The sequence below is a fragment of the Streptomyces griseoluteus genome (assembly GCF_004784465.1).
Lineage (GTDB): Bacteria > Actinomycetota > Actinomycetes > Streptomycetales > Streptomycetaceae > Streptomyces > Streptomyces griseoluteus.
Map to the genome: position 1 here is coordinate 57,672 of NZ_SRRU01000010.1, position 57,671 is coordinate 115,342.

General features: G+C 70.9%; 52 protein-coding genes, 1 tRNA gene and 1 other RNA gene (2 of these 54 cut by a window edge). 48 read left to right on the top strand and 6 right to left on the bottom strand.

What is annotated here, in order from left to right; translation table 11 throughout:
• From E5082_RS25425 to E5082_RS25435, 3 genes are all read left to right on the top strand, one after another.
• Positions 1 to 538, top strand: partial view of a serine/threonine-protein kinase gene (locus E5082_RS25425; protein ID WP_135793595.1) — the end only. 683 nt of this gene lie to the left of the window's left edge; only the last 538 of its 1,221 coding nucleotides appear in the window; its start codon lies beyond the left edge, outside the window; its stop codon occupies positions 536 to 538.
• 173 nt (positions 539 to 711) lie between these two features.
• Positions 712 to 1,818, top strand: a complete 1,107-nt coding sequence (gene prfB, locus E5082_RS25430; protein WP_135788719.1) for a peptide chain release factor 2 — start codon at positions 712 to 714, stop codon at positions 1,816 to 1,818.
• Positions 1,819 to 2,145: 327 nt separating this feature from the next.
• Positions 2,146 to 3,000, top strand: coding sequence for an LPXTG cell wall anchor domain-containing protein (locus tag E5082_RS25435; RefSeq protein ID WP_135793596.1), 855 nt, complete (start codon positions 2,146 to 2,148; stop codon positions 2,998 to 3,000).
• 93 nt (positions 3,001 to 3,093) lie between these two features.
• Here E5082_RS25435 and E5082_RS25440 read toward each other — a convergent pair whose 3' ends face one another.
• Entirely contained in the window at positions 3,094 to 3,288 is a 195-nt protein-coding gene (locus E5082_RS25440) for a hypothetical protein (RefSeq protein ID WP_030810994.1), read from the bottom strand.
• A 246-nt stretch (positions 3,289 to 3,534) separates the two neighbouring features.
• On the opposite strand from E5082_RS25440, the gene ftsE reads away from it, so the two are divergent.
• From ftsE to ssrA, 5 genes are all read left to right on the top strand, one after another.
• The gene (gene ftsE / locus E5082_RS25445; RefSeq protein WP_030810993.1) at positions 3,535 to 4,224 is read left to right on the top strand and encodes a cell division ATP-binding protein FtsE; all 690 of its coding nucleotides are present in this window, start codon (positions 3,535 to 3,537) and stop codon (positions 4,222 to 4,224) included.
• A gap of 35 nt (positions 4,225 to 4,259) precedes the next feature.
• Entirely contained in the window at positions 4,260 to 5,180 is a 921-nt protein-coding gene (gene ftsX, locus E5082_RS25450) for a permease-like cell division protein FtsX (protein ID WP_030810990.1), read from the top strand.
• 67 nt (positions 5,181 to 5,247) lie between these two features.
• Positions 5,248 to 6,435, top strand: a complete 1,188-nt coding sequence (locus E5082_RS25455) for a S41 family peptidase (protein ID WP_190045386.1) — start codon at positions 5,248 to 5,250, stop codon at positions 6,433 to 6,435.
• 66 nt (positions 6,436 to 6,501) lie between these two features.
• A complete protein-coding gene (gene smpB, locus E5082_RS25460; RefSeq protein ID WP_086694467.1) occupies positions 6,502 to 7,053 on the top strand; it encodes an SsrA-binding protein SmpB in 552 nt (183 codons plus the stop codon).
• A 109-nt stretch (positions 7,054 to 7,162) separates the two neighbouring features.
• Positions 7,163 to 7,531, top strand: a transfer-messenger RNA (tmRNA) gene (ssrA, locus tag E5082_RS25465).
• A gap of 114 nt (positions 7,532 to 7,645) precedes the next feature.
• Here ssrA and E5082_RS25470 read toward each other — a convergent pair.
• The gene (locus tag E5082_RS25470) at positions 7,646 to 8,830 is read right to left on the bottom strand and encodes an MFS transporter (protein ID WP_135793597.1); all 1,185 of its coding nucleotides are present in this window, start codon (positions 8,828 to 8,830) and stop codon (positions 7,646 to 7,648) included.
• 85 nt (positions 8,831 to 8,915) lie between these two features.
• On the opposite strand from E5082_RS25470, the gene E5082_RS25475 reads away from it, so the two are divergent.
• The 10 genes from E5082_RS25475 (at position 8,916) to E5082_RS25520 (ending at position 21,454) form a co-directional block, all read left to right on the top strand.
• On the top strand, positions 8,916 to 9,881 hold the full coding sequence (locus tag E5082_RS25475) for a LysR family transcriptional regulator (RefSeq protein WP_135793598.1): 966 nt from the start codon (positions 8,916 to 8,918) through the stop codon (positions 9,879 to 9,881).
• A 361-nt stretch (positions 9,882 to 10,242) separates the two neighbouring features.
• The gene (locus tag E5082_RS25480; protein ID WP_135793599.1) at positions 10,243 to 11,058 is read left to right on the top strand and encodes a hypothetical protein; all 816 of its coding nucleotides are present in this window, start codon (positions 10,243 to 10,245) and stop codon (positions 11,056 to 11,058) included.
• Positions 11,059 to 11,075: 17 nt separating this feature from the next.
• Positions 11,076 to 13,223: a bifunctional polysaccharide deacetylase/glycosyltransferase family 2 protein gene (locus tag E5082_RS25485; RefSeq protein WP_135793600.1), complete on the top strand. Its 2,148-nt coding sequence runs from the start codon at positions 11,076 to 11,078 to the stop codon at positions 13,221 to 13,223.
• On the top strand, positions 13,220 to 14,419 hold the full coding sequence (locus tag E5082_RS25490; RefSeq protein ID WP_135793601.1) for an acyltransferase family protein: 1,200 nt from the start codon (positions 13,220 to 13,222) through the stop codon (positions 14,417 to 14,419). The genes E5082_RS25485 and E5082_RS25490 overlap by 4 nt, the downstream gene beginning before the upstream one ends.
• 96 nt (positions 14,420 to 14,515) lie before the next feature.
• Positions 14,516 to 15,079, top strand: a complete 564-nt coding sequence (locus tag E5082_RS25495; RefSeq protein WP_135793602.1) for a CGNR zinc finger domain-containing protein — start codon at positions 14,516 to 14,518, stop codon at positions 15,077 to 15,079.
• 270 nt (positions 15,080 to 15,349) lie between these two features.
• Positions 15,350 to 15,943, top strand: a complete 594-nt coding sequence (locus tag E5082_RS25500) for a sigma-70 family RNA polymerase sigma factor (protein ID WP_030810966.1) — start codon at positions 15,350 to 15,352, stop codon at positions 15,941 to 15,943.
• Positions 15,943 to 16,764 carry an anti-sigma factor family protein gene (locus tag E5082_RS25505; RefSeq protein ID WP_086692847.1) on the top strand — a complete coding sequence of 274 codons (822 nt, stop codon included), beginning with the start codon at positions 15,943 to 15,945 and terminating at the stop codon, positions 16,762 to 16,764. The genes E5082_RS25500 and E5082_RS25505 overlap by 1 nt, the downstream gene beginning before the upstream one ends.
• Positions 16,765 to 16,850: 86 nt before the next feature.
• Complete coding sequence (locus E5082_RS25510; RefSeq protein WP_135793603.1) at positions 16,851 to 19,166, top strand: HelD family protein; 2,316 nt, start codon at positions 16,851 to 16,853, stop codon at positions 19,164 to 19,166.
• A gap of 324 nt (positions 19,167 to 19,490) precedes the next feature.
• Complete coding sequence (locus E5082_RS25515) at positions 19,491 to 20,906, top strand: NAD-dependent malic enzyme (RefSeq protein ID WP_135793604.1); 1,416 nt, start codon at positions 19,491 to 19,493, stop codon at positions 20,904 to 20,906.
• Between the two features lie 266 nt (positions 20,907 to 21,172).
• Entirely contained in the window at positions 21,173 to 21,454 is a 282-nt protein-coding gene (locus E5082_RS25520; protein WP_067001509.1) for an HU family DNA-binding protein, read from the top strand.
• Between the two features lie 170 nt (positions 21,455 to 21,624).
• On the opposite strand, the gene murA is transcribed toward E5082_RS25520, so the two are convergent.
• Positions 21,625 to 22,965, bottom strand: coding sequence for a UDP-N-acetylglucosamine 1-carboxyvinyltransferase (gene murA, locus E5082_RS25525; RefSeq protein ID WP_086692840.1), 1,341 nt, complete (start codon positions 22,963 to 22,965; stop codon positions 21,625 to 21,627).
• A gap of 246 nt (positions 22,966 to 23,211) precedes the next feature.
• Here murA and E5082_RS25530 point away from each other — a divergent pair, with 246 nt between their 5' ends.
• The 9 genes from E5082_RS25530 to E5082_RS25570 all read left to right on the top strand — a co-directional run bounded on the left by E5082_RS25530 (position 23,212) and on the right by E5082_RS25570 (position 36,237).
• On the top strand, positions 23,212 to 23,787 hold the full coding sequence (locus E5082_RS25530; protein ID WP_167514138.1) for a YqgE/AlgH family protein: 576 nt from the start codon (positions 23,212 to 23,214) through the stop codon (positions 23,785 to 23,787).
• 29 nt (positions 23,788 to 23,816) lie between these two features.
• Entirely contained in the window at positions 23,817 to 24,101 is a 285-nt protein-coding gene (locus E5082_RS25535; protein WP_030810948.1) for a DUF3039 domain-containing protein, read from the top strand.
• A 155-nt stretch (positions 24,102 to 24,256) separates the two neighbouring features.
• Positions 24,257 to 25,930 (top strand): beta-N-acetylhexosaminidase, encoded by a 1,674-nt coding sequence (locus E5082_RS25540; protein ID WP_190045396.1) that lies wholly within the window; start codon positions 24,257 to 24,259, stop codon positions 25,928 to 25,930.
• 225 nt (positions 25,931 to 26,155) lie between these two features.
• On the top strand, positions 26,156 to 27,049 hold the full coding sequence (locus E5082_RS25545; RefSeq protein WP_030810943.1) for an FAD binding domain-containing protein: 894 nt from the start codon (positions 26,156 to 26,158) through the stop codon (positions 27,047 to 27,049).
• Positions 27,046 to 28,536 (top strand): 2Fe-2S iron-sulfur cluster-binding protein, encoded by a 1,491-nt coding sequence (locus tag E5082_RS25550; RefSeq protein WP_135793607.1) that lies wholly within the window; start codon positions 27,046 to 27,048, stop codon positions 28,534 to 28,536. The genes E5082_RS25545 and E5082_RS25550 overlap by 4 nt, the downstream gene beginning before the upstream one ends.
• On the top strand, positions 28,533 to 30,839 hold the full coding sequence (locus E5082_RS25555) for a xanthine dehydrogenase family protein molybdopterin-binding subunit (protein WP_135793608.1): 2,307 nt from the start codon (positions 28,533 to 28,535) through the stop codon (positions 30,837 to 30,839). Before E5082_RS25550 ends, E5082_RS25555 begins: the two co-directional genes overlap by 4 nt.
• Before the next feature lie 208 nt (positions 30,840 to 31,047).
• The gene (locus E5082_RS25560) at positions 31,048 to 32,154 is read left to right on the top strand and encodes an SUKH-4 family immunity protein (protein ID WP_135793609.1); all 1,107 of its coding nucleotides are present in this window, start codon (positions 31,048 to 31,050) and stop codon (positions 32,152 to 32,154) included.
• 1,213 nt (positions 32,155 to 33,367) lie between these two features.
• Positions 33,368 to 34,009, top strand: a complete 642-nt coding sequence (locus E5082_RS25565; RefSeq protein WP_135793610.1) for a hypothetical protein — start codon at positions 33,368 to 33,370, stop codon at positions 34,007 to 34,009.
• 329 nt (positions 34,010 to 34,338) lie between these two features.
• On the top strand, positions 34,339 to 36,237 hold the full coding sequence (locus E5082_RS25570; RefSeq protein WP_135793611.1) for a hypothetical protein: 1,899 nt from the start codon (positions 34,339 to 34,341) through the stop codon (positions 36,235 to 36,237).
• 102 nt (positions 36,238 to 36,339) lie between these two features.
• Here E5082_RS25570 and E5082_RS25575 read toward each other — a convergent pair whose 3' ends face one another.
• Positions 36,340 to 37,173, bottom strand: coding sequence for a class I SAM-dependent methyltransferase (locus E5082_RS25575; protein ID WP_135793612.1), 834 nt, complete (start codon positions 37,171 to 37,173; stop codon positions 36,340 to 36,342).
• A 56-nt stretch (positions 37,174 to 37,229) separates the two neighbouring features.
• Between E5082_RS25575 and E5082_RS25580 the strand changes: the two genes are divergently transcribed.
• The 14 genes from E5082_RS25580 to E5082_RS25645 all read left to right on the top strand — a co-directional run bounded on the left by E5082_RS25580 (position 37,230) and on the right by E5082_RS25645 (position 49,739).
• Positions 37,230 to 37,946, top strand: coding sequence for a GntR family transcriptional regulator (locus tag E5082_RS25580; RefSeq protein WP_135793613.1), 717 nt, complete (start codon positions 37,230 to 37,232; stop codon positions 37,944 to 37,946).
• Between the two features lie 462 nt (positions 37,947 to 38,408).
• Positions 38,409 to 38,678, top strand: a complete 270-nt coding sequence (locus E5082_RS25585; RefSeq protein WP_135793614.1) for a DUF6284 family protein — start codon at positions 38,409 to 38,411, stop codon at positions 38,676 to 38,678.
• The gene (locus E5082_RS25590; RefSeq protein WP_135793615.1) at positions 38,675 to 39,529 is read left to right on the top strand and encodes a protein spdB; all 855 of its coding nucleotides are present in this window, start codon (positions 38,675 to 38,677) and stop codon (positions 39,527 to 39,529) included. The genes E5082_RS25585 and E5082_RS25590 overlap by 4 nt, the downstream gene beginning before the upstream one ends.
• The gene (locus tag E5082_RS25595) at positions 39,529 to 39,867 is read left to right on the top strand and encodes an RRQRL motif-containing zinc-binding protein (protein ID WP_135793778.1); all 339 of its coding nucleotides are present in this window, start codon (positions 39,529 to 39,531) and stop codon (positions 39,865 to 39,867) included. Before E5082_RS25590 ends, E5082_RS25595 begins: the two co-directional genes overlap by 1 nt.
• The gene (locus tag E5082_RS25600) at positions 39,867 to 40,184 is read left to right on the top strand and encodes a hypothetical protein (RefSeq protein WP_135793616.1); all 318 of its coding nucleotides are present in this window, start codon (positions 39,867 to 39,869) and stop codon (positions 40,182 to 40,184) included. The genes E5082_RS25595 and E5082_RS25600 overlap by 1 nt, the downstream gene beginning before the upstream one ends.
• Positions 40,185 to 40,235: 51 nt before the next feature.
• On the top strand, positions 40,236 to 42,341 hold the full coding sequence (locus E5082_RS25605; protein WP_135793617.1) for an FtsK/SpoIIIE domain-containing protein: 2,106 nt from the start codon (positions 40,236 to 40,238) through the stop codon (positions 42,339 to 42,341).
• A gap of 205 nt (positions 42,342 to 42,546) precedes the next feature.
• Positions 42,547 to 43,014 carry a hypothetical protein gene (locus E5082_RS25610; RefSeq protein ID WP_135793618.1) on the top strand — a complete coding sequence of 156 codons (468 nt, stop codon included), beginning with the start codon at positions 42,547 to 42,549 and terminating at the stop codon, positions 43,012 to 43,014.
• Between the two features lie 88 nt (positions 43,015 to 43,102).
• Positions 43,103 to 44,362: a DNA cytosine methyltransferase gene (locus E5082_RS25615; protein ID WP_135793619.1), complete on the top strand. Its 1,260-nt coding sequence runs from the start codon at positions 43,103 to 43,105 to the stop codon at positions 44,360 to 44,362.
• Complete coding sequence (locus E5082_RS25620) at positions 44,359 to 45,282, top strand: bifunctional DNA primase/polymerase (RefSeq protein ID WP_135793620.1); 924 nt, start codon at positions 44,359 to 44,361, stop codon at positions 45,280 to 45,282. The genes E5082_RS25615 and E5082_RS25620 overlap by 4 nt, the downstream gene beginning before the upstream one ends.
• Complete coding sequence (locus E5082_RS25625) at positions 45,279 to 45,707, top strand: hypothetical protein (RefSeq protein ID WP_229918969.1); 429 nt, start codon at positions 45,279 to 45,281, stop codon at positions 45,705 to 45,707. The genes E5082_RS25620 and E5082_RS25625 overlap by 4 nt, the downstream gene beginning before the upstream one ends.
• The gene (locus tag E5082_RS25630) at positions 45,704 to 46,849 is read left to right on the top strand and encodes a DUF3631 domain-containing protein (RefSeq protein ID WP_135793621.1); all 1,146 of its coding nucleotides are present in this window, start codon (positions 45,704 to 45,706) and stop codon (positions 46,847 to 46,849) included. Before E5082_RS25625 ends, E5082_RS25630 begins: the two co-directional genes overlap by 4 nt.
• A gap of 173 nt (positions 46,850 to 47,022) precedes the next feature.
• Positions 47,023 to 47,256, top strand: a complete 234-nt coding sequence (locus E5082_RS25635; RefSeq protein WP_135793622.1) for a helix-turn-helix domain-containing protein — start codon at positions 47,023 to 47,025, stop codon at positions 47,254 to 47,256.
• Between the two features lie 82 nt (positions 47,257 to 47,338).
• Positions 47,339 to 48,586 (top strand): tyrosine-type recombinase/integrase, encoded by a 1,248-nt coding sequence (locus E5082_RS25640; protein ID WP_135793623.1) that lies wholly within the window; start codon positions 47,339 to 47,341, stop codon positions 48,584 to 48,586.
• Between the two features lie 106 nt (positions 48,587 to 48,692).
• The gene (locus E5082_RS25645) at positions 48,693 to 49,739 is read left to right on the top strand and encodes a hypothetical protein (protein WP_135793624.1); all 1,047 of its coding nucleotides are present in this window, start codon (positions 48,693 to 48,695) and stop codon (positions 49,737 to 49,739) included.
• 109 nt (positions 49,740 to 49,848) lie between these two features.
• On the opposite strand, the gene E5082_RS25650 is transcribed toward E5082_RS25645, so the two are convergent.
• Positions 49,849 to 49,920: transfer RNA gene (locus E5082_RS25650), tRNA-Cys, on the bottom strand.
• 176 nt (positions 49,921 to 50,096) lie between these two features.
• Between E5082_RS25650 and E5082_RS25655 the strand changes: the two genes are divergently transcribed.
• From E5082_RS25655 to E5082_RS25680, 6 genes are all read left to right on the top strand, one after another.
• Positions 50,097 to 51,509 carry an MFS transporter gene (locus E5082_RS25655; protein ID WP_244321627.1) on the top strand — a complete coding sequence of 471 codons (1,413 nt, stop codon included), beginning with the start codon at positions 50,097 to 50,099 and terminating at the stop codon, positions 51,507 to 51,509.
• Positions 51,510 to 51,549: 40 nt separating this feature from the next.
• Positions 51,550 to 51,750, top strand: coding sequence for a ribbon-helix-helix protein, CopG family (locus E5082_RS25660; RefSeq protein ID WP_135793626.1), 201 nt, complete (start codon positions 51,550 to 51,552; stop codon positions 51,748 to 51,750).
• On the top strand, positions 51,747 to 52,136 hold the full coding sequence (locus tag E5082_RS25665) for a type II toxin-antitoxin system death-on-curing family toxin (protein WP_135793627.1): 390 nt from the start codon (positions 51,747 to 51,749) through the stop codon (positions 52,134 to 52,136). Before E5082_RS25660 ends, E5082_RS25665 begins: the two co-directional genes overlap by 4 nt.
• Positions 52,137 to 52,256: 120 nt before the next feature.
• A complete protein-coding gene (locus tag E5082_RS25670) occupies positions 52,257 to 54,050 on the top strand; it encodes a DEAD/DEAH box helicase (RefSeq protein ID WP_135793628.1) in 1,794 nt (597 codons plus the stop codon).
• A gap of 277 nt (positions 54,051 to 54,327) precedes the next feature.
• Positions 54,328 to 54,969, top strand: a complete 642-nt coding sequence (locus E5082_RS25675; protein ID WP_135793629.1) for an IclR family transcriptional regulator — start codon at positions 54,328 to 54,330, stop codon at positions 54,967 to 54,969.
• A gap of 338 nt (positions 54,970 to 55,307) precedes the next feature.
• Positions 55,308 to 56,099 carry a S16 family serine protease gene (locus E5082_RS25680; RefSeq protein ID WP_135793630.1) on the top strand — a complete coding sequence of 264 codons (792 nt, stop codon included), beginning with the start codon at positions 55,308 to 55,310 and terminating at the stop codon, positions 56,097 to 56,099.
• Between the two features lie 31 nt (positions 56,100 to 56,130).
• On the opposite strand, the gene E5082_RS25685 is transcribed toward E5082_RS25680, so the two are convergent.
• A complete protein-coding gene (locus tag E5082_RS25685) occupies positions 56,131 to 56,607 on the bottom strand; it encodes an Lrp/AsnC family transcriptional regulator (RefSeq protein WP_086695861.1) in 477 nt (158 codons plus the stop codon).
• A gap of 123 nt (positions 56,608 to 56,730) precedes the next feature.
• Here E5082_RS25685 and hppD point away from each other — a divergent pair, with 123 nt between their 5' ends.
• Positions 56,731 to 57,671, top strand: partial view of a 4-hydroxyphenylpyruvate dioxygenase gene (hppD, locus tag E5082_RS25690; RefSeq protein WP_135793631.1) — the 5' portion only. It continues 205 nt past the right edge of the window; only the first 941 of its 1,146 coding nucleotides appear in the window; the start codon lies at positions 56,731 to 56,733; its stop codon lies off the right edge, out of view.

Sequence of the window (57,671 nt, forward strand, 5' to 3'; positions counted from 1 at the left end):
CGAGACCGTCGTGCCGCTGCCCGGCATCCCCGAGGAGCTGTGGCAGCTCATCGTCCAGTGCCTCGCCAAGGGCCCCGCCTCCCGGCTGCGCGCCTCCGAACTCGCCGCCCGGCTGCGGGAACAGCTCCCCAGCCTCGCGGGCATCCCCCCGCTGGAGGTCGACGAGCCCGACCCCGAGGCGGCCCCCGAGGAGCCCCCCGCCCCCCTCCCGTCCGGCGAGCCGGTCCGCCGCCGGGGTGCCGTCTCCCTGGTCCCCGGCCCCAAGCCCGACTCCAACCGCGACACCCACACCTCCATGCGCGTCCCGGCCCCCGACGAGCTGGCCGGCGGAGCCCACGGCACAGCCCGCGCCCCCCGCACCCCCGGCGCCCCCCGCCCCGGCTCGGCCCGCCACCGGGCCGCTGCCCGGCGCCGCCGGATCACGTTGACCGTGGCCGGGGTCCTGCTGGCGGCAGCGGTGGGAGCGGGCGCCTGGGCGGCGACGAGCGGAGGGGACGAGACTCCGCCTCCGGCAGGGAGCAGCACGTCGGCACCGTGAAGCCCAGGTCAGGCATATTCAGCCCGTCCGGCGTTTGAGGACGAGGCCCCTTGTGGGCCGACAGCGGGGGTCCGGGGGCGGCAGCCCCTGGTACGCGCCCCGCAGCACCTCGCACCATCGTGGGCCAGACCGTCGGAGACCTCCGCACCCGGCGGAGCCGTTACGCTGGGGGCGTGGCAGTCGTCGATGTATCCGAAGAGCTGAAGTCCCTCTCCTCGACCATGGAGTCGATCGAGGCCGTCCTGGACCTCGACAAGCTGAGGGCAGACATCGCCGTGCTCGAGGAGCAGGCGGCCGCGCCGTCCCTCTGGGACAACCCGGACGAGGCGCAGAAGATCACCAGCAAGCTCTCCCACCTCCAGGCCGAGGTCAGGAAGGCCGAGGGGCTGCGCGGCCGGATCGACGATCTCGCCGTGCTCTTCGAGATGGCCGAGGAGGAGGACGACCCGGACACCCTCGCCGAGGCGGAGTCCGAGCTGGTCGCGGTGAAGAAGGCGCTGGACGAGATGGAGGTCCGTACCCTCCTGTCCGGTGAGTACGACTCCCGCGAGGCGCTGGTCAACATCCGCGCCGAGGCGGGCGGCGTCGACGCCGCCGACTTCGCCGAGCAGCTCCAGCGCATGTACCTCCGCTGGGCCGAGCGGCACGGCTACAAGACGGAGATCTACGAGACGTCGTACGCCGAAGAGGCCGGCATCAAGTCGACCACCTTCGCCGTCCAGATCCCGTACGCGTACGGCACGCTCTCGGTCGAGCAGGGCACGCACCGCCTGGTGCGCATCTCGCCGTTCGACAACCAGGGCCGCCGCCAGACCTCCTTCGCGGGTGTCGAGGTGCTCCCGGTCGTGGAGCAGACCGACCACGTCGAGATCGACGAGTCGGACCTGCGCATCGACGTGTACCGCTCCTCGGGCCCCGGCGGCCAGGGCGTGAACACCACGGACTCCGCGGTCCGCCTGACCCACCTGCCCACCGGCATCGTGGTCTCCTGCCAGAACGAGCGCTCGCAGATCCAGAACAAGGCCACGGCGATGAACGTCCTCCAGGCCAAGCTGCTGGAGCGCCAGCGGCAGGAGGAGCGCGCCAAGATGGACGCCCTCAAGGGCGACGGCGGCAGCTCCTGGGGCAACCAGATGCGGTCGTACGTCCTGCACCCCTACCAGATGGTCAAGGACCTGCGCACCGAGTTCGAGGTCGGCAACCCGCAGTCCGTGCTCGACGGTGAGATCGACGGCTTCCTGGAGGCCGGAATTCGCTGGCGCAAGCAGCAGGAGAAGTAAGTTTGTCGACATGACAACCTCTCGCAACTGCCGTCCACTGGGCGGCAGTTGTTTTATGTGTGGGGCTTAGGTCACAGTCACATCAACCAACTCCCGCCAAACGCACCTCCCATGGGACATTGCGCCCGCAACGGCCTTGACGTTGCTTAAAAAAATGGGAAAGGTGAAGCGCGGCATGCGTATCCGTGGGGCGCATGTGAACCGGGGGAACGGGAGAGCGCCAGGTGCCGGCCGAGGGCCGGAACCGGTGTCGTCAGCTACCTCCGTCGAGCACGGGCCGCCCCACGCGCCGCCACATCGACAACAGCTACTGGGGGTAGCAACCATATGACGAAGAAGACGCGCGTCCGCGTCGCACGTATAGCCGCCGGCGCCGTGATGGCCGCCGGCGCCTCGCTGATGGTGGCCGGCGTGGCCTCCGCCGACCCGGGCCCCGATCCCGACCCGACCTGTGGCGTCCTCGTCACCTGCACCGACCCGGACCCCGGCACGGTCGGCGGCGGCGACTCCTCCGGCGGTGACACCACCGGTGGCGACACGACCGGCGGGGACACCACCGGTGGTGACACGACCGGCGGCGACGTCAGCATCGGCGGGGTCATCGGCGGCGTGATCGGCGGCGGCGACTCCTCCGGTGGTGACACCACGGGCGGTGACACCGGCGGCGACACCACGGGTGGTGACACGACCGGCGGTTCCACCACGACGGGCGGCGGCTCCACCACGGGCGGCTCGACCACGACCGGCGGCGGCTCGACGACCGGTGGCGGCTCGACGACCGGTGGCGGTTCGACGACCGGCGGCGGTTCCACGGGCGGCTCCTCCACCACGGGTGGCTCCACCGCCGGTGGGTCCACCACGGGCGGTGACGAGTCCACCGGCGGCACCTCCGGCGGTTCCACCAACGGCGGTGGCTCCGCCACGGGCGGCGGTGACACCACCGGCGGCACCACCCCCGACGGCGGCAACGACAACGTCTCCCAGGAGGAGGGCACCTCCGCCCTCACCGACACCGGCTCGGACACCACCGCGCAGCAGACCGGGAACGGCAAGCAGCTGGCCGAGACCGGCGCGGGGGAGACCACGTTCCTGCTGGTCGGCGCCGCGACGATGATCGCGGGCGGCGTCGCCTTCCGCGTCCTGCCGCGCCTGGCGGGCAACCGCGGCGGCACGGCCGCCTGAGGGTAGCTGAAACGTCACCCCCCGCAACGCGAGCGGGGAAAGGGAAGGGCCCGGAGCACCCGCTCCGGGCCCTTCCTCGTGTCCTTGGGAGACCTAGACGGTCTGGTGCGCCAGCAGCGCCGTCAGCGCGATCAGCACCACCAGCAGCGCGACCAGTGCCGCCGGGCTCACCCCGCCCAGGAACCCCGCCTGCTGCTGGAGCCGCTCACGGCTCGCCCGGCACACCGGACAGCGGCCCTCACTCACGGGCGCCGCGCAGTTCGCGCACACCAACCGGTCGTACGTCATGCGCTCGCCCTCCTCGTGCCAGGCCCTCAACCCCGTACAACGCCGACGGGAACGAGAACGTTCCCCCTCCACTCTGCCAGGTTCCCCCCGAAAGAGCGCGGGCGCTCCGGAAAGCGGGGAGAGCCGCCCGTGCGACCGCCCGTACAAAAACACACAAGTCTCTCCCAACGCGACCGGGTCCTGCGTAGGCGCTCCCGGTTCGCGTATGGTCACGCTCATCATCCCCCGGCGACCCGTGGTGCATCCGTGATCCGATTCGACAGTGTCTCCAAGGTCTACCCCAAGCAGACCCGCCCCGCCCTCAGGGAGGTGTCCCTGGAAGTGGAGAAGGGCGAGTTCGTCTTCCTCGTGGGGTCGTCCGGCTCCGGCAAGTCGACCTTCCTCAGGCTGGTGCTCCGCGAGGAGCGCTGCAGCCACGGCCAGGTGCACGTCCTCGGCAAGGACCTCGCCCGGCTGTCCAACTGGAAGGTGCCGCAGATGCGCCGCCAGCTCGGGACGGTCTTCCAGGACTTCCGCCTGCTGCCCAACAAGACGGTCGCGGAGAACGTGGCCTTCGCGCAGGAGGTCATCGGCAAGTCCCGCGGCGAGATCCGCAAGTCCGTGCCCCAGGTGCTCGACCTCGTCGGGCTCGGCGGCAAGGAGGACCGCATGCCGGGCGAGCTGTCCGGTGGTGAGCAGCAACGCGTCGCCATCGCGCGGGCGTTCGTCAACCGGCCCAAGCTGCTGATCGCCGACGAGCCCACCGGCAACCTCGACCCGCAGACCTCCGTCGGCATCATGAAGCTGCTCGACCGCATCAACCGGACGGGCACCACCGTCATCATGGCGACGCACGACCAGAACATCGTGGACCAGATGCGCAAGCGCGTCATCGAGCTGGAGAAGGGCCGCCTCGTACGCGACCAGGCCCGCGGCGTCTACGGCTACCAGCACTGAAGCAAGTTCACGACGGAAAGGCTTGACCAGACGCCATGCGCGCCCAGTTCGTCATGTCGGAGATCGGTGTCGGTCTCCGCCGCAACCTGACGATGACCTTCGCCGTCATCGTCTCCGTCGCCCTGTCCCTGGCCCTCTTCGGCGGCTCCCTGATGATGAGCGACCAGGTGAGCACCATGAAGGGCTACTGGTACGACAAGGTCAACGTCTCGATCTTCCTCTGCAACAAGAGCGACGCCCAGTCGGACGTCAACTGCGCCAAGGGCGCCGCCACCGAGGACCAGAAGAAGCAGATCCAGGCCGACCTCGGCAAGATGTCCTCCATCGTGGAGAAGGTCACCTACGAGTCGCAGGACACCGCCTACAAGCACTACAAGGAGCAGTTCGGCAACTCCCCGCTGGCCAGCTCGCTGACGCCGGACCAGATGCAGGAGTCGTACCGGATCAAGCTCAAGGACCCGCAGAAGTACCAGGTGATCGCCACCGCGTTCAACGGACGTGCCGGTGTGCAGTCGGTGCAGGACCAGCGGAGCATCCTCGACAACCTCTTCCAGCTGCTCAACCTGATGAACCGGGCCGCGCTGTTCCTGATGGCGCTGATGCTGTTCGTCGCGCTGCTGCTGATCGTCAACACCGTGCGGGTGTCCGCGTTCAGCCGCCGCCGCGAGACCGGGATCATGCGGCTGGTCGGCGCCTCCGGGTTCTACATCCAGGCGCCGTTCATCATGGAGGCCGCGGTCGCCGGACTCATCGGCGGCAGCCTCGCGTGCGTCTTCCTGGTGCTGGGCCGGTACTTCACGATCGACCACGGCATGGCCCTCTCCAGCAAGCTCACGCTGATCAACTTCATCGGCTGGGACTCGGTGTTGACCAAGCTGCCGCTGATCCTCGCGACCAGCGTGCTGATGCCTTCGCTGGCGGCGTTCTTCGCGTTGCGCAAGTACCTGAAGGTGTGACACATGCCAAGAGGGCCGTACAGGCATCCGTCTGTACGGCCCTTCGCGTTGTCCTAGACTCACCGCCATGTCAGGCAACGCCCTGTTCCGCCAGCCCCGCCGCAAACGCCGTGGGGCCGCCCTGACATTGGTGTTCGCCGGAGCGCTCACCGCGGGGGCCGTCACGGGCTCCCTGCCGGACACCGCGCAGGCCCGCCGTCTGGACGCCAACGCCCAGTCGGCCGAGGGCAGTCGGGCCACCGGCAAGCCCCGCCCCGAGGATGTCCGCCGGGCCGCCGCCGAGGCGATGGCGAAGGGCGAGTCGCCCACCGAGGCCGCCGAACAGGCCGTCAGCCGCAGCGGGGACCGCTGGGCCGCCGTCTACTCCGAGGACGAGTACGCCGAGTTCCGTGACGCCCTGGACGGCGAGTACACCGGCGTCGGACTGTGGGCCAGGCGCGCCCGCGACGGGCAGGTCACCGTGAGCCGCGTACGGTCCCACTCGCCCGCCGCCGACGCGGGCATCCGCAAGGGCGACCGGCTGCGCAGCGTCGACGGGCGCGGGGTCGACGGCCGCCCGGTCACCGAGGTGGTCTCCCTGCTGCGCGGCGACGCCGAGGACGCCGCCGCCGGCACCCCGGTCACCGTCGGCATCCAGCGCGGCGCCGACTCCTGGTCCCGCACCCTGCACCGGGCCCGGCTCTCCACCGACCCGGTGACCGTCACCGACCCGGTCGCCGGGGTCGTCGTGGTCCGGGTGTCCGCCTTCACCAAGGGCTCCGCCAAGGCCGTACGGGACGCCGTCGGGCGCGCCCCCGCCGGCAGCGGTGTCGTGCTCGACCTGCGCGGCAACTCCGGCGGCCTGGTCACCGAGGCCGTCGCCACCGCCTCCTGCTTCCTCGACGGCGGCCTGGTCGCCACCTACGACGTGGACGGCGCCCAGCGTGCCCTGCACGCGGCCTCCGGCGGCGACACCGCCCGCCCGCTGGTCACCCTGGTCGACGGCGGCACGATGAGCGCGGCCGAGTTGCTGACCGGCGCCCTCCAGGACCGGGGCCGGGCCGTGGTGATCGGCTCGCGCACCTTCGGCAAGGGCTCGGTCCAGATGCCGACCACGCTGCCGGACGGCTCGGTGGCCGAGCTGACCGTCGGCCACTACCGCACCCCCTCCGGCCACGCCGTGGACGGCCGGGGCATCACCCCGGACCTGGAGCCGGGCCCGAGTGCCCTGAAGCGCGCGGAAACGGTCCTCACCGGGCTGGGCGACCCCCGATAGCCCCCTGACCTCACCCCTAATCCGCTTCCCTTCGCCCCCCTCCATGGTGCGAAAATGGGCGGCACTATGAGCAAGGGAATGTACGTACCGAAGGAGTCCCAGCCCAAGCAGGGCGGGGCGGCCTCCGCCAAGGGCAAGGTCAAGGACGGCAAGCGCAAGCTCGTCGCCCAGAACAAGAAGGCCCGGCACGACTACGCGATCATCGACACCTACGAGGCCGGGATCGTGCTGTCCGGCACCGAGGTGAAGTCGCTGCGCCAGGGCCGGGCCTCGCTGACGGACGGTTTCGTCCAGATCGACGGGAACGAGGCGTGGCTGCACAACGCCCACATCCCCGAGTACAGCCAGGGCACCTGGACCAACCACGCCGTGCGCCGCAAGCGCAAGCTGCTGCTGCACCGCGAGGAGATCGACAAGCTGGAGGCGAAGTCCCAGGAGACGGGCCACACCATCGTGCCCCTCGCCCTGTACTTCAAGGACGGCCGTGCCAAGGCGGAGATCGCGCTGGCACGAGGCAAGAAGGAGTACGACAAGCGGCAGACCCTGCGCGAGAAGCAGGACCGGCGCGAGTCGGACCGGGCCATCGCGGCCGCCAAGCGCAAGCAGCGCGGCGTCTGACGGGGCCCGCGGGAATAGGCTGGCACACTCCCGCGTTGGTCACGTACGATGGCACAGCACTCCATCGAGGGTGCGCCGCCTCCTGCGGGGGGCATTGAAAAAACAACATGGGGATGATCGGTTTCGACAGCGGATGTCGAAGCAGGGGAAGCGTGTCGAGGAAGCGGCAATGATCTCGTAAACCATATGTCGCAAAAAATAATCGCCAACACCAAGCGCGATTCCTTCGCCCTCGCTGCCTAAGTAGCGACTTGCGAAGTGTCAGCCCGGGGCTGTTCCCGACCCGGATCCTGGCATCAGCTAGGGAACTAAACCTTGATCCCGGTCACGGGGTGAAGAGGGAAATCTAACAGTGACTGAGCCCGTCGGAGACTTGTCCGCGTGATCTCCGGGGCCGAGAAAATCGAAGCGGACTGCACACGGAGAAGCCCTGTTTCTGCACCGGTGGACGCGGGTTCGATTCCCGCCATCTCCACGATCGGGAGGCCCTCGGGCCTTCGGAACCCATGTGGGCAAAGGCCCCGTCGCTCTGAGCGGCGGGGCCTTCGTCTTTCACCGGGTGGACCCGACTCTGCGTGGTGCCCCGCAGCTTCTACCTGGTGCCCCGCAGCGCCCAGCCGAGCAGACAGGCCGCGGAGGCCGCCAGCGCCGGTATCGCGTAGGCGGCGCCCGCGCCGAGGTGATCCGCCGCCCAGCCGCCACCGGCCGAGCCGCAGGCGATGCCGGTGAGCAGCGCGGTCACCACGAGGCTCATGCCCTCGTTGAGGCGGCCCTCCGGCGTGCACTCCTGCACCAGCGTCATCGCCGTGACCATGGTCGGCGCGGTCGCCGTGCCCGCCACCAGCAGTGCGCCCGCCAGCACCCAGAGCGACCCGGTGGCGGCCGCGAGCCAGGGCAGCGTCATCAGCGCGGCCATCGCGGGCAGGCACCGCCCGAACCGCCGCGCGGCCGGCCCCGGGGGCAGCGTCCCGTACAGCAGGCCCGCCGCGCACGACCCCGCCGCCTGGAGAGCGAGCACGACCCCGGCCAGCGCGCGGTGCCCCCGGGCGTCGGCGAAGGCCACCGTGACGACCTCCATCGACCCGAACACCGCCCCGGTCGCCGTGAAGCAGACCAGCAGGGGCCGGATGCCGGGGGCGCGCAGCGGGGAGGGCGCCCGGGTGCGGGGGCTGGGCGGGGGCTCGGTCGCGCGCTGGGCGGTGAACACCAGCATCCCGGCCGCCAGCAGCGCGGCCCCGGCGAGCGTGCCCGCCTCGGGGAAGAAGGTGCCGGTCAGGAAGGACGCCAGGGCCGGGCCCAGCATGAAGCACAGCTCGTCGGCGGCCTGCTCGAAGGAGTTCGCGGTGTGCCGGGCTTCGGGATCGTCCCGCAGCAGATGGGCCCAGCGGGCGCGGGACAGTCCGCCGACGTTGGGCGTGGCCGCCCAGGAGGCGTACGCGGCGAACAGCGTCCAGTCGGGGGCGTCGTACCGCACGCACAGCAGCAGGGCCAGGGCGCCGAACACCGCCACCAGGGTCGCGGGCCGGGCCACTCTGGCCTGGCCGTAACGGTCGACCAGCCGGGCCAGCCAGGGACCCGCGAGCCCGCTCGCCACCAGCCCGGTCGCGCTCACCGCACCGGCCAGGGCGTACGAGCCGCGCGCACCGGCGATCATCACCACCGCGCTCACCCCGGCCATGCCCACCGGGAGGCGGGCGAGCAGATTGCCGGCGGTGAAGGCGAGGGTGCCGGGGCGGGCGAAGAGACGGCGGTAGGCGGGTGCGGTCTGCGTGGACATGCCGCTCACGTTCTCCCGCGCGGCGGACGCCGGTCCAACACCTGTTCCGCGCCGATTCACGCGCCCGCGTTGTAAGTTCGCCGCCATGCCTCCCGCGATCGAACCCCGGCTGCTGCGCGCCTTCGTGGCCGTCGCCGAGGAACTGCACTTCACCCGCGCCGCCGCCCGGCTCTACGTCGCCCAGCAGGCGCTCAGCCGGGACGTACGGCGGCTCGAACGGGAGCTGGGCGCCGAGCTGTTCGTCCGCACCACCCGGCAGGTGACGCTCACCGCGGACGGCGAGCGGCTGCTGCCGCACGCCCGGCGGGTGCTCGCCGCCCAGGACGACCTCCTCGCCGCCTTCGGCACCGCCCGCCCGCTGCTGGTCGACGTCAACTCCGAAGGCCCCCTCACCGCCCACCGGGTGCTGCTCCGGGCCCGTGAGCTGGCCGCCGGGTGCGAGCTGTTGGCCCGCTACGAGCGCGGGCTCACCGGAGCGGCGGCCGCCCTGCTCGCCGGGCGGCTGGACGTCTCCTTCGGCCGCTACGCCGGTCTCGACCCGGTGCTGCGTTCCGGCCTCGCCCAGCAGCCCGTGCGCTACGAGCAGATGGCGGTCCTGCTGCCCGAGGACCACCCGCTGGCCGCGCTGCCCGAGGTGCCGCTCGGTGCGCTCGCCGGGGAGACGGTGTACGCCGGCGCGGGCAACCCCGGCACGCGGGAGTGGACCGAGCTGGCGCGTCAGCTCTTCCAGGGACGCGGCATCCGGCTCGCGCCACCCCATCCGGTGGTTCTCGGCGCCGAGGAGTTCGCCCGCGTGATGGCGGCGAGCCGGATGCCGGTGCTCGCGGTGGTGGATTTTCCGGCCATGCCGGGCGCGGCACTGCGGCCGCTGGTCGATCCGGTTCCGCTTTCGCCCGTCTCGCTGGTGTGGCGGAAGGGGCTGGTCCATCCCGCGCTGGACGCGCTGAAGGCGGCGGCGGCCCAGCTGGCGCGCGCCGAAAGGTGGCTTTCACCGCCCGGTGACCGATGGATTCCGGCCACCGATTTCGAGGTGATGAGCCGCCCGTTCTGACACTCCGAGCACACGCGAACTCACCTTGCGCTACATTCGGGGACCCGAGCACTGGGGTAGAGGGGGGCGCTCGGACCGGGTGGGGGCCTGGTCCGGCCGGCGCGTGCTCGGTGTCGCCGGCGCACCCCGGAACAGTCCCGTGGGGGGATGCGCGCACATGGAACAGTGGCGGGAAGAACGCCGACCGGAATGGCCCGACGTGGCCTCGGCAGCACGAGACATGCAGGTGACAGGGGGATCGACGCAGGCTTTTCCGGAAACCGGAACCGTCGCGGAAGCAGACCTGACGCCACCGCGGGGGGACCGGCCGGGCGGGGGACGCGCCGCGTTCCCGCGCGTCGTACGCCCGTCCGACGCAGGTGTGTTCGCCGCGACGGAGATACTCCGGGGCGGCCCGGCCGCCCTCGCCGGGGCCGACGCGACAGCCCTGCTCCCGCCCTCCGGGACCCCGGGCGCGGCGGCCGAGTTCCGCCCCTTCGGTGACCGGTCCGGCGGCGAGCGGACGGCGCTGCTGCCCACCCGGTCCGTCGTGGGGGCCCACGATCCGCACGAGGTCACCGTCCAGCTCGACTCCGTCCAGGCCGAGGGCCCGGAGTCCGCCGGTGCCTCGGACCGCCCGGTGTTCGTGGATGAGTCCGGCCGCCGCAGCCGTACCTTCCGCCGCCTCGGCCTGCTGGCCGCCGGGCTCTGCGCGGGGTACGCCGTCGTCATCGGCGTCACCCTGCTCTCCGGCAGCTCCGACGCGCCCTGGCTGCCGGTGCCGCGGAAGGAGGACAGGCCCGCGAGCCGCGTCGACTCCTCACCCGTGCCCAGCGCCTCGGCCCCGGCCGCGCCCGGAGGCGGCGGCCGCGCCGGCACCGGCGGCGCCACCGAACCGACGGCGCCGGGCACCGCGCCGGCCACCGTCACCGCCGGCCCCGTACCCGGACGGCGAAACCCGGCCGCCACCGGCACCACGGCGGCCCGGCCGCCCGCCGCCACGAGCCCGGCGCCCCGGCGGCCCGCGCCGCCCGCGCCCGGCGGCGGCAGCCCGAAGGCGACGCCCACCGCGACCGCGTCCACCGAGGCGTCCCCGGTGCCGAGCACCACCGCGTCCAGCCCGGCCGCCACCGAGTCCCCGGCAGGCGGAGGCGGACCGCAGCCCCAGGGCTCGGCCGGCCGTCCCGCCGCGTCCTGACACCGGAAGAACCTCCGATGACTCCGCGAACCGCCCGCCGGGCGCTGCCCCGGCGCCGCCGGCTCCCGCTGCGCCCGCTGCTGGCCTTCCTGTTCCTGCTCGCCACGCTGGCCATGCTCATGCTGCGCGGCTACGTCCACAACGAGATCCTCGCCGACCACCGCGTGCGGCCCGAGGCACCCGGCGGGCACGTACCCGCCGAGGTCACCGAGGGCGGTCCCGTCATCGACACCCGGGGAGCGCGCACCGACAGCCTCCGGGTGCCCAAGCAGCGCATCGTGCTGACCTTCGACGACGGCCCCGACCCGGCCTGGACGCCCCGGGTCCTGGACGCGCTCAAGCGGAACCACGCGCGGGCCACGTTCTTCGTGACCGGCACGATGACCTCCCGCCATCCCGAGCTGGTCCGGCGCATGGTCGCCGAGGGGCACGAGGTCGGGCTGCACACCTTCAACCACCCCGACCTCTCCTACCAGTCCCGGCGAAGGGTCGACTGGGAGCTGTCCCAGGGACAGCTGGCCCTCGCGGGCGCGGCCGGCATCCGCAGCTCGCTGTTCCGGCCCCCGTACTCCTCCTTCGCCTCCGCGATGGACGACCGGTCCTGGCCGGTGGCCGAGTACATCGGCGGGCGGGGCTATCTCATCGTGCTCAACGACCGGGACAGCGAGGACTGGCGCAGGCCGGGGGTCGAGGAGATCATCCGCCGGGCCACGCCCGCGAAGGGCAAGGGCGCGGTCGTCCTGATGCACGACTCCGGCGGCGACCGGAGCCAGACCGTCCAGGCGATCGACACCCTGCTGCCCCGGCTCCAGGCCGAGGGCTACCGCTTCCAGACCCTCACCCAGGCGCTCGACGCGCCGAGCGCCGACACCCCTGTCACCGGGGTCGGGCTGTGGACCGGCAAGGCGTGGATCGCGCTGGTGAAGGCGGCCGACGGCATCACCGCCGGGCTCGTCGTGGGCCTCGCCGTCATCGGCGTCCTGGTCTTCGGCCGGTTCGGGCTGATGCTGCTGCTGTCCGCCGCGCACGCCCGCCGCACCCGCCGCCGCGGCTTCCGCTGGGGCCCGGAGCCGGTCACCGAACCGGCGACCGTGCTGGTCCCCGCGTACAACGAGGCCAAGTGCATCGAGAACACCGTGCGGTCCCTGGTCGGCGGGGAGCACCCGGTGGAGGTCGTCGTGGTCGACGACGGCTCCTCCGACGGCACCGCCCGCATCGTGGAGGGGCTCGCGCTGCCCGGTGTCCGGGTGGTCCGGCAGCACAACGCGGGCAAGCCCGCAGCCCTCAACCGGGGCCTGGCGAACGCCAGTCACGACCTGATCGTGATGATGGACGGCGACACGGTCTTCGAGCCGTCCACCGTCCGCGAGCTGGTGCAGCCCTTCGCCGACCCGCGCGTCGGCGCCGTGGCGGGCAACGCCAAGGTCGGCAACAAGGACACCCTCATCGGCGCCTGGCAGCACATCGAGTACGTGATGGGCTTCAACCTGGACCGCCGGATGTACGACGTGCTGCGCTGCATGCCCACCATCCCCGGCGCCGTCGGCGCGTTCCGCCGTACCGCGCTGGAGCGGGTCGGCGGGATGAGCGACGACACCCTCGCCGAGGACACCGACATCACCATGGCCCTGCACCGCGACGGCTGGCGGGTGGTCTACGCGGAGAAGGCCCGCGCCTGGACCGAGGCCCCGGAGTCCGTACGGCAGCTCTGGTCCCAGCGCTACCGCTGGTCCTACGGCACCATGCAGGCCATCTGGAAGCACCGCCGGGCCGTGCTGGAACGCGGGCCCTCCGGACGGTTCGGCCGGGTCGGACTGCCGCTGGTCTCGCTGTTCATGGTGGTCGCCCCGCTGCTGGCGCCGCTGATCGACCTCTTCCTCGTCTACGGCCTGGTCTTCGGCCCGACCGGCAGGACGATCGGGTCCTGGTTCGCCGTCCTGGCCGTCCAGGCGGTCTGCGCGGCCTACGCCTTCGCGCTGGACCGGGAGCGGCTCACCCCGCTCATCTCTCTGCCGCTCCAGCAACTCCTGTACCGCCAGCTCATGTACGTCGTGCTGCTCCAGTCCTGGATCACGGCACTCACCGGCGGCCGGCTGCGCTGGCAGAAGCTCCGCCGCAAGGGCGGGGTGTCGGCCCCGGTCCCGGCCGAAGGAGCGCTGCGATGACCACGTCACACGAACTGACCGCGCCCACGTCCGCGTTGCCCCCCGAGCCCGTACCGCGCCGGGCGCCGGTCCGGGACCGCTACTTCGACCTGCTCCGCGCGGTCGCCCTGTTCCGGGTCGTCTTCTACCACCTCATGGGCTGGGCCTGGCTGCCCGTGGTCTTCCCGTCCATGGGCGTGATGTTCGCCCTCGCCGGCAACCTGATGGCCCGCTCCCTGAAGCGCCCGGCCGTGGATGTCGTACGCGGCCGGCTGCGCCGGCTGCTGCCTCCGCTCTGGCTGTTGGGGGCGCTCGGGGTGTCCGGGATGGTGCTCCAGGGGTGGCGTCCGGACGCCGAAGGGCACCCCGGCTGGTGGTTCGTCCACCTCGGCTTCTGGGTGCTGCCGCTGAGCGACCCGCCGTACGCGGGCACGCTGCCCGGCGCCCACGGGGTGCTCGGCCCCGACTGGGCGGCTGAGCTGGCCGGACCGCTCTGGTACATCCGCGCCTACCTGTGGTTCGTGCTGCTCTCCCCGCTCCTGCTGGCCGCGCTGAGGGCGATCCCGTGGACCACCGTGCTGGCCCCGGTCGCGCTGGCCGCCGCCTTCGAGTTCGGCCACCTCCAGCTCCCCGGCGAGCGCATCCCTTCCGCGCTGACCGACTTCAGCACCTTCGGCGCCTGCTGGATCCTCGGCATGGCCCACCAGCAGGGGGTGTTGAAGCGCATCCCGCGCTACGTCGTGCCCTCCGTCGCCCCGATCGTCGCCGGGCTCGGCCTCTGGTACGCGCTCACGCACGGCTTCCGGCAGGGGCACGACCTGGACGACATCCCGTTCGCCCAGTGCCTCTGGTCGCTGGCCACCGTGCTGCTCCTGCTCCACATCAGCCCGACCTGGAGCGAGTGGCCGCGCCTGCTGCGCCCCTTCGACCGCCTGGTCACCCTGCTCAACTCCCGCGCCGTGACCATCTATCTCTGGCACAACCTCTGCATCCTGATCGCCTCCACCCTCTGGGACCAGCTCTGGCGCTACGACGTCCTCGACGAGAAGTGTCCCTGGCTCCTGGAGAGCCCCTGGCCCGTCCTCGCCCTCACCTGGGTCCTGATCTGCGGCTGCGTCGTCACCTTCGGCTGGGCGGAGGACCTGGCGGCGAGACGGAAGCCCCAGCTATGGCCGGACGGACACCCGAGCCCGGCCAGCCGTCACCGCGCGGCCTGACCCGGCCGGGGTACGGGGGGTTCCGGCCGCCGGTCGGGAGGCGCACTGTGGAGGGGAGCGAGAAGACGCCCTCCTGCCCAGGCGGTGACGCAGCGCATGGCACTCGGTACGCCCCGATTCGACGCCGGGCGAAGTTGCCTGGACCTGCTGGCCACCGCGCACCCCGAGGAACGGATCGGTACGGCGGGGGAGTTGGCGGCCTGGGTGATCGGGGCCGGGCTGGTGCCGGCGGGGACTCCGCCGGTGCCGGCGGACGGGGGATGGGTCGCGCGGTTCCTGGAACTGCGGTGGCACACGGAGAGGTCGATACGGGCCTCCCGCGCCCCCGCCGACTCCCTGGACCGGATCAACCGCACCGCCCGCGCCGCCGCACCCCCGGCCGTCCGGGCCGTCGCCCAGCAGAGCGGTCCGCTCGTCAGGGAGCTGGCCGAGGTGCCCACGGCCGCCGCCCTCCTCTCCCTCCTCGCGCGTGACGCCATCGACCTCCTCACCGACCCCCTCGCGCGGGCGGCCGTGCGTGAATGCGCGGGGGAGGGATGTCCGTTGCTGTATCTCGACACCTCGCGCGGGCGCCGCAGGCGATGGTGCTCCAGCGAGGCGTGCGGGAACCGCGAGCGGGTCGCCCGGCACCGGAGGCGGGTCGCGCTCGCCCGGTCCTGAACGTCCGGGTACGGCCCAAGTGCCGGAAAGGCGCAATCACTTGAACCATGTGATTTGGGCAACACCGGGTTTGCCTGACCGTAAGTCAGGGCAGCCCGAAGCCACTTGACGCCGTATCGGAAATGTAAAGATCGCGCGGTGAGAATGTGCGCGCATGTCCCGCTCGTCACACCACCGTTGAGAAAAACACCACCTCACCTTGAACAACCGCGCCTCCCGCCCCGTACGAAGGGGCGAGCGACCGACGGGGGCAAGCCCCGGACACCGGAGGTGGGCGTGCGCAAGGATGCGGCCGTGGCCAATGAACGTGGATCGAGGGCCCGACATCGCATGTCCTCGCAGCCCTCACAGTCGTCGGAACCCGACGAGGAGTTGATGCGTGCCCTGTACCGGGAGCACGCCGGACCGCTCCTCGCCTATGTCCTCCGGCTGGTCGCCGGTGACCGGCAGCGCGCCGAGGACGTCGTACAGGAAACGCTCATCCGTGCCTGGAAGAACGCCGGTCAGCTCAATCGGGCGACCGGTTCGGTACGCCCCTGGCTGGTGACGGTCGCCCGGCGCATCGTCATCGACGGCCACCGCAGCCGGCAGGCCCGGCCGCAGGAGGTCGATCCGTCGCCGCTGGAGGTCATCCCCGCGGAGGACGAGATCGACAAGGCGCTGTGGCTGATGACGCTGACGGACGCGCTCGACGACCTGACCCCGGCCCACCGGGAGGTGCTCGTCGAGACCTATTTCAAGGGGCGTACCGTCAACGAGGCGGCCCAGACCCTCGGGATACCCAGCGGCACCGTCCGCTCACGGGTGTTCTACGCCCTGCGATCGATGAAGCTGGCGCTGGAGGAGCGGGGGGTGACGGCGTGATGAGCGTGTACGGGGGAATGCGAGGATTCGGCGCGGGGAGTACGGGTATGTCTGGCCCCATGCAGGGATCTCCGGTGCCGAACGAGCACGAGACCGTCGGCGCCTACGCCCTCGGGATTCTCGACGACACCGAGGCGACCGCGTTCGAGACGCACCTGGCGGGCTGCGAGTGGTGCGCCCAGCAACTGGACGAACTCGCGGGGATGGAGCCCATGCTGGCCGCCCTCGCCGACCTGCCGGGCACCGGCAGCACCCCGGTCATCGGGGAGTCGCTGTCCGCGCGGCCCACCCCGAGACTGGTCGAGAAACTGGTCGACGAGGTCGCCGAGCGGCGCGCGAGCAAGCGGCGCCGCGGCTTCTACCTGGTCGCCGCCGCGGCCGCGCTGATCATCGGCGGTCCGGTGGCCGTGATGTCCGTGAGCGGTGGTGGCACGAGTCAGACGGCGACCCCGCTGGCCGCCTCCGCCAAGGACCACTTCGACCAGTTGCCCACCAAGGTCACCGGCACGGACGCCGGCACCGGCGTCTCCGCGACCGTCGCCCTGCAGGGCAAGGCGTGGGGCACCGACGCGGTGCTGCGGCTGGGCGGGGTCAAGGGCGAGCTGAAGTGCTCCCTGATCGCGGTCGGCAAGAACGGTGAGCGGCAGACGCTCGGCTCCTGGAGCGTGCCCAAGGACGGCTACGGCCTCCCGGACGCCAAGACCGAGCAGGCCCGCAACCCCCTGTTCATCGGGGGCGGCACCGCTCTCCAGCCCGGCGAGATCGACCACTTCGACGTCATGACCCTGGACGGCAAGAAGCTCGTCCAAGTGGACGCCTAGTGGCTGCTGGAATCACGCCCGCGTAGCTTTGCCGGGTCCTCTTCGCGTACGGTTGACGGCTGCCCAGCACGTCAGAAGGGGGCCCGGTGGCCGCTCAGGTTCAGCATTCCGCGGTCGGCTCGGTTAACGGCGCGAACGACTCCGTACGGGACCGAGAGATCAGCGTCGAACAGGAACACCTGGACCGGGTGTACCGGCGGCTCGAGGAGAAGATCCACGAGGCCGAGTTCCTGATGCACGACGCGGCCCAGCGCGGCCATGTGGGGACGCCGGGCGCGCTGGCCGAGCGGGACGCGCAGGTCTTCCGGGCCGGCATCCACCTCAACCGGCTCAACAACGAGTTCGAGGACTTCCTCTTCGGCCGGGTCGACCTGCTCCAGGGCAAGGACGGCAAGAAGGGCCCGGACGGCGCGTACACCGCCGTCGAGCCCGCCGAGGGGGCCGTACGCCCCGACAACACCGCCGCCATCGCCGAGACCCTGCACATCGGGCGGATCGGCGTCCTGGACGAGGACTACTCGCCGCTGGTCATCGACTGGCGGGCGCCGGCCGCCGCGCCGTTCTACCGCTCCACCCCCGTCGACCCCGGCCGGGTCGTGCGGCGCCGGGTCATCCGCTCCAAGGGCCGCCGCGTCCTCGGGGTGGAGGACGACCTGATGCGCCCCGAGCTGAAGGCCACCCTGGACGGCGGGGAGCTGCCCGTCATCGGCGACGGCGCGCTGATGGCCGCCCTCGGCCAGGCGCGCGGGCACACCATGCGGGACATCGTCTCCTCGATCCAGGCCGAGCAGGACCAGGTCATCCGCGCCCCCGCCGCCTCCGTCACCTACGTGGAGGGCGGCCCCGGCACCGGCAAGACCGCCGTCGCCCTGCACCGCGCGGCCTATCTGCTCTACCAGGACCGCAGACGCTACGCGGGCGGCATCCTGATCGTCTCGCCGACCCCGCTGCTGGTGGCCTACACCGAGGGCGTGCTGCCCTCCCTCGGCGAGGAGGGCCAGGTCGCCATCCGCGCGATCGGCTCGCTCGTCGACGGTGTCGAGGCCACGCTCCACGACTCCCCGGCCGTCGCCCGCGCCAAGGGCTCGTACCGGATGCTGAAGGTGCTGCGCCGGGCCGCACGCGGCGCCCTCGAACTCGGCACCGACGCCAATGCCCTGCCCGACCGGCTCCGCGTCGTCGCCTTCGGCCGCCGCCTGGAACTGGAGGCCCGGGAGCTGGAGTCCGTGCGCCGCACCGCGCTCGGCGGCACCGCCCCCGTCAACCTGCTCCGCCCCCGCGCCCGCAAGCTGCTGCTGGACGCCCTGTGGGCCAAGTCCGGCGCCGCCTCCCGGCACACCGACCCGGAGCTGGCCGCCGAGCTGCGCGCCTCCTTCGACGATGACGTGGCCGACGAGGACTCCTTCATCGCCTTCCTCGACGCCTGGTGGCCCGAGCTGACCCCCAAGGGCGTCCTCGCCGCCATGGCCGACGAGAGGCGGCTGGGCCGCTGGGCCCGCCGGGTGCTCAACCCCGGTGAGGTCCGCAAGGTCGCCCGCGCGCTGAAGCGGGACGGCTTCTCCGTGCACGACATCGCCATGCTGGACGAACTCCAGGCGATCCTCGGCGCCCCGGCCCGCCCCCGCAAGAAGCGCGAACTGGACCCGCTGGACCAGCTCACCGGCCTGGAGGAGCTGATGCCGGTGCGCGAGGAGACCCAGCGCGAGCGCGCCGAGCGGCTCGCCCAGGAGCGCACCGAGTACGCGCACGTCATCGTGGACGAGGCGCAGGACCTCACCCCGATGCAGTGGCGCATGGTCGGCCGCCGGGGCCGGCACGCCACCTGGACGGTCGTGGGCGACCCCGCCCAGTCCTCCTGGTCCGACCCGGACGAGGCGGCCGAGGCCCGCGACGAGGCCCTGGGCTCCAGACCTCGGCGCCGCTTCGAGCTCACCGTCAACTACCGCAACCCCGCCGAGATCGCCGAGCTGGCCGCCAAGGTGCTCGCCCTCGCCATGCCCGGCTCCGAGTCCCCCCGCGCCGTACGCTCCACCGGCGTCCAGCCGCGCTTCGAGGTCGCCGGGGACTCCCTGGCCGCCACCGTCCGCGCGGAGGCCGAGCGGCTGCTCTCCCTGGTCGACGGCACCGTCGGCGTCGTCGTCGCCATGAACCGGCGCGAGGAGGCCCGCCGCTGGCTCGCCGGGCTCGGGGACCGCGTGGTCGCCCTCGGCAGCCTGGAGGCCAAGGGCCTGGAGTACGACGCGACCGTGGTCGTCTCCCCGGCCGAGATCGCCGACGAGTCCCCGGCCGGCCTGCGCGTGCTGTACGTCGCCCTCACCCGTGCGACCCAGCAGCTCACCGTGGTCTCCGGCGACCGCGACGAGCCGGACCCGGCCCGCGTCCCGGACCTGCTGCGGGACTGAACGGGGACTGTTTCCGAGAACCCCGCGCACGGGGGAATGCCCCTCGGGGTGTGTTTGTTAGCCTTGTCGTGACACCGGCCCGATCCAAGCCCCCGGGCCCAACCTTCGTCGCTACGAGCGACCACTTGCCGCGAGGCGAGCATGGCGGGTCGGTGTCATGAATGTGAGCGAGAGGCCCATGTCCCTGTGACGTGGGCCTCTCGTCTTGGGCGACGGCCCGAGAACACAACGTCCGCAATCGGAGCCGACTACCACGTACTCGGCGGTAGGTGCGACGATCGGACGGCACAACACGCGACACGGTGAAAGCAGAGGAAGTCGGCCATGGCAACGGCGCCCAGCGTCTCCTACTCGATGACGGTCCGGTTGGAGGTGCCCGCGAGCGGAACGGCCGTATCGCAGCTCACCACCGCCGTCGAGTCCTCCGGAGGCTCGGTCACCGGCCTCGACGTCACCGCCTCCGGGCACGAAAAGCTCCGGATCGACGTCACCATCGCGGCCAGCTCCACCGCGCACGCCGACGAGATCGTCGAAGAGCTGCGGAACATCGAGGGCGTCACGCTCGGCAAGGTCTCCGACCGTACGTTCCTGATGCACCTCGGCGGCAAGATCGAGATGCAGTCCAAGCACCCCATCCGCAACCGTGACGACCTCTCCATGGTCTACACGCCCGGTGTGGCCCGCGTCTGCATGGCCATCGCGGAGAACCCCGAGGACGCCCGGCGCCTGACCATCAAGCGCAACTCCGTTGCGGTCGTGACGGACGGTTCCGCGGTGCTCGGCCTCGGCAACATCGGCCCCAAGGCCGCGCTGCCGGTCATGGAGGGCAAGGCGGCCCTGTTCAAGCGGTTCGCCGGCATCGACGCCTGGCCGCTGTGCCTGGACACCCAGGACACCGACGCGATCGTGGAGATCGTCAAGGCCATCGCCCCCGGCTTCGCGGGCATCAACCTGGAGGACATCTCCGCGCCCCGCTGCTTCGAGATCGAGGCCCGGCTGCGCGAGGCCCTGGACATCCCGGTCTTCCACGACGACCAGCATGGCACCGCCATCGTCGTGCTCGCCGCGCTGACCAACGCGCTGCGCGTCACCGGCCGTTCGATGGAGTCCATCCGGGTCGTCATGTCCGGTGCCGGAGCGGCCGGTACGGCCATCCTGAAGCTGCTGCTGGCCGCGGGCGTCAAGAACGCCGTCGTCGCCGACATCCACGGTGTGGTGCACGCCGGCCGCGAGGACCTGGTGGGCGCCCCCGCCGACTCCCCGCTGCGCTGGATCGCGGACAACACCAACCCCGAGGGTCTCACCGGCACTCTCAAGGAGGCCGTGCGCGGCGCCGACGTCTTCATCGGCGTCTCCGCCCCGAACGTCCTGGACGGCACCGACGTGGCCGCCATGGCGGACGGCGCGATCGTCTTCGCACTGGCGAACCCGGACCCCGAGGTCGACCCCGCGGTGGCCCGGCAGACGGCCGCCGTGGTGGCCACCGGCCGCTCGGACTTCCCCAACCAGATCAACAACGTGCTGGTCTTCCCCGGTGTCTTCCGCGGCCTGCTGGACGCCCAGTCCCGCACCGTCAACACCGAGATGATGCTCGCCGCCGCGCAGGCCCTCGCCAACGTGGTCACCGAGGACGAGCTGAACCCGAACTACATCGTCCCCAGCGTCTTCAACGACAAGGTCGCGGGCGCGGTAGCCGGAGCCGTCCGGGAGGCCGCCAAGGCGGCCGGAGCGACGTCCTAGCAGCGCTTGCCGTAGGGTCGGGGAGGTTGCGGGACCGACGCGGCCTCCCCTACGGCGAGTCGTCGGTTCCCCGGTCGTGACGCCCTCTAGGGTGTCGGCGGGGCAGGCGCTTTTCCTGTGACTCCCCAGGGTGGTCTCATGACTCCTACGGGTGCCGGATTGGCTTTCCCGCCGCAGGTAGGGGCAGGATGCGTCTCTGGGCGCGAGCGCATCGGCATCGATCTCACCTCACGCCTCATCGGCAAGAAGAACACGGGAGTAAGAACATGAACCGCAGTGAGCTGGTGGCCGCGCTGGCCGACCGCGCCGAGGTGACCCGCAAGGACGCCGACGCCGTGCTGGCCGCGTTCGCCGAGGTCGTCGGCGACATCGTCTCCAAGGGCGACGAGAAGGTCACCATCCCCGGCTTCCTGACCTTCGAGCGCACCCACCGTGCCGCTCGTACCGCGCGCAACCCGCAGACCGGTGAGCCCATCAACATCCCGGCCGGCTACAGCGTGAAGGTCTCCGCGGGCTCGAAGCTCAAGGAAGCCGCCAAGGGCAAGTAAGCGCTCCGCTTGGGGCACCGGGCAACTGGGCGCCGTCGTGATCTGCGGGCCACCCGTGGCTTGTCGCGCAGTCCCCGTGCCCCTTACGGGGGCACGCCCCAGTGGGCGAAGTCGAAATGGGCGGCCCCCCTGTCACCAGGGGGGCCGCCCATTTGCGTGCGCGGGACCCGTCAGCCGAGCGCCTTGCCGGGGAGTTCGACCTTCGCGCCCAGTTCCACGAGCTTCTCCATGAAGTTCTCGTAGCCGCGGTTGATCAGGTCGATGCCGTGGACGCGCGAGGTGCCCTCGGCCGCGAGGGCCGCGATGAGGTACGAGAAGCCGCCGCGCAGGTCGGGGATGACCAGGTCGGCGCCCTGCAGCTTGGTCGGGCCGGAGACGACCGCCGAGTGCAGGAAGTTCCGCGCCCCGAAGCGGCAGTCCGAGCCGCCCAGGCACTCGCGGTAGAGCTGGATGTGCGCGCCCATCTGGTTCAGTGCCGAGGTGAAGCCGAGCCGGGACTCGTACACCGTCTCGTGGACGATGGACAGGCCCGTGGCCTGGGTGAGGGCCACCACCAGCGGCTGCTGCCAGTCGGTCTGGAAGCCGGGGTGCACGTCCGTCTCCAGCGCGATGGACTTGAGCTGGCCGCCGGGGTGCCAGAAGCGGATGCCCTCGTCGTCGATCTCGAAGGCGCCGCCGACCTTGCGGTAGGTGTTCAGGAACGTCATCATCGAGCGCTGCTGGGCGCCCCGGACGTAGATGTTGCCGCCGGTCGCGAGCGCCGCGGAAGCCCAGGAGGCCGCCTCCAGGCGGTCCGGGAGGGCGCGGTGGTTGTAGCCGCCCAGCGAGTCCACACCGGTGATGCGGATCGTCCGGTCGGTGTCCATGGCGATGATCGCGCCCATCTTCTGCAGTACGCAGATGAGGTCCTCGATCTCGGGCTCCACGGCCGCGTTGGACAGCTCGGTGACACCCTCGGCCAGCACGGCCGTGAGCAGCACCTGCTCGGTGGCGCCCACCGACGGGTAGGGCAGCTCGATCTTCGTGCCGCGCAGCCGCTGCGGGGCCTCCAGGTACTGGCCGTCCGCCCGCTTCTCGATGGTCGCGCCGAACTGGCGCAGCACGTCGAAGTGGAAGTCGATCGGCCGGCCGCCGATGTCGCAGCCGCCGAGGCCGGGGATGAAGGCGTGGCCCAGACGGTGCAGCAGCGGGCCGCAGAACAGGATCGGGATACGGCTGGAACCCGCGTGGGCGTCGATGTCGGCGACGTTCGCGCTCTCGACGTAGGTGGGGTCCAGGATCAGCTCGCCCGGCTCCTCGCCCGGCCGCACCGTCACGCCGTGCAACTGGAGCAGGCCGCGCACGACCCGCACGTCTCGGATGTCCGGGACGTTGCGCAGGCGGCTGGGCGCGCTGCCCAGAAGGGCGGCGACCATGGCCTTCGGCACGAGGTTCTTCGCACCGCGGACACGGATCTCGCCCTCCAGCGGGGTTCCGCCGTGGACAAGCAGGACATCGTCGTTGACGGTCATGAATCTCGCGTTCCGATGAGTCGGGCAGGGGTCGGCCGATCACTTTGCGCAGGGGCCGGAGAGACAGGGTAATCGCCGATCACCCTTCGCCCGTAAGCCCGAGTACCCGCCAGCCGTGTCACAACACGCGCCGTTTCCCCGCAGGCACGTCGGGTCACCGGACCGCCGCGCCTTCGTACGGGCGTGCTGCCTGTTCATGCGCCTTGCGGCCCCCACGGGGGCGCAAGATGCGGGATCATGTCTGGCATGACCGAGGTGTCCTCGCTCACAGGGCGGCTGCTCGTGGCAACCCCCGCTCTGGCGGACCCGAACTTCGACCGCGCGGTGGTGCTCCTCCTCGACCACGACGAGGAGGGTTCCCTGGGTGTGGTCCTCAACCGCCCCACCCCCGTGGACGTGCGGGACGTGCTGGCCGGCTGGGCGGACCTGGCGGGCGAGCCCGGCGTGGTCTTCCAGGGCGGCCCCGTCTCGCTGGACTCCGCGCTCGGTGTCGCCGTGATCCCCGGCAGCGGGGAGGGGGAGAGCGCGGCCCCGCTCGGCTGGCGCCGGGTGCACGGCGCGATCGGCCTGGTCGACCTGGAGACCCCGCCCGAACTGGTCGCCTCCGCCCTCGGCGCGCTGCGCATCTTCGCCGGGTACGCGGGCTGGGGGCCGGGCCAGCTCCAGGACGAGCTGGACCAGGGCGCCTGGTACGTGGTCGAGTCCGAGCCCGGTGACATCTCCTCCCCGGAGCCCGAACGGCTGTGGCGCGAGGTGCTGCGACGGCAGCGCGGAGATCTGGCGATGGTGGCCACGTATCCGGACGACCCGTCGCTCAACTGATGCCCGTGAGCTTCAGTACCCTTGGCGGTATGAGCACTCTTGAGCCCGAGCGCGGGACTGGTACGGGGACCCTCGTCGAGCCGACGCCGCAGGTGTCCCACGGCGACGGCGACCATGAGCGCTTCGCCCACTACGTCCAGAAGGACAAGATCATGGCGAGCGCCCTGGACGGCACCCCCGTCGTGGCGCTGTGCGGCAAGGTCTGGGTGCCGGGCCGAGACCCGAAGAAGTACCCCGTCTGCCCCATGTGCAAAGAGATCTACGAGTCCATGAGCAGCGGTGGCGACAAGGGCGGGGACAAGGACAAGAAGTAACCCGTCCTGCCCCACCCCGCTCCCTCGCTGGATTGCCTCCGGCGCCCTTCCCCGTGTTTGTCGCGCGTGTTTCACCGGGCGCCGGGGCAACGTCCCCCTGATACGGATTCCGGGCTGTGCGCCGAGGTATTGCGGGGGCTGAAGTGACCGGTGGGATTTCTGAGGTGATTCCGGCGCCCGTGGAGGCGTACGGGGGACCGGGCGAGGGATTCGCGCTCGGTCCCGGCACCGGTCTGGCCGCCGTGGGGGAGGGCGCCGAGGGCACCGCGCGCTGGCTGCGCGCCACCCTGGGCGCGGCCACCGGCTTCCCCCTGACCCCGGCCGACGGCACCGGCGAGAACGCCGTACGGCTCACCGTCGACCCCCGTCTCACCGGGGAACTCGGCGCCGAGGGCTACCGGCTCGACGTCACGCCCACCGGCGCCGACCTGCGCGGGGGCGGTCCGGCCGGGCTGTTCTGGGGCGCCCAGACGCTCCGGCAACTGCTCGGCCCCGACGCCTTCCGGCGCGCCCCGCTGCCCGGCCGTACCTGGCGGCTGCCGCCGGTGCGGATCAGCGACACGCCCCGCTTCGGCTGGCGCGGCCTGCTGCTCGACGTGGCCCGGCACTTCATGCCCAAAGAAGGCGTGCTGCGCTATCTCGATCTGCTGGCCGCGCACAAACTCAACGTCCTGCACCTGCACCTGACGGATGATCAGGGCTGGCGCATCGAGATCGAGCGCCACCCCCGGCTCACCGAGATCGGCTCCTGGCGCGCGCGGACCAAATTCGGCCACCGCTCGTCCTCCCTCTGGGAGGAGAAACCGCACGGCGGCCACTACACCCGGGACGACATCCGGGAGATCGTCTCCTACGCCACCGAACGGCATATCACCGTCGTCCCGGAAATCGATCTTCCCGGCCATTCCCAGGCCGCCATCGCCGCCTACCCGGAACTCGGCAACACCGACGCCGTCGACACCGCCGCCGTCACCGTCCGGGACGACTGGGGGATCTCCCCGTACGTGCTCGCCCCCACCGAGGCCGTCCTCGATTTCTACGAGGGCGTGCTGGAGGAGGTGCTGGCGCTGTTCCCGTCGCCCTTCGTGCACCTCGGCGGCGACGAGTGCCCGCCCGACCAGTGGCGGAAGTCGGCCACCGCGAGGGCCCGCGCCGCCGAACTCGGGCTCGCGGACGTGGACGGGCTGCGCTCCTGGTTCGCCGGCCACTTCGGCGCCTGGCTGGCCGCGCGCGGGCGCCGGATGATCGGCTGGGACGAGATCCTCGACGGCCCGCTCCCGCCCGGCGCCGCCGTCTCCTCCTGGCGCGGGCACCGGGGTGGCCGGATCGCCGCGCGGGCCGGGCACGACGTGGTCATGTGCCCCGAGCAGCACGTGTACCTCGACCACCGGCAGGCGCCCGGCGAGGACGAACCGGTGCCCATCGGCTACGTCCGCACCCTGGCCGACGTCTACCGGTTCGAGCCCGTACCGGACGGTCTCACCGCCGAGGAGGCCCGCCATGTGCTGGGCGCCCAGGCCAATGTGTGGACCGAGGTGACCGAGGACGCCGGACGCGTGGACTACCAGGTCTTCCCCCGGCTCGCCGCGTTCGCCGAGGTCGCCTGGAGCCCGCTGCTCGCGCCCGGTGAGCGGGACCTCGCCGACTTCGAGCGCCGGATGGGCGCCCACTACCGGCGACTTGACGCCCTCGGCGTCGCCTACCGCCCGCCCGGCGGCCCCCACCCCTGGCAGCGGCGCCCCGGAGTGCCCGGCCGGCCCTTCGCCGGCCTGCCCGTCGAGCCGGAGCTCCTGGCCCCCGCGCCCTCGAACGCCCGACCGGGCGCGTAACGGGAGAACAGCTCGTGACCTCCCCGAAGAGGGTCAATCGGACTCACCCGAAGATGCCGGTGTAAACGGGACCATCCGCCCGATGGAGTGGGTCAACACCCCTTGGCCGACCCGCGCGTCCGAGCCTTGCGAAGATGTGCCAGAGTTGCCACGTCCGCCCTGTCAGCACGTACCGTACGGCAGCACAGGCGCGACCAGGTGGGGCAGCGGGAAGGGGCAGCCGGTTTGACCACGCACGCACCGCAGGCGGCACAGGCCGTCACGCTGCCCACGACGCTGGACGAGGCGGTGGCGGCACTGACCGCCATGCCCGCCGCGGTCCCCGTCGCCGGCGGCACCGACCTCATGGCGGCCGTCAACTCCGGGCAGCTCAGGCCCGCCGCGCTGGTCGGCCTCGGCCGGATCAGCGAGATCCGCGGCTGGCAGTACCAGGACGGCCACGCGCTGCTCGGCGCCGGCCTCACCCACGCCCGCATGGGCCGGCCCGACTTCGCCGCGCTGATCCCGGCGCTCGCCGCCGCCGCGCGCGCCGCCGGACCGCCGCACATCCGCAACGCGGGCACCCTCGGCGGCAACATCGCCTCCGCCGCGCCCACCGGCGACGCGCTGCCGGTGCTGGCCGCGCTGGAGGCCACGCTGATCGTCGCCGGACCGGACGGCGCCCGCCGCGAGGTCCCCGTCTCGCATCTGCTGGCCGGGGTCGAGATGCTCCGCGGCGGCGAACTCATCGGCTACGTCCGGGTTCCGCTGCTGCACGCCCCCCAGGTCTTCCTCAAGGCCACCGGACGCACCGGGCCCGGCCGCTCGGTCGCCTCCGTCGCCCTCGTCCTCGACCCCGCCCGGCGCGGAGTGCGGTGCGCGGTGGGCGCCATAGCGCCGATGCCGCTGCGCCCGCTGGACGCCGAGCAGTGGGTCGCGCAGCTCATCGACTGGGACAACGACCGCGTCCTCGTCCCCGAAGCCCTGCAGGCGTTCGGCGAGTACGTCGCCGCGGCCTGCATCCCCGACCCGGTGCCGGAGCCGGACGGCACGGTCGTCCCGCTGCCGCCCGCGGTACTGCACCTGCGGCGCACCGTCGCCGCGCTGGCACGACGAGCACTGGGGAGGGCGCTGTCGTGACCGACGACCAGCGCGGACACGAGGACGACACGTCCCAGGGCGGCGGCCGCTGGAACCCGCTGCCCCAGGGCGAGTACGACGACGGCGCGACCGCCTTCGTGCAGCTCCCCGAGGGCGGCATCGACGCCCTGCTGGCCGGTGACAGCCCACTGGCCGCGCCGGGCCACGGCTACGTGCCGCCCCGGATAACGACCCCGCCCGAGGGCGAGCACGCGTGGGGTGCCCAGGAGCAGTGGCCCGCGCAGGACACCGTCCCGGCGCAGCAGCCGCACGGTGACGACCGGTTCACCTACCAGCCCGGGGCGCAGGGGCACTGGGCTCCCGAGGAGACCGCCGCCGCGCCCGGCCACGACGTCACCGGGCAGTGGTCCGTGCCGGTCGCCGGGGGTGACCTGCCCGACGAGTCCGGCGAGTTCACCACCTCCGCGCTGGCCGAGCAGTGGGGCGCCGCCCCGCCCGTCCTCCCCGGCGGCGCGGCCGCGCCCTGGGTCACGGACACGATCGGCGGGGCGTGGGGGCCGCAGGAGCCCGCGGCGCCCGAGGTCGTGGAGGAGCCCGCGGCGCCCGAAGGCGTGGAGGAGCCCGCGCTTGTCGCGGAGGCCGAGGGGCCCGCGCCTCTCGCGGAGGCCGAGGGGCTCGCCGGCCCGGAGGAGCCCGCCGAGGACGACGAGAGCCCCGTCAAGGCCCCTGAGGGCGCCTCTGACAGCCTGTCGGACGAGGACGCGGCCCCGGAGCCCGAGGCGGCTCCCGAGGTCGTGGAGGAGCCCCTCGCGGCCGAGGCGGCGGACATCGCCGAGGAGACCGCCGAGGCCGAGGAACCGCCACCCCCGCCCCAGGACGAACATCCCCTCGCCTCCTACGTGCTGCGCGTCAACGGCGCCGACCGGCCCGTCACCGAGGCCTGGATCGGCGAGTCCCTGCTCTACGTGCTGCGCGAGCGCCTCGGCCTCGCGGGCGCCAAGGACGGCTGTTCGCAGGGGGAATGCGGGGCGTGCAACGTCCAGGTCGACGGACGGCTCGTGGCCTCCTGCCTGGTCCCGGCGGCCACCGCCGCGGGCAGCGAGGTCCGTACCGTCGAGGGCCTGGCGAGCGGCGGCCAGCCCTCCGACGTCCAGCGGGCGCTCGCCCGGTGCGGCGCCGTGCAGTGCGGCTTCTGCGTACCCGGCATCGCCATGACCCTGCACGACCTGCTGGAGGGCAACCCCGCCCCCACCGAGCTGGAGACCCGCCAGGCGCTCTGCGGCAACCTCTGCCGCTGCTCCGGCTACCGGGGCGTGCTCGACGCCGTACGTGACGTCGTCGCCGAGCGCGAGGCCGGGATCGGCGCCGACGCCGAGCCGGACGACGGCACCGCGCGCATCCCGCACCAGGCGGGCCCCGGTTCGGGCGGTGTGCACCCCTCGGCGTTCGAAGCACCCGGTGCCTTCGGGGCCCCGCACGACCACCCGCACGACCCGTACCACGGCCAGGACGGAGGCCAGGCGTGAGCGACGAAGCCGCCACCGCGACCACGGCGGCGGAAGCCCCCGCGGCCGAGCCGCTGCCGCACGGCCTGGGCGCCTCCCTGCCCCACGCCGACGCCCGCGCCAAGACCGAGGGCACCTTCCCCTACGCGGCCGACCTATGGGCCGAGGGCCTGCTGTGGGCCGCCGTGCTGCGCTCCCCGCACGCGCACGCGCGCATCGTCTCCATCGACACCACGCACGCGCGCGCCATGCCCGGCGTACGGGCCGTCGTCACCCACGAGGACGTGCCCGGCACCTCCCGGCACGGCAGGGGCACCCCGGACCGGCCGGTGTTCGCCTCCGAGGTGGTCCGCCACCACGGCGAGCCCATCGCCGCCGTCGCCGCCGACCACCCCGACACCGCGCGGATGGCCGCCGCCGCCGTCATCGTCGAGTACGAGCCCCTGGACCCGGTCACCGACCCCGAGCGCGCCTTCGAGGCCGAGCCGCTGCACCCGGACGGCAACCTGATCCGGCACATCCCGCTGCGCCACGGCGACCCCGACGCGGCCGGCGAGATCGTCGTGGAGGGTCTGTACCGCATCGGCCGCCAGGACCCCGCGCCCATCGGTGCCGAGGCCGGGCTCGCCGTACCGCGCCCGGACGGCGGGGTGGAGCTGTACCTCGCCTCCACCGACCCGCACAGCGACCGCAACACCGCCGCCGCCTGCTTCGGGCTGCCCGCCGACCGCGTGAAGATCGTGGTCACCGGGGTGCCCGGCGCGACCGCCGACCGCGAGGACCAGGGCTTCCAACTGCCGCTCGGTCTACTCGCGTTGCGCACCGGCTGCCCGGTGAAGCTCACCGCCAGCCGCGAGGAGTCCTTCCTCGGGCACGCCCACCGCCACCCCACCCTGCTGCGCTACCGCCACCACGCGGACGCCGAGGGCAGACTCGTCAAGGTCGAGGCGCAGATCCTGCTGGACGCGGGCGCCTACGCCGACACCTCCGCCGACGCCCTGGCCGCCGCGGTCTCCTTCGCGTGCGGCCCCTATGTCGTCCCGAACGCCTTCATCGAGGGCTGGGCCGTACGCACCAACAACCCGCCCTCCGGCCATGTGCGCGGCGAGGGCGCGATGCAGGTGTGCGCCGCCTACGAGGCGCAGATGGACAAGCTGGCCAAGAAGCTGGGCCTGGACCCGGCCGAGGTGCGGCTGCGCAACGTCCTGGCCACCGGTGACGTGCTCCCGATCGGCCAGACCGTGACCTGCCCGGCCCCGGTCGCCGAACTCCTCACCGCGGTAAGGGACTTCCCGCTGCCGGCGCTGCCCAAGGACGGCCCGGAGGAGGACTGGCTGCTGCCCGGCGGCCCCGAGGGCGCGGGCGAGCCGGGCGCGGTGCGCCGGGGCGTCGGCTACGGCCTCGGCATGGTGCACATGCTCGGCGCGGAGGGCACCGACGAGGTGTCCACCGCGACCGTACGCGTCCACGACGGTGTCGCCACCGTGCTGTGCGCCGCCGTGGAGTCCGGGCAGGGGTTCACCACGCTGGCCCGGCAGATCGTGCAGGAGACGCTCGGCGTCGACGAGGTCCACGTGGCGCCGGTCGACACCGACCAGCCCCCGGCCGGCCCCGGCTGCCGCGGCCGCCACACCTGGGTCTCCGGCGGGGCGGTGGAGCGGGCGGCCAAGATGGTCCGCACCCAGCTCCTCCAGCCGCTGGCGCACAAGTTCGGCATGTCCACCGAGCTGCTCCAGATCACCGACGGCAAGATCACCTCGTACGACGGGGTGCTCTCCACCACCGTCACCGAGGCGCTGGAGGGCAAGGAACTGTGGGCCACCGCCCAGTGCCGCCCCCACCCCACCGAGCCGCTGGACGGCGCCGGTCAGGGGGACGCCTTCGTCGGCCTCGCCTTCTGCGCGATCCGCGCGGTGGTCGACGTCGACGTGGAGCTGGGCTCGGTGCGGGTGGTGGAGCTCGCGGTCGCGCAGGACGTGGGCCGGGTGCTCAACCCCGCGCAGCTGGCGGCGCGGATCGAGGGCGGGGTCACGCAGGGGGTGGGCATCGCGCTCACCGAGAACCTCCGTACGCCGCGCGGCCTGATCCGCCATCCCGACCTCACCGGGTACGCGCTGCCGACCGCGCTGGACGCGCCGGACATCCGGATCGTGAAGCTGGTCGAGGAGCGGGACGTGGTGGCGCCGTTCGGCGCGAAGCCGGTCAGCGCGGTGCCGGTGGTGACGTCGCCGGCGGCGATCGCGTCGGCGGTGCGGGCGGCCACCGGGCGGCCGGTGAACCGGCTGCCGATCCGGCCGCAGGCCGCTGTGGTCAACGCGCGGTGAGCTGGGGTTCGTCCGGCTGAGGTCGCCTTCTGTACGGCTGGGGTCGCCCGTTCGGCTGAACCCGCTTCGGTGAGGCAACGCGGACGCGTCCCCGTGCGTCTTCCGGCTCGGGGCGTTGTCAGTGCTGCCCTCTAGGGTTCTCGGAGTCGGGGGACGGCCGCCGCGCGCGGAGCCCGCCGTACCGAGTCCGATCGCGGGGGAGCGAGCCATGAGCATGACCGATGCCGGGGTCACGACGATCACGCTGACCGAGGCCGAGCTGGACCGCTGGGTCACGCACGCCCCGACCCGCGGGCTGCTCGCCGGTGACGGACTGCCCCCCGACACCGGCCCGCTGACCTTCGCCCCGCTGCGCGCGCACGGGCTGCGCAGGCTCGCCGACGCGACCGACGGCCCGTGCCGGCTGGCGGACGAGCTGCGGGACCGGCTGGTCATCGGGGAACTGCTCAACCCGGCCGGGACGGAGCGCGAGTCGATACTGCTCGACGGCGCGACGGGGGAGATCACCACGGCGTACCTCGTGGACCCGTCGCGTACCCGGCCCTTCGCGCCCTCGCTCACCACCATGCTGCGCTTCGCCGCCGTCACCGAGGAACTGGCGGGCCTGCGCGGCCGGTTCGCCTCTCTCGCGGGGCAGTACGGGCCGGGCGTCGCCGGTGAGGCGTCCCGCCGGCTGCTGGCACTGTTCGAGGCGGGGACGGACGGCGCGGTCCCGGCGTACTGGAAGGCGGCGGCGCTGATCCGCCCATTGTCCCTGGTCCCGGCGCCGGGATCGGCGGGGCTGGCGCTGGAGATGCCGGGACGGCTGCTGGACCAGGAGTTCGGGCACGGGCGCGTGGCCCGCTTCGAGGAGACCGACTTCCCGCCCACGCTCACCCACGAGCCGACGCGGCGCTTCCTGCGCGAGACGGGGCTGCCGGAGGAGGTGGTCAACACGGAACTGCTGCTGCCGACGCTCACGGAGTACTACGCCGACGAGTGCGAGGCCGACCACCTGATCCGCCTCGGCTCCCTCACCCCGGACACCACCCTCGTCCTCGACGGCCGCACCGGCGCGGTCCTCACCTACTCCGACACCACCCTCCACCCCCTCAACACCGACGTCTCCACCCTGGCCTACACCCTCTGGCTCCTCCACCACGAACGCACCATCGACACCCATCTCTCCGGCGAGCTGACGACCCTGGCGTACGACCAGCTGGCAGCGGCGATGCTGGACACACTCGCTGTGCTGGACCCGACGGGGATGTCGCCCGGCAGCTCCTGGCACTACTGGACGGAGCTGCTGCGGGGCGAGACGGGCGGGGTGCTCTGAGGAGCCCGGCACGCCGACAGCGCAAAGGGGCGGCACCTGTCAGGTGCCGCCCCTTTGGATCTCCCGCTGAACCGCCGGAGGCCGTGGCGGGAATCGAACCCGCGTAACTCGCTTTGCAGGTTTGTCCGGGCTGGTCAGGGCATGATCCGGGGGCGTTCACAGGCGTTCAATCGTGTGCGGCCGGCGGCACCGGGGAGCTGAGCGGATGGTCCCGAACGGCCGCGTACGGCTACGAACGAGACGGAAACTGAGACGAAGTTAGGACGGCTGGCTGACCTGGCCCCGGCATGCAGGGCGGCACTCTGTGTGGGGTGCCGCCTCTTGGGGCATGGGCTGGGGGGACTGTCAAGATGCGGCACTGAACAGGCAAAATGGCGTTTGTTGGCGTTGGCTGCCCTCGGAGTCGTGCGGGGCTGTTGTGCCCTCCAGGTGCGACTGGGCCCCATCGCGCGATCTTGTCGATACCCCAGCAGATCTGAAGCCAGACGTGCTGTAGCCCCAGCTCGACGACACCGGGGTAACGGGTCTTGCGCTAGGGCTGCTTCGGTCTGCACTTTTGGCACGGGACGAGTCCCGCCTGCAAGGCTTCGTACAAGGTGATCTCATCCGGCCGGTTCCCCGGCCGACACCGCTTGTCCCAGCCTGTGTGGTAGACGGTGCCTCGCCCCATTGGTCCACTGGGCGTCTTCCACCACTTCGACACGGCCACCTTCGTCTCCAAATGGTCCAACTGCCGCTGCACCTGCTCCAGCTCAGCCCGCAGCTCCTGCTGACGTTCCTGTAGTCGTGTGCGTGCTGCGCTGGCGGTCTCCATTTGGCGTTCGGTCCTCTCGCAGTCCAGGCGCCGAATCGCGGCGGCGCTCGCCTGAAAGTACCTCGATGAGCTAGGCAGAGAGGGCCAGATGGCAGTGATCACCCGTGCTGCACCTGATGTGAGTTGAGTCCGAGTCCAGTGCAAGCCGAGGGGTGCAGCGATGTCGACTGCCCGCCGCTTGCCCTCTCTACGGAGCGGCCTGACTGCGTGCTTCATCTACTTCTGGCCTCTCTACACCGGCCAGGTCATCCCCATCGGGGCCTGGCGGGGCCGGATGTGGCTGGACACCTGGGGTGTAGCTGGGAAGACACACTAGGAGGGCGCGGCCGTCGGCCGCCTCCTCCTCGTTTGTGAGTAAGACGCTGCCAGAGCAATAGGCCATCCAGCAGACTGGCGACCATGGACTGGATCTCACCCGTCTCCGGACTTGTTGGCGCCCTGGTGGGTGCGGGGCTGTCATACCTCGGTACACACCGGGCACAGGCTAAGGCACTGGCTGATGCCCGTTCGGCCCGTCTTGAGGCCAAGCAGGACCAAGCCGTCGCCACGTTGGCCGAGACCTTTCGTGACCTTCAGAAGCATGTCCGGGAGACCCCAAGCGAATGGGAGCCAGGGATCGATGCAGCGGCGACCGCCGCCGCAACGGCAGCACGACAAGCGTGGGACAAGAACCTACAAGACTTCATTGCGCCGGCCCGTTTGGCCATCGGGGTTATGCGGGATAAGAAGCTGCGCTACCGCCTCAAGGAGACCATGGACCTGCTGGAGGAATGGGACAGGGGGCTAGTGTATGCATTCCACGGCCGTTCCCGCGCTTGGGTGCTGCGCGAGGTGATTGCCCATGCTGTGGAGTGCGTAGGAGCTTGGCAGCGGGAAGAGACACTGCCCGAACCGAACTACGCCTTCCGGGAGGCACGGGAGTCCATGCAGGCTAAGCGGGATGAGTGGGAGGCCGTTGCGGAGGCCGAGGAGGAGGACCGGCTCCGGCGAAGCGCCGAACGCAACAGCGCAGGCGCGCCACCACTCCCCGGAGGCAACTGATATGACCTCCTGCGGCCATAGGGCCGCAGGAGGTGCAATAAGCGACGGGCTGCTCAGCCGCACTTGGTCACCAGCGGCCGTCAGGTCGTGGTCAGCAACTACCGCATGCACCCGCAGGCACCTACTCAAGCCACTCCGATGAACGCCCCACGCTCCATAGAGGTAGACGCATACAAAAGACGTACCGATGCTTGCCCCACAGGCTTATGCTCTGGAGGGGCTCTACGTACGGAGTCGCATGGTAACCGGGGAGGGATCTGGTGCTGCCACCGCAGGCATTGAAGAGACTTGTGCAGCCAGCATACGATTTGCTAGCGGAGGATCCACCCGTGCTTCGCTCGAAAATTCCCGTCAGCGTCAAAAGCTGGCGCAATGGGCTCGAGGAAGCCGGGATCACCCCCCAGTGCAATCCCATTGCCAAGGAGATAGATAAACTCCGCGACGCCGTAATCTCCCACGACGCTAAAGCTATTCGTATCAGAAGTGCCGCCCTAGCTCAGAGGACTCAGGAAATATGCTCAAGCCTGGGCATTCTCACTGCTTGCAAAGTTTCGTCTGACGGAAGGAACGCAAATGCTGTTAAGAGCTTGCTCGCCCTAGCCAATGTCACGTTGAAGTGCTGCACGGGCGAGGCGTCACCTGTCGAAGCGGATGAGGTCACAGAGTCAACGCTAGCGGCGATTGAACGACTCTTCTCCGAATCTCCGCATTTGCACGACGACCCCTGCATGGAGGTATTTGAGCTCCGAAGGGAAGAAGTTTCTGATGATAGCGGAATCTTTTCCGAGTCCCGACTATACGGGCGCTATTATGGTCGTTACGGCCAGCTTGCCTCTAAGGTCGACGAGATATGGTCAGCACTGACAGACTCTCCTCCATCATTGATGGGCGGTATATCGCCCGCATGGATGCTCATGTACGCGACTTACCCATTGACAATGTATCGGGCGGCCGTATTCGCTAAGGATCAAATAAGGCGCAGCTTCACAGCAGACCCCGCAGTCAGCGCCGCAGCCCTTCGCGCATACAAGCTCGGCATCGAAAGGAGTAAAGCGAATCACGCGGGCATCGTCAGGACTCAGAAAGCCGCAATTGCGAGTACAACAAGCGCAGAGAAGGCCGAGCTGACGCTCGACCTGTATCGACGGGTGATCGAGGGTCAATTCCGCCCTTGGGCTTGGACCCTGTTGCAACTTAGAGGGCGCGTTGGTCCGCGATTGCCCGAATTGAATTCCCTCAGAGAAATGCTGCTCGCCGATGGGCACTGCGTCATGAAAGACGCCGCCCGCGCCATTCTGCCCGCCGCCCGCAATGCTGCTGCCCATGAAGACTTTGTGTGGGATGAAGAACTAGAAAAGATGCATATAGGTGACGCCGTAACATCTGTTACTGAGCTTGAGGAGGCCATCAGTCGAGCCTACGACTTCATGTGCGGGTGCGAGTGCGCCATAGTTGAGTGCCGAGCCAACGATCCGGATTTGGTCGAAGCTATGGCCTCCGAAGATCCACCGGATGGCTCACTTACCCGCAACGTCACCGTCGCTATAAATATGTTCGGGACGAACGGACTGCGCGTGAAATCGCACACGCTTGATCGTGGCGTCCTCGCTGTGCACGTAGAAGGGTGGGATCTGCAATCCGTCAACCCTGGTCTCCAGGCTCTCACGACTGCGTCCCAGATCCTCCCTAAGGTCCGCAGGTTTCAGGTTCGCGTGGGCAGTCCCGCCGTGCTGGCAGCAGACATTGACCGATCTCCTCTGGAGAAGAACTGGGATGTTTGGCTACAAGCCCGCAGTCGGTTCAGTGAGATGCCATTGAGTACATTCCTTCCGGCGAATGCGGCAGTTCGCATGGCCGTTGAGTCGCCCACAGAAGCAATTCGAGCCGTCACATGGTTGGCGCTCAATGATGCCATGCATGCGTGCGCGGATGCCGTAATGGTAAGCCGCGATCGTCGGCGCTTTAAGCGCCTATGGCCACATTTCCAAGCACGTCTGGAACTAATCACCCATTCGGTAACGGTGGCGAACGAGATCGTCGGCGTGGACGATGAGGCGGCGACCGCTGCACAAGAGTTGCTCAAAAGGGTTGCTCTAGAAGTGAATAAGCCTGCGAAGGATATAGTTGTGAGCCTCATAGCCGGTCTAGGAAATACGATTGAACGGCGCTGGAAAGAACTTGGGCCGGTGCCTGTTCTTCCAACATTAGATAAGACACCATTGCACTGATACAGACTTTTTACTCTTGCGTGCCCGCATCGCGCGCTGACGGCTCTCTAATATGCCGGCTCGCACCAGTGAGTCAGGCCCCAAGCCGGCTGCGCCTGTCCGTCAGCGTGCGCCGCCACCGCTGATGTCAGCGGGAGCCCTTCCCACGGCCAGTAGGTGCGAACTGGCAGCGAGCAATTCCGGGTACGGCTCGGCCATACGGGCCGCCTCCATGGCCGACGCGATCAGCTCATCGGTGGGCCCCTCACCCGGCTGCTGCTCGGCTGTCTTCACGAGCGACCACGCGGGCCCCTCGATCCCGAAGACCTGTACGTCAGTCAGTCCGGACGCCACCAGCTCCGAGACCAACTCCTCAGCCCTGTGGAAGTAGGACAGGGTGAACCCTCGCACACCGTCATAGACGGCTGTCTCAAGAATCTTGGAGACGGAGTCACGGATTCGTTCCGTGTGGAGGTGGGCGTACGTCACGTGTTCAAAGAGCGAGGCGTACCGGTTGATGGCCGCGGCTGCGACCAGCCCGCCCGGCTTCACCACGCGGTGGGCTTCCGCCAGCGCGGTACGTCGGTCCTTGGGGTCGGGCAGGTGATACAGCGGCCCGAGGAGTTGTACGACATCGAAACTGTCGTCCGGCTCGCTCAGATCACGGGCGTCTCCAACGACCGCTGAGCACACGGCCGACGCGCTCTCGACGTGCCGGGGGACCGGGTCCACCAGTGTCACGTCGTAGCCGTCCCTCACCAACCAATCGGCATGAATCCCCGTCCCCCCACCCACGTCGAGCACACGGGCCGGCGCGGGGGGCAAGAAGCGTCGGAGAAGCTCTTGCGTCCTGGCCAGCTCCATCCGTCCGTCTGCCGATGTGCGCAGGCGGTCGTCCTCGTTCACCGTCTCGCCATAGAACCGCATCACGGAGGGAGCCAATTCGAGATTCGACATGCTCGCAGTATCGTGTGTACCGGTGGACCAGTCCAGCGTGCGAGGTAGAGGAAACCATGGCTGTTCTGAAGTACGAGGAGATCGCCGAGTCGCTTCGCGCCCGCATCGCCGCTGGTGAGTTCGCCCCGGGCGAGACCATCCCGTCCGGCCGAGACCTGGCCGAGCAGTGGGACGTGTCGCGCGCCACCGCCATCAAGGCGGTGGATGTGCTCCGCAACGACGGCGTGGTGGTGGCCAAGCAAGGGACCGGCTTCGTGGTCACGGAGACACCCGTGGCGAGGCCCGCCGGCGCCCGTCGGGCTGGGTCGGCACGCATCCTCGGCGGGATGCCGTTCCTGCGGGTCGGGGCACCCGACTGGGCCGAACCGCCCACGCGCGTGGCCAACGCGCTTGGCTTGGCCCCCGGCGTACAGGCGCTTCGCCGCGTCCGCATCCTCCAACTCCCTGACGGAAGCCCCAACAGTTGCGTGGAAGCGTGGTTCCCTCCTGAGATCGGAGAGGCGGCCCCCCGGCTCTCCGACACAGCGCCCATCGCTGAGGGCACGACTCGCTACGTCCGCCGGCAGACCGGACGGTTCCCAGTGGAAGGAGTGGACGTAACCACCGTCCGGCTGGCCACCGAAGTTGAGGCAGAGCGGTTGGGGGTTGAGGAGGGCAGTGCTGTCGCGGTCCTCCTGCACACGGCGCACGACCAGGAGGGACGCCCGTTGGTCTGCGAAGAGGGCGTTACGCCTGCATCGCTCTTCGAGCAGGTGGACACCTACGCGATGTAGGCGCGACCTCAATCGAAGCTGGACCGGTCCGCCGGTCCAGCTTTTTTGATGCCTTGTCAGCGTAGCTGAGCTGGTCAAACGTGCTCGCTCGCTCACCAACTCGCGATTCGCGGCCTGACTGGACCGGTCCACCGGTCCAGTCTGTTTCATGCAGCGCCGCACCGCTCTCCAGCGGAACGGTTCTGGTTCGGGATTGCCTGCCATAACGGGAGGCCCCGCGCTGGGAGTTGCTTGAGAACTGCATAGGTGGGCCCCGCCTCCCCGAGTCGAAAAGGCGGTCCGCGCGGCATCTGGCTGCGCTTCAACCTCGCGGCGTACGCCGCGCCGGTTGCCTCCGCTGCTCGTCTCGCACGAGCAGCGCTGAGGGGAGCCGGATCTACCGACTTCAACGGCGCGCGGCCCCGGTGTTGGAGCACCGGGGCCGCTGTTCGGGCCGTTCCTGTGTGGAAGGAACCAGACCCAATGAGCCACATCGTTACTGTTCAGGGCGCTGTTACGGCGTTCGAGGACTTCATGGAGCCGACCAGCGCGGAGCTGGACGCGATCGAGCGGGAGATGCCCGTCATCCTGGCGGACGTTGACCTGCTGGACGCGCACATCGCCACCATCGACCGCACCCCGACCGAGCTGGACGCCCGCCGTATCCGCCGGGCCCGCCGCCGGGCGCTGGCCGCCCGCGTCGCCCTGCTCAACCAGACGGTCGGCACGAGCCTGCCGGGTGGTGCGGCGTGAGGGCCAAGACCGTTCTTCCCGCCGTCGCCATGACGGCGGTGTCCATGGTGCTCACTCTCGCGGTGGTCATGATGTGGCTGGGCCAGGCGGTGCCGTGGCTGGTCGCGCTGGTCGTCGGTCTCGGGATCGACGGGGGCTGGCTGGCCACCCTCGCCTATGAGCGGCGTCTGGCCGCGCAGGGCGACCACAGCACCCCAGTGACCGCGGTCGGCTGGTGCTTCGGGCTGTTGGCCGCCGGCGTCCTCATCGCCCACGCCCTCACCGCCGGGAGCTCCCCCGGTGCGTGGCTGGCCGTGGCGTGGCTGCCGATCGCGGCGAAGGCCCTGTGGCTGGTGCACGGGCTGTGGGAGCGCACCGCGTTGACCCCGGCCGCGCTGGGGGCGATCCGGGGTATCCGGCAGGAGGCCCGCGACGAAGCGGCCGTGGCCCGCGCCCGCCTTAAGGCGGAAGCGTCCACGGAGGAGACGCGGCTGACGGCCGTGACGGAGGCCGGTGCCCGCGTCGCACGGGTCCAGGCGAAGACCGCGCAGACCCTCTCGCGGGCGTGGTCGACGCTCGAAAGTGCGCGGGAAGGGGAGGACACCGGGCGGGCGCTGACCAGCGTGACGCGCCCCGTCACGCCCGGCGTCACGGCCCGCTGGGACCTTCCCGTGTGGGGGCCGTCCGAGCCGGTGCCGGCGCTGGAGTCGGCTCCCGCGCTGAGTGATGACGCGTTGGACGCGGTGGTCGACCAGATCCGGCACAGCGAAGACCCCGCCCTGTCCTACCGGGAGATGGCCGCCCGGTTCCGGGCGACCGGTCACGCCGCGTCCGAGGTCCGTCTTCGGGCCGCGTGGAAGCGCGTCGTCTGATGGCCGCGCTGCCGGTCTACCGGTGGCGGCTCGCCCCGGACGGCTACGCCACGCGCCGTCAGCGTGCCGCCGGGCTTCGGCCCGGCGGTCAGGACGTGGCCGCCCAGCTCGAACGCCCCCGCCGCCGACGCGGCCCGCTGATCGCCTACCTCTACCGCGTCGACCTGGCCAAGCCCGTGCGTCCGATGACGCCGGGCCGGTGGGCGGCGCTGGCCAAGGCCAACGCCGCGCGCCGGATCTGCCCGCGCTGCCTCATGGATGCGGGCTACGTCTTCCCTTCTTCGCTCGGCACCTGCGTGCCCTGCAACTCCCCTTCCACCATCGCAAGGAGTGCGTGATGGGCAAGCCCGACACCCGCCGTCTGGATCGGGAGATCCAGACGGCGGAACGCAAGCTGGAGGCGGTCCGCAACCGCGAGATATGGCCGCTGGACGGCCGCGAGCGCCGCGCGGTCCTCGGCGCCGCTGTGAGCGGTTCCTACCGCGTCACCCGGGGACGCAGCACGAGCCGTGCGGAGCAGCGGCTCGACACCGCCTGGCAGCGCGCGGAGGCCCGCCTCATCGCGGAGATCTCCGCCATGCAGTTGGAGCGGGCGCAGATCGTCCGCGAGAACGCCAAGGCGAAGGCCGTGAAGAAGTCCACCGGCTGGTTCTGACCTCACCCCTCCACTTCCCGCCCCGGATGGGGTGTCAGGAGTCGTCTCGTCATGAGTGAGAACGTCGTCTCGCTGCACAAGAACCCCGACCCGACCCCCGTGACCACGCTTACCGTGGTCCCCGACCCCGCCCCGGCCAAGCCCGTCCCGCTGTGGCTCCGGTCCGGCCGCGCCCTGCGCACGGCCGTCACCCATGACGCCACCCGCACGACCGCCCGCACCGTGGCCCGGCACGGCCTGTACGTGGCGGGCGGCGCCCGGATCGTGGCCAAGCGGGCGTGGGATGGCCGGACGGCCGCCCGCTACGAGCGCTACATGCGTACCGCTGAGGCCGCGGGGAACTTCGAGGCGGCGGCGGAGTGGGAGGAGCGGGGGCAGCGCTTCCGCGACGCCCGCCACCGCCGCCGCCGCATGGACCTCCTCCACTCCCCGCTCGACGCTGCCAAGGGCGCCGCCGTCACCACCGGCATGGGCATCGGCGGCCTGGTCCTGCTCGGCGTCGCCATGGCCGTAGCCACCAAGGACGCGACCGAGGTCGTCACCCCGCTCATGGCGGTCATCAAGTTCATCAACCTGATGGTCACCATCGTCCAAGTCGTGTGGGGACCGGCCGTCTCACTCGCCCCGTTCCTCGCCTTGCTCGCCCTGTGGTCGGTCGGGGCTCACCAGCAGGCCGCCCCGCAGTGGGCGCTCCCGGACCGGGTCCGCAATGGCGAGGGCGAGCCCATCACCCCGTCCATCGTGGTCAAGGCCCTGCGCGACCTCGGCGTCCCCGCGCTGCGCAACGCCATCAAGGAGATGGGCGACGCCGGCGCGTCGATGCTGTCCCCGATCGTGATCGCCGGTTGCGGGGTCGAGGTCGACGTGACCCTCCCCTCGGGTGTGTCCACGATCGAGGTGCAGGGTCGCCGGCGGAAGCTGGCGGAGAACCTGGCCCGCCATGAGCACGAGGTGTTCATCACCATCCCGCAAGCGGCCCGCACCGTGCGGCTGTGGGTGGCCGACTCCGGGGCACTGGACGAGCCGATCGGCCCGTCCCCGCTGGTCACAGACGACACGCTGACCGCCGACTACGCCAAGGGTCGCGCCCCGTGGGGGCAGGACCTGCGCGGGGACGCGGCGGCGCTGAGCCTGTATCAGCGACACCTGCTCATCACTGGTCTGTCGAACCAGGGCAAGACCGTCGCCCTGCGCTCTCTCGCGCTGTGGCTGTCGCTGGACAAGTCGGTGCAGTTCCTCATGGGCGACCTCAAGGGCGTGGGCGACTGGGCCATGTTCGACGGCCTGGCCCAAGTCCTGATCCAGGGGCCGACAGATGAGCACGTGATCCAGGTGACCGAGATGGTCGAGGGCGCGGTCGAGGAGATGAACCGCCGTATCCAGGCCCCGCCCGGCACCACCTTCCCCGCCCTGATCGTGCTGGTCGATGAGGCACAGGTGGCGTTCATGTGCCCGGTCAAGGACGAGGAAGGCCGCTACTACGGCGGCGCCAAGGCCACCTCCCGGTACTTCATGGCCGTCCGGAAGATCCACAACCAGGGGCGGGCCGTCAACGTCCTGATGTGGCAGGGAACCCAGGACCCCACCGACCAGAACCTCCCCAAGCTGGTCCGCGAGGGCGCCCACACCCGCGCCTCCCTCGCACTGGGAACCGAGTCGCAGGCTCGCATGGCGCTGGGAGACAAGGCCGTCGACGGCGGCGCCGCGCCGAACCTGCTGCGGCCCGGTCTGGATCAGGGCACCCTCGTGGTCGCGTCGTCCGGCATCGACATCCCCAAGGGCCAGTCGTCCATCACCGTGCGCACGCACTACGTCGATGACGACGCGGCCGAAGCCATCACCGACCGCGCCAAGGCCCTACGGGACGGCGTCACCACCCTGCACGTGGTCGAGCGCGGCCAGGAGCGTGACCCGCTCGCGGACATCGCCGCCGTCATCGCAGACGCGCCCCGACTGCGGACACAGGACGTGATCAAGCGGCTCTCCGCGCTGGACGGGGACGCGTACGGGGACTGGTCGCCCGGCGACCTCACCCGCGTCCTGGACGGCACCGGAGCTGAGCCGTACAAGTCGGATGGCCGCATGGTCGTGAGCCGTGACCAGATCACTCGCGCCCTCGCCCACCGCGAGGCCAACGATTCCGCTTCCGGCGCCTGACGGCAGGGAGCCCAACCCTCACGGGTCAGGGAGGCAGGGAGAACTCCCTGACCGCCTCCCTGACCCACCTCCCTCGCCCTGAGCTGCACGAATGATCGTTCAGGGAGGCAGGGAGGCCCGCAGGTCAGCACCCCTGAAACCCCCTCCACAGCCACCCCGCAAGGGGGTGGTCCCGCCTCCCTGACCGCACCGGAAGGGATTCCACATGTACCCCCAGAGCACCCCGCGCCTGCCCGCACAGCGGGCCGTCGAGGTCCACCAGCCCACCCCCATCACCCCCGCCGTGGCTGCCCCGGCGCCGGTCGTCCCGGTGCAGCCGACCACGGTCCCCACCGTGGCGAGCGTCGTCCTCCCGGACGGCCGGATCATCACCGGCTACGCCGTCGGCCCCGTCCAACCCGAGCCAGTCACGGCCAAGCCGGCCGTGGCGCGGGCGGCGGTGAACGTCGCCCTCGGGGGCGTCGGATTCCTCGCCGTGTGCGGCGGACTGCTGATGCTCACCACCTTCATCACCGCCCTCACCGCGCTCATCACCCAGCTCGTCACCCTGGCGGTGGTCCTGTTCGGCGGGTTCATCGCCGCGCAGGTACTCACCGCCGGCCGCCGCAGCCGGGGCGGGACCACGGTGAACATCCGCCGGGCCGTGATCAAGCGCAACCACTTCCACCACTAGCGACGCCAAGGGCGACCCCCATTCCGCCAAGAACCCGGGGTCGCCCTTGCCCATCCAGCCCGCTCACAACGAACTGGAGACCTCCAGCATGACCCATCTGCCCGTTGTGCCGCCGGAGGGCGGCAACGTCAGCCTGTGCACCGGCTCCGCCGCCTTGGACCAAGCCGTGGAAGCCGTCACCGGCCTGGCCACGGTTGCGGTCGCCGAACGCGACCCGGCCGCCTCCCGACTGCTGGCCGCCCGGATGCCCCACGCCGTGAACCTCGGGGACATCACCGCCGTGGACTGGCCCGCGCTCGCCGCCGGCATGCCCCGCCCGGCGGCGCTGACCGCCGGTTTCCCCTGCCAGGACATCTCCAACGCCGGACCTCGGGGAGGAATCGCCGGTGACCGCTCGGGACTGTGGAAAACCGTCGCCCACGCCGTTCGCGTACTTCGACCCCGACTCGTCTTCCTGGAAAACGTCGCCGCCATCCGTAGCCGCGGACTCGATGTCGTCGCCGCGGACCTGGCCGCGATCGGGTATGACGCACGCTGGATGTGCCTACGAGCTGGAGACCCCGAAGTCGGAGCCTGCCACCGCCGGGACCGCTGGTTCGCCGTCGCCTATCCCGCTGCTGAAAACCCCCACCTCGCAGCTCGGCAGGAACGGGGGACCGCAGCACCCGGACAAACGCAAAGCCGGGGGCCACGGGCCCACGCTGGAGGACGAAGTGGTGTTCTTGCTGCCCCCGGCGAACCCCTGAGGCTGCTGCCCACCCCGGCCGCCGCCGACGGCACCGGCGGCCCCGGCACCTCCCCCAAGCGGCGGGGCGGGATGAACCTGCGCACCGCCGTCACCCTGCTCCCCACCCCCGCCGCGCGGGACTGGAAGTCCGGCGCCTCCAACCTCCTCGGCGTCAACTCCCGCCCGCTGAACGAGGTCGTGGTCAACCTGCTGCCCACTCCGAAGGCGTCGGACGGCCCGCACGGCGGCCCCAACCAGCGCGACACAGCGGGGAACTACTACCTCCCCGGCCAGGCCGTCCGGCTGGACGACCGGTGGGTGGCGACCAACGGCACCGACTACGGGCCCGCCATCCGCCGCTGGGAGGCGGTACTGGGCCGCCCGGCACCCGAGCCGACCGAGCCGGGCACCAAGGGCAACCACCGCCTGGCCCCGGCCTTCGTGGAATGGATGGTGGGCGCCGACGCCGGATGGGTCACCAGCCCCGACCTCGGCCTCTCCCGCTCCGACCAGCTCAAGATCCTCGGCAACGGCGTCGTCATCCACCAAGCCGCCCGCGCCTACAGCCTGTTGCTCGACCTGGACCAGGCCGCGCCCGGCGACAACGAGGCGGCGGCATGAGCGGCCCCCTCACCGTGGAACTGTCCTGTCTGCCGCTGCTTGCCTCCGCCCTCACCTCGGCAGAACGCGGCTGGCCCGTCATCCCCCTGCACCCGCAGGCGAAGCGGCCGGCCGGGCACCCCGAACGGGCCTGCCCCGGCACCGGACGCTGCGCGGGCGGGCACCGCAAGCCCGAGCAGCGTGCCACCACCAACACCCAGTTGATCCACGCCACGTGGGCGACGCGGCCGTACAACGTCGGGATCGCCACCGGCCCCGCCGGGCTGCTCGTGGTCGACCTGGACGTGCTCAAGCCCGAAGAACGAGAAGGAGCGCCTGACGGCGCAACTTCCCTTGCCGCGCTCTGCGAGCGCACCGGGCAGACCGTCCCCACCACCTACCGGGTGCGGACCGCACGCGGCGGTGAGCACCTGTACTTCACCGCCCCGAGCGGGGTGCGGTTGAAGTGCAGCGCGGGCAGGCTCGGACCGCACATCGATACCCGCGCGTGGGGTGGGTACGTCGTCGCCCCCGGCAGCACCACCCCTGATGGGGCGTACGAGGTCACCGACGATGCCCGCGTTGCCCCGCTCCCGGCATGGCTGGCGACGCTGCTCACCGAGCAGCCCAAGCCCGCCGCGGTGGATCTCGCGCCGGTGCGGGATGGGACGCGGGCCGCGCAGGTGGCGCTGGAACGCGAATGCGCGGTCATCACGGCCGCGGTCGAGGGCGGGCCGCACGGCCGCAACAACACGCTCCACAAGAGCGCCTGCAAGGTGGCCCGGTTCGTCGCGTGGGGCCACCTCCCCCGGCACGTGGCAGAGCAGGCAATCCAGGCGGCGGGGGAGGCTACCGGACTGCCGCCGGCCGAGTGCCGCACCACCATCCGCAGCGCGATCGACTGGGTCACCGCCCACGCCACACCGCGGGAAGCCGCATGACCGGCCCCAAATCCCCCCGCCTGGACTGCCCCACCCCCACCACGACCGGACGGCACGCCGCTCCACAGGCTGTGGACCCGACGGCCGTGGGCGAGCCGAAAGGCGCCGCCCGCAAGGGCGTCGTAACTGCCCTTCGTCCGAAGAAGTTCGCGGCCTCCGACCTGCGCCCAAGCGCCGACCCGACCCCGGATCAGCCCGGACTCCGGATCTTCGCCCCGCCGGTCTACCGCGACCACTGGGACGGCGCCCGCTGGTCCACCCGCGAGGGCGCCGTTCCCAGCGCCGCCTACGCCTGCGCCTGCGGGCAGACCGGGACCGCCAGGGGCGCCCGGCAGGTGGCCGCGCTCGTGGCCGACTACGACGCCCACAAGGCCAACTGCACCGGCACGCCCGCCGCTTCGCCCGAAAGGAGGGCCGCCGCATGACCGCCACCATCGACGGGGCCGCGCTGCTCAACGAGGTGGAAGCCTTCCACCGCCGCTTCAACGTCTTCCCCAGCGAAGCCGCCTACGTGGCCGTCGCCCTGTGGGACGCTCACGCGCACCTGCTCGACTGCTTCGACTCCACCCCCCGCATCGCCTTCCTGTCCCCCGAGCCGGGGTCGGGCAAGACGCGGGCGCTGGAGATCGTGGAAACGCTGGTCCCGCAGCCGATGACGGCCGTCAACGCGTCCGCCGCCGCACTGTTCCGGTCCGTCTCCAGCGGCAACGGCAAGCCGACGATCCTGTTCGATGAGATCGACACCGTCTTCGGCCCCAAGGCCGGGGACAACGAGGAACTGCGCGGGTTCCTGAACGCCGGGCACCGCCGCACCGGAGTCACCTACCGGTGCATCGGGGACGGCGGGCAGCAGACCGTCCAGGCGTTCCCGTCGTACTGCGCGGTCGCGGTCGCCGGGCTCGGCTCGCTGCCGGACACGATCCTGAGCCGGTCGGTCATCATCCGCATGCGCCGCCGCGCACGTAACGAGCAGGTGGAGCCGTTCCGGGCCCGCGTGCACGAAGCCGAGGGGCACAAGCTCCGTGACCGGCTCTCCGCGTGGGCCGAACATGCCCGCGGGTTCGTCATGGGCGCCTGGCCGGACATGCCGGACGGGGTCACCGACCGGCCGGCCGACGTGTGGGAGCCGCTGCTCGCCATCGCGGACGCGGTCGGTGGCACCTGGCCCGAGCGGGCCCGCGCCGCGTGCGTCACGCTCGTGACCGCCTCCCGCGCCAACGACAAGGGCAGCGTCGGCGTCCGGCTGCTCACCGACCTGCGCGACCACGTCATGACCGGCATCGACCGCCTGCCCACCGTCGCCATCCTGGACCGGCTCAACTCCATGGACGACGCCCCCTGGGCCGACATGGGCGGCAAACCGCTCGACAACCGGCGCCTGTCCAAGATGCTCGCGGAGTACATGACGGCCGACAACGAGCCCATCGCCTCCCGCAACATCAAGACCGGAGCAAGCGTCCTCAAGGGCTACTACGCCGCCGATCTGCACGACGCCTGGCAGCGCTATTGCCCCCCACCCCCGGAAAGTCCGCTACCTCCGCTACCGGGCGCCGAAAACCTGGTCTGACCTGCCCCAATGGGGTAGCGGCAAGCCCCGGAGTTTGCCGCTACCCATCCGCTACCGCTACCCCGTCCGCTACCTCCGACAGGCCCTCTGACCTGCACGGTAGCGGCGGTAGCGGAAGTAGCGGACCTCAGAAGTCCCCCCCCTCGGACGGACCGCCCAAGAGGAGACCTTCCGTGAGCATCGCTGCCGTGGACGCCGCACCACTCATTGAGGCCGACGTACCGGCCCCCGTCCTGCTGACCGTCGAAGAGGCTGCCCGCTGCCTCCGCATCGGCCGAACCACCTGCTTCGGCCTCATCCGCACCGGAGAACTGGAGTCCCTGACCATCGGCGGACTCCGCCGCGTCCCCGCCGACGCGCCGGCCGCCTACCTCGCCCGCCGCCGCGCCGAGAAGCCCGCGGCCTGACCTCACCCCTCACCGGGAGCGCCACCCCAACGCCGGGGTGGCGCTCCCGTCGTTTACACCGGTCCGAATAAGGAGTCCGCCCGTGGCGGAAGGCAAGAAGCGCACCCGACAGCCGAACGGCCGAAGCTCGATATACCTCGGCAAGGACGGCAAATGGCACGGCCGCGTGACCGTCGGCGTCCGTGACGATGGCACGCCAGACCGCCGGCACGTCGAACGGAAGACCAGGACCGAGGTCGCGGAGGCTGTCCGCGAGCTGGAGAAGCAGCGCGACGCCAAGACCGTGCGGAAGCCTGGCAAGGCATGGACGGTCAAGGCGTGGCTGACCCACTGGATTGAGAATGTCGCGCCCCTCGCGGTGAACGACAACACGATGGTGGGGTACGGCGTGGCCGTGCGGAAGCACCTCATCCCCGGCTTGGGCGCTCACCGTCTCGACAGGCTGGGGCCTGAGCACATTGAGGTGTTCTACGCCAAGATGCAGGCCAATGGCAGCCAGCCCGCGACCGCTCACCAGGTGCACCGGACTTTCCGGGCCGCGCTCAACGAGGCCGTACGGCGGGGCCATCTCGGCAAGAATCCGGTGCTGTTGGCCAAGGCGCCGAAGACGGGGGAACACGAGGTAGAGCCCTACACCGTCCAAGAGGTGCAGCGTTTGCTGAAGGCCGCTGGCCAGCACCGCAACTCCGCACGGTGGGCTGTTGCCCTGGCGCTCGGTCTGCGTCAGGGGGAGGTGCTGGGGTTGCAGTGGGTGGACGTTGACCTTGATGGTGGGTTCCTCATGGTCCGCCGTAGCCGCCATCGGCCGCAGTACGCCCACGGGTGCACTGAGCCGTGTGGGCGCAAGGCCGCCGGGTACTGCCCGCAGAAGCGACGGACCAACCCGGAGCTGACCGCCACCAAGTCGCGCGCCGGCCGCCGCGCGGTTGGTCTTCCCGAACAGCTCGTCGCCCTGCTCCGGGCTCACCTCACGGCGCAGGAGGTGGAGAAGGAGGCGGCCGGTAAGCGATGGGAGGAGAACGACCTAGTGTTCCCGGACGAGCACGGCCGTAGCCCGTCCCACCGCCGGGACTGGTCTGAATGGAAGGCACTTCTGGCAGAGGCCCACGTGCGAGACGGGCGACTGCACGACGCCCGGCACACAGCCGCGACAGTTCTTCTCATCCTGGGAGTACCTGAGCGTGCTGTCATGGGGCTCATGGGATGGTCAACCACCGCCATGGCAGCGCGGTATCAGCACATGGTTGATGCGGTGCGGGCTGACGTAGCAAGGCAAGTGGACGGACTGATCTGGTCCACCCCAGCACGTCGTTTGCCGAGCGGCGAGTAGCCGATGTGCGCGGGGGTGGGCTGCCGGAAGGGCCACCCCCGCAAGCGCCTTGTCGGATGTGCGCCAAAGCGCTCGACAGCGCCCCGCTCACTGCCAGAATGTCTCCATGGCTGATCGCGTTCTTCGTTCCAGGTTTTTGCACCGCCGAGCGCGGCGAATCGGCGCTAACTACGCCGCGTCCATCTTGGCTGAAATCTCCGATGCGGGTATCGCGCAGCCAGATCGGCGAATAAGGATTGCGGAACGGTGGGCGTTTTCCTTCCTGGTCGCTGGGACACTTCGCTTGTTGATTGCAGCGGCTCTTATCTTGTACGGATTTGGCCCTGGTTATCAACCCATTCTCAAGGGCTACTATGAGGCGGTGATAGGCTTCAATGAGGGCTTTGGGGGTGCCAGGCAACGGGTGCAGGAAGTTAGCTTCTCGGAGTGGTACAACCTTGTTGCTGGTTCGTCTGTGCTCTTATTTCTAATGTTCGCGATTGTCTACGCTGCTAGACCAATGGCGGTGTTGGGTCTCATGCTCGCCGATAGGAACACGGAAGCCAACATGCACAAGGTCAGCCTGTTTGTGCTTGAAAGGCGTTTGAGGGCAGCGCTCATCCTGTATGGCCACGCAGCTCAATGTGGGCGTTCTTTGTCGGCGAGGGGATTGCTGCGGGATTCGATGGCCAATTCGGCTCGCGAGATATCGCAGGCTGAACGCCTGGTGCTTCGCGCTTGGAAGACTTCAAGGGCGGGGCGGTTCAAGCCTAGCCGCCGCCGCAGGTCTGAATTGAAGAATCACGCAGGAAGGGTGGTGTCGGTCATGCGCACTGCTGCCGCACGAGTTGATGCGGACCCTGACGAGGGTATGCGGGAGCTCGGGATTCTTTTGGTTCGAATAGGGGATCGGCTCGCCGAGGGTCGTGCAGGAGCATTGCTGGACGAGTCTGAGCTGCAAGGTCACGACGCAGTGCGTGACCGGGAGGTACTGAGAACGTTGGTCGCGGCGCTGACAGTCGCAGCCGCTGCCGTGGGCATCGCGCTCTTGCACCTGCCAGAACAGGTTGCCGGCCCTCTTACTACCGTTGCTGGGGTCGTGGTGCTGGTGACTCTGTTCAGGGGGGCAGCCAAGGGCGTCGAGACGGTGTCGCTTCTGCTTGGGTCCAAGTAGGCAGGGAAGCCGTGGCGCGGACCAACTGAGACGGCAACTGAGACGGACGGTAGTCGGGCGGCAACCCTCCAGGGGCGCCGCCCTTTCGTTCTACCTGGTCACGCATCGGAGGCCGTGGCGGGAATCGAACCCGCGTAACTCGCTTTGCAGGCGAGTCCCTGAGCCACTCGGGCACACGGCCGTGTGTCGTGGAATGAACGTAGGGCGGGGTGGGGGAGGGGGGCAAGGGTGGGCGAGGGGGTGCAATGTGACTGCCATGTGGTGTTCACAGGGGGTGGGGGCCTACGGCGAAGGTCGTAGGGACGGTGGGGCTTCGGACAGGGGTCAACCTGGGCTATGGGCCTTACGCTGGCCCTTATGGCCACCCTCGATTCTTCCGACAGTGTTGTCGCCGGTATAGGTCGTCACGAGGACGAGGACGAGGGCGGGGTGTTGGGGCGGGCGCATCGGGCGCTCAGTGTGGGGATCGTGTCCGTCGTGCTGCTGATCGCCTTCGAGGCGACTGCCATCGGGACCGTGATGCCGGTCGCGGCGCGGGAGCTGGACGGGGTCTCGTTGTACGCGTTCGCGTTCTCCGGGTACTTCACCACCAGCCTCACCGGGATGGTGCTCGCCGGGCAGTGGGCGGACCGGCGGGGGCCGCTCGCCGCGCTGGCCACCGGGATCGGGGCCTTCGCGGGCGGGCTCGTGGTGTCCGGGACGGCGCAGGTGATGTGGGTGTTCATCCTGGGGCGGGCGGTTCAGGGGTTCGGCGGCGGGCTGGTGATCGTCGCCGTGTACGTGGTCGTCGGCCGGGCCTACCCCGAACGGCTGCGGCCCGCGATCATGGCGGGCTTCGCCGCCGCGTGGGTCGTGCCGTCCATCGTCGGACCGCTCGCCTCCGGTGCCGTCGCGGAACACCTCGGCTGGCGGTGGGTGTTCCTCGGCATCCCGCTGCTCGTACTGCTTCCGCTGGGCCTGGCCCTGCCGCAGATCCGGCGCCGGGCGGGCGGACCCGTGGACCGCGACGCCGGCACCCCCGCCTTCGACCGGCGCCGCATCCGGCTGGCGCTCACCGTCTCGCTGGGCGCCGGGCTGGTGCAGTACGCGGCGCAGGATCTACGGCCGCTCTCCCTGGTGCCCGGCATCCTCGGCGCCGCCCTGCTGGTGCCCGCCGTGCTGCGGCTGCTGCCGAGAGGTACGTACCGGGCGGCGCGCGGACTGCCCTCCGTCGTGCTGCTGCGCGGGCTGTCGGCGGGGTCGTTCGTCGCGGCGGAGTCCTTCGTACCGCTGATGCTCGTCACCCAGCGGGGACTGTCGCCGACGCTCGCCGGGTTCTCGCTGGCCGCGGGCGGGCTGACGTGGGCGGCGGCGTCGTGGGTGCAGTCGCGGGACCGGATGGAGCCGTACCGGGAGCGGCTGATGACCTTCGGGATGGTGCTGGTGGCCGCCGCCATCGCCACCGCACCCGCCGTGCTCGTACCCGCCGTGCCGGTGTGGACCGTCGCGGTCGCGTGGGGGTTCGGCTGCTTCGGGATGGGCCTGGTGATCTCCTCCACCAGCGTCCTCCTGCTCAAGCTCTCCGCCCCCTCCGAGGCCGGGGCCAACTCCGCCGCCCTCCAGATCTCCGACGCCCTCTCCAACGTCGTCCTCCTCGCAGCGGCGGGCGCGGCCTTCGCGGCCCTGGGCTCCACGGGCGCCGACGCCTTCGCCGCGGTCTTCCTGCCCATGGCGGCGGTGGCGGTGGTGGGGGCATGGGTGACGACGCGGCTGCGGGCCTCGGCGGAGTAAGTGGTACCACTTCGACCCCACCTGGTGGTACCGTTTTGGTATGGCTATGAACCTGCGTCTCCGTGACGACCAGACGGAAGCCCTGAAGCTGCGCGCGGAAGAGGAGGGGGTCAGCATGCACGCCATACTCCTGCGGGCCGTGGACGACTACCTGGCGCGGACGGCACACGAGGCGCTGGTCCGCAGGGCGGCGAAGGAGCAGACCGCCAAGTGGGCCGAGCTGCTGGAGCGGCTCAAGTGACGTGCATCTACCTGTCCGCCGAGGACGTCCTGTCCATCGCCGGGCACGCCGTCGACGACCAGGACGTCGTCGTGCGGGACGTGGGACTGCTGGAGTCCGCCGTGCACCGGCCCTCGGCCTCGATGTTCGGGCAGGAGGCGTACACGGACCTGTTCGACAAGGCGGCTGCACTCCTCCAGTCCTTGGCGGTCAACCGCCCCTTCGTCGACGGGAACAAGCGCACGGCCTGGGTGTCCTGCATGGTCTTCCTGGCCATGAACGGCCGACAGTTGCGGGCGGACATCGACGCCGGTGAGCGGCTCGTGATCGCTGTGGCGACCGGGAGCGTGGACGAGATCAAGGCCATCTCGGAGGCGCTGCGCGACTTGGCGGAACCCGCGGTGTGACCTCAGTCCCACCCGCCCCGTCCCCCGCCCCGTCCGAGCACGGCGGAGCCGGTGGCGCCGGTAGGGTGGCCCGGTTGTCATACGTAGCCGAGTTGCCCTACGCCCCCACCCCCGGAGACCGTGACTACCACCGCCGCTTCCGCCTCGAACCATCTGTCCCCCGCCTTTCCCGGCCGGGCCCCCTGGGGCACCGCCAGCAAGCTGCGTGCCTGGCAGCAGCGGGCGATGGACAAGTACATCCAGGAGCAGCCGCGTGACTTCCTCGCCGTCGCCACCCCCGGCGCCGGCAAGACGACCTTCGCGCTGACGCTGGCCTCCTGGCTGCTGCACCACCACGTCGTGCAGCAGGTGACCGTCGTCGCGCCGACCGAGCACCTGAAGAAGCAGTGGGCGGAGGCCGCCGCGCGGATAGGGATCAAGCTCGACCCGGAGTACAGCGCGGGCCCGGTCGGTAAGGACTACCACGGGGTCGCGGTCACCTACGCCGGTGTCGGCGTACGCCCGATGCTGCACCGCAACCGCTCCGAGCAGCGCAAGACGCTGGTGATCCTGGACGAGATCCACCACGCCGGTGACTCCAAGTCCTGGGGCGAGGCGTGCCTGGAGGCGTTCGAGCCCGCGACCCGGCGCCTGGCGCTGACCGGTACGCCGTTCCGCTCGGACACCAACCCCATCCCCTTCGTCACGTACGAGGAGGGCAACGACGGCATCCGGCGCTCCGCCGCCGACTACACCTACGGCTACGGCAACGCGCTCGCCGACCACGTCGTCCGCCCCGTCATCTTCCTCAGCTACAGCGGCCAGATGCGCTGGCGCACCAAGGCGGGCGACGAGATCGCCGCCCGGCTCGGCGAGCCGATGACCAAGGACGCGGTCAGCCAGGCGTGGCGCACCGCGCTCGATCCGCGCGGCGAGTGGATGCCGAGCGTGCTGCGCGCCGCCGACCAGCGGCTCACCGAGGTCCGCAAGGCCATCCCGGACGCCGGCGCCCTCGTCATCGCCTCCGACCAGGAATCCGCCCGCGCCTACGCCAAGCTGATCCGCGAGCTGACCGGCACCAAGGCCACCCTCGTCCTCTCCGACGACGCGGGCGCCTCCAAGCGCATCGACGACTTCAGCGCGAGCAACGACCGCTGGATGGTCGCCGTCCGCATGGTGTCCGAGGGCGTCGACGTGCCCCGGCTCGCCGTCGGCGTGTACGCCACCACCATCTCCACCCCGCTGTTCTTCGCCCAGGCCGTCGGCCGTTTCGTACGGTCCCGGCGGCGTGGCGAGACCGCGTCCGTGTTCCTGCCGACCGTCCCCGACCTGCTGACCTTCGCCAACGAGATGGAGAAGGAGCGGGACCACGCCCTCGACAAGCCGAAGAAGCAAGGCGAGGAGGACCCGTACGCCGAGTCCGAGAAGGAGATGGACGAGGCGAACAAGCAGCAGGACGAGGACACCGGCGAGCAGGAGCAGTTCTCCTTCGAGGCACTGGAGTCCGAGGCCGTCTTCGACCGCGTCCTCTACGACGGCGCCGAGTTCGGCATGCAGGCCCACCCCGGCAGCGAGGAGGAGCAGGACTACCTCGGCATCCCCGGACTGCTGGAGCCCGAGCAGGTGCAGTTGCTGCTGCAGAAGCGGCAGGCCCGGCAGATCGCGCACAGCAGGAAGCGGCCGGACACCGAGGCCGACCTGCTGGAGCTGCCCGCCGAACGGCGCCCCGTCGTCAGCCACAAGGAGATGATGGAGCTGCGCAAGCAGCTCAACACCATGGTCAGCGCCTACGTCCACCAGAGCGGCAAGCCGCACGGGGTGATCCACACCGAGCTGCGCCGGGTCTGCGGCGGCCCGGCGAGCGCGGAGGCGACCGCCGGCCAGCTCAAGCAGCGCATCGCGAAGATGGGGGAGTGGGCGACCCGGATGCGCTGAAACGTGCGCCGGGCGTATGCGGACGAACACTGGCAGGCCGGAAGCGGCCTTGACCGGATTCTGGACCGAGTCTTCCGCTGAGCGGACCGGCTCGCTACTGTCCCGCTACGCACACGCCCCGTGGCAGCGCCGCCGCGGAGCGCAGCCGTGAAGCGACGGGCCCGTCAGCCGCCGGGCCGTCCTGCCGATCGGCGGCCTCTGATACGCGTCGCCGACGGGGCTCGGTGACGCGCGCCGCTCGGAGGGCGCCGACCTCACCGCAGAAGGAGGGGGCGTCGTGACCGCGGAGACCTCCCAGACGCTCGACCGGGGACTGCGCGTCCTCAAGCTGCTCGCCGACACGGACCACGGCCTGACCGTCACCGAGCTGTCCGGCAAGCTCGGGGTGAACCGGACGGTGGTGTACCGGTTGCTGGCCACGCTGGAGCAGCACGCGCTCGTCCGCCGCGACCTCGGCGGCCGCGCCCGCGTCGGGCTGGGCGTACTGCGGCTCGGCCGTCAGGTGCATCCGCTGGTACGGGAGGCGGCGCTGCCCGCGCTGCGCTCGCTGGCCGAGGACATCGGCGCCACGGCCCATCTGACCCTGGTCGACGGTACGGAGGCGCTCGCCGTCGCCGTGGTCGAGCCGACCTGGACGGACTACCACGTCGCCTACCGCGCGGGCTTCCGCCACCCCCTGGAACGCGGCGCCGCCGGCAAGGCCATCCTCTCCGCCCGCCACTCCCCGAACCCCGACCCCGGCTACACCCTCACCCATGGCGAACTCGAAGCCGGCGCGAGCGGCGCCGCGGCCCCCCTCCTGGGCGTCACCGGCGTCGAGGGCAGCGTGGGAGTCGTCATGCTGACCGACGCGGTCCCGGAGCGGGTGGGCCACCGCGTGATGGAAGCGGCGCGGGAGGTCGCGGACGCACTGAGGTAGGTCTGACGGGCAGGGTGCCGGGGTTGGAGCCGGAGCGCGCGTGACTGGGCCTCGCCGGACGGGAACCTGCCGGGTGGGGCTGCCGCCGCAATCGGCGGCCGGCGCCCGGCCGGCGTGGGACCGGCGCTTGCCGGCGCAGTCGCACACGTCTGTGCCGCCACGCGGCTGCCGTGAGGGGCCGGCCGCCCACCGCCCGCCCTCCGGGCCATGCGGCGCCGTCCCGGCCGACCCGGGAGGGGCCTCACCGCCGCCGAGCCCCGGCCACGCGGTCTCCGCCAAGTCCTGCCGACCTCGTCCCGCCCCCCGGTCGGAGACCCATCGCACGTTAGATTTACTCCGTGCTCTCACGTCTCTCGCGTTCCCGGATCATCGCCCTGTGCTCTCTGCCTGTCGTGGGGCTGGTGGCCGTCGCGGTGTTCGCGCCGTTGCCGTTCTCGGTGGCCCAGCCGGGGATGACGGCGAACGTGCTGGGGAAGAACGACGGGACGCCGGTGATCACGGTGGCGGGCGCGCCGACGCGGAAGACGTCGGGCGAGCTGCGTATGACGACCATCGAGGCGACCTCACCGGGTACGCGGGTGTCGCTCGGGCAGGTGATCGACAACTGGTTCCGCACCGACCGCGCGGTGATGCCGTACGACGCGGTGTACCCGACCGGGGACACCATCAAGGAGATCGAGAAGCACAACACGGCCCAGATGCGGCAGTCGCAGAACGCGGCGACCACCGCGGCGCTGGACCACCTGCGCAAGGACCCCGACGACGTGAAGGTCACCCTGCGCCTCGCCGACGTCGGCGGCCCCAGCGCGGGCCTGCTGTTCAGCCTGGGCATCATCGACAAGCTGGACGGCGACGGCAGCGGCGGCGACCTCACCGGCGGCCGCACCATCGCCGGTACCGGCACGATCGACGCGGACGGCAAGGTCGGCGCGGTCGGCGGGGTGGCCCTGAAGACACAGGCCGCCCGGCGCGACGGCGCCACCGTCTTCCTGGTGCCGAAGGCCGAGTGCGCCGACGCCCACACCAACCTGCCCAAGGGCCTGCGCCTGGTCCCGGTCACGAATCTCGACGGCGCCGTGGACTCCCTGGTCGCCCTGGAGAAGGGCACCGGCAAGATCCCCAGCTGCTAGGTCCTCTCTGACAGTTCGCGTCAGACAGGACCTAGTCGAGCGCTTCCCCCGCCGCCTGCTCCACCAGCGGGATGATCCGCAGCGGCACCGGGTTCTCCATCACGATCGCCGTGGAGGCCCGCACGATGCCGTCGAAGCCGACCACCCGGTCGATGACCCGCTGCAGATCGGCGTTGGAGCGGGCCACCAGCCGGCACAGCATGTCCCCGGTACCGGTCGTGGTGAGCAGTTCCAGCACCTCCGGCACCCCGTCCAGGTACGCCCGTACGTCCGCCCCCTGCCCCTGCCGGATCTGCAGCGTGGCGAACGCGGTCACCGGATAGCCGAGCGCCGAGGGGTCCACCTGCGGCCCGAACCCCCGGATCACCCCGCGCGAGCGCAGCCGGTCGAGCCGCGCCTGGGCGGTGCCGCGCGCCACCCCCAGCCGCCGGGACATCTCCAGCACCCCGATCCGCGGCTCCTCGGCCAGCAGCACGATGATCTGCCCGTCCAGATGATCGATCGCCACGACGTCCTCCCCGGATGGTCATCCTGTACAGAAAGCCCGCCGGTACCGCCGTAAGGCTGAACAGAGTGACCAGCGAATACGCGAACTATTGCGCACCTTGCAGAGCGGGGCCACCCTTCGAGCATGACGCAGACCACTCAGCACACTCCCGACACCGCCCGGCAGGCCGACCCCTTCCCGGTCAAGGGAATGGACGCGGTCGTCTTCGCCGTGGGCAACGCCAAGCAGGCCGCGCACTACTACTCCAGCGCCTTCGGCATGCGCCTGGTCGCCTACTCCGGCCCGGAGAACGGCAGCCGCGAGACGGCGAGCTACGTCCTGGAGAACGGCGCCGCCCGGTTCGTGTTCACCTCGGTGATCCGCCCCGCCACCCCCTGGGGCGAGTTCCTCGACCGGCACGTCAGCCAGCACGGCGACGGCGTGGTGGACCTCGCCATCGAAGTCCCGGACGCCCGCGCCGCGTTCGCCTACGCCGTCGAGCACGGCGCCCGCCCCCTCACCGAGCCGTACGAGGTGAAGGACGAGCACGGCACCGTCGTGCTGGCCGCCATCGCCACCTACGGCGAGACCCGGCACACCCTGGTGGAGCGCTCCGGCTACGACGGCCCGTACCTCCCCGGTTTCGTCGCGGCCGACCCGATCGTCGAGCCGCCCGCCCGCCGCACCTTCCAGGCCATCGACCACTGCGTGGGCAACGTCGAACTCGGCAAGATGGACGAGTGGGTGGCGTTCTACAACAACGTCCTCGGCTTCACGAACATGAAGGAGTTCGTGGGCGACGACATCGCCACCGAGTACAGCGCGCTGATGTCGAAGGTCGTCGCGGACGGCACCCTGAAGGTGAAGTTCCCGCTCAACGAGCCCGCCGTCGCCAAGAAGAAGTCCCAGATCGACGAGTACCTGGAGTTCTACGGCGGCCCCGGCGTCCAGCACATCGCGCTGGCCACCAACGACATCGTGCAGACGGTACGCACCATGCGCGCGGCCGGCGTCCAGTTCCTCGACACCCCGGACTCCTACTACGACACCCTCGGCGAGTGGGTCGGCGACACCCGCGTGCCGAT

Coding starts and splice junctions, on each gene's coding strand:
- E5082_RS25435 (WP_135793596.1), top strand. CDS start 2,146: ATGACGAAGAAGACGCGCGTCCGCGTCGCACGTATAGCCGCCGGCGCC.
- E5082_RS25440 (WP_030810994.1), bottom strand. CDS start 3,288: ATGACGTACGACCGGTTGGTGTGCGCGAACTGCGCGGCGCCCGTGAGT.
- ftsX (WP_030810990.1), top strand. CDS start 4,260: ATGCGCGCCCAGTTCGTCATGTCGGAGATCGGTGTCGGTCTCCGCCGC.
- E5082_RS25455 (WP_190045386.1), top strand. CDS start 5,248: ATGTCAGGCAACGCCCTGTTCCGCCAGCCCCGCCGCAAACGCCGTGGG.
- smpB (WP_086694467.1), top strand. CDS start 6,502: ATGAGCAAGGGAATGTACGTACCGAAGGAGTCCCAGCCCAAGCAGGGC.
- E5082_RS25470 (WP_135793597.1), bottom strand. CDS start 8,830: ATGTCCACGCAGACCGCACCCGCCTACCGCCGTCTCTTCGCCCGCCCC.
- E5082_RS25475 (WP_135793598.1), top strand. CDS start 8,916: ATGCCTCCCGCGATCGAACCCCGGCTGCTGCGCGCCTTCGTGGCCGTC.
- E5082_RS25485 (WP_135793600.1), top strand. CDS start 11,076: ATGACTCCGCGAACCGCCCGCCGGGCGCTGCCCCGGCGCCGCCGGCTC.
- E5082_RS25490 (WP_135793601.1), top strand. CDS start 13,220: ATGACCACGTCACACGAACTGACCGCGCCCACGTCCGCGTTGCCCCCC.
- E5082_RS25495 (WP_135793602.1), top strand. CDS start 14,516: ATGGCACTCGGTACGCCCCGATTCGACGCCGGGCGAAGTTGCCTGGAC.
- E5082_RS25505 (WP_086692847.1), top strand. CDS start 15,943: ATGAGCGTGTACGGGGGAATGCGAGGATTCGGCGCGGGGAGTACGGGT.
- E5082_RS25515 (WP_135793604.1), top strand. CDS start 19,491: ATGGCAACGGCGCCCAGCGTCTCCTACTCGATGACGGTCCGGTTGGAG.
- E5082_RS25520 (WP_067001509.1), top strand. CDS start 21,173: ATGAACCGCAGTGAGCTGGTGGCCGCGCTGGCCGACCGCGCCGAGGTG.
- murA (WP_086692840.1), bottom strand. CDS start 22,965: ATGACCGTCAACGACGATGTCCTGCTTGTCCACGGCGGAACCCCGCTG.
- E5082_RS25530 (WP_167514138.1), top strand. CDS start 23,212: ATGACCGAGGTGTCCTCGCTCACAGGGCGGCTGCTCGTGGCAACCCCC.
- E5082_RS25535 (WP_030810948.1), top strand. CDS start 23,817: ATGAGCACTCTTGAGCCCGAGCGCGGGACTGGTACGGGGACCCTCGTC.
- E5082_RS25560 (WP_135793609.1), top strand. CDS start 31,048: ATGAGCATGACCGATGCCGGGGTCACGACGATCACGCTGACCGAGGCC.
- E5082_RS25565 (WP_135793610.1), top strand. CDS start 33,368: ATGGACTGGATCTCACCCGTCTCCGGACTTGTTGGCGCCCTGGTGGGT.
- E5082_RS25575 (WP_135793612.1), bottom strand. CDS start 37,173: ATGTCGAATCTCGAATTGGCTCCCTCCGTGATGCGGTTCTATGGCGAG.
- E5082_RS25580 (WP_135793613.1), top strand. CDS start 37,230: ATGGCTGTTCTGAAGTACGAGGAGATCGCCGAGTCGCTTCGCGCCCGC.
- E5082_RS25585 (WP_135793614.1), top strand. CDS start 38,409: ATGAGCCACATCGTTACTGTTCAGGGCGCTGTTACGGCGTTCGAGGAC.
- E5082_RS25595 (WP_135793778.1), top strand. CDS start 39,529: ATGGCCGCGCTGCCGGTCTACCGGTGGCGGCTCGCCCCGGACGGCTAC.
- E5082_RS25600 (WP_135793616.1), top strand. CDS start 39,867: ATGGGCAAGCCCGACACCCGCCGTCTGGATCGGGAGATCCAGACGGCG.
- E5082_RS25605 (WP_135793617.1), top strand. CDS start 40,236: ATGAGTGAGAACGTCGTCTCGCTGCACAAGAACCCCGACCCGACCCCC.
- E5082_RS25610 (WP_135793618.1), top strand. CDS start 42,547: ATGTACCCCCAGAGCACCCCGCGCCTGCCCGCACAGCGGGCCGTCGAG.
- E5082_RS25615 (WP_135793619.1), top strand. CDS start 43,103: ATGACCCATCTGCCCGTTGTGCCGCCGGAGGGCGGCAACGTCAGCCTG.
- E5082_RS25620 (WP_135793620.1), top strand. CDS start 44,359: ATGAGCGGCCCCCTCACCGTGGAACTGTCCTGTCTGCCGCTGCTTGCC.
- E5082_RS25625 (WP_229918969.1), top strand. CDS start 45,279: ATGACCGGCCCCAAATCCCCCCGCCTGGACTGCCCCACCCCCACCACG.
- E5082_RS25630 (WP_135793621.1), top strand. CDS start 45,704: ATGACCGCCACCATCGACGGGGCCGCGCTGCTCAACGAGGTGGAAGCC.
- E5082_RS25645 (WP_135793624.1), top strand. CDS start 48,693: ATGGCTGATCGCGTTCTTCGTTCCAGGTTTTTGCACCGCCGAGCGCGG.
- E5082_RS25655 (WP_244321627.1), top strand. CDS start 50,097: ATGGCCACCCTCGATTCTTCCGACAGTGTTGTCGCCGGTATAGGTCGT.
- E5082_RS25660 (WP_135793626.1), top strand. CDS start 51,550: ATGGCTATGAACCTGCGTCTCCGTGACGACCAGACGGAAGCCCTGAAG.